This window comes from Mesorhizobium sp. M0208, assembly GCF_040322015.1.
GTDB lineage: Bacteria > Pseudomonadota > Alphaproteobacteria > Rhizobiales > Rhizobiaceae > Mesorhizobium.
The window spans coordinates 1-55,339 of the sequence record NZ_JAMYSP010000029.1; the positions used below are offsets into that span (position 1 = coordinate 1).

55 protein-coding genes and 1 pseudogene (1 of these 56 cut by a window edge) are annotated in these 55,339 nt (G+C 62.8%); 29 read left to right on the forward strand and 27 right to left on the reverse strand.

Translation table 11 applies throughout. The annotated features are described in order from the left end of the window. Positions 1-241: 241 nt before the first annotated feature. Complete coding sequence (locus tag NKJ17_RS24275; protein ID WP_352507832.1) at positions 242-1,171, reverse strand: LysR family transcriptional regulator; 930 nt, start codon at positions 1,169-1,171, stop codon at positions 242-244. A 105-nt stretch (positions 1,172-1,276) separates the two neighbouring features. Here NKJ17_RS24275 and NKJ17_RS24280 point away from each other — a divergent pair, with 105 nt between their 5' ends. Then, a complete protein-coding gene (locus NKJ17_RS24280; protein ID WP_352507833.1) occupies positions 1,277-2,287 on the forward strand; it encodes a zinc-dependent alcohol dehydrogenase family protein in 1,011 nt (336 codons plus the stop codon). Between the two features lie 247 nt (positions 2,288-2,534). Here the strand turns inward: NKJ17_RS24280 and NKJ17_RS24285 are convergent, their stop codons facing one another. From NKJ17_RS24285 to NKJ17_RS24295, 3 genes are read right to left on the reverse strand one after another with little or no spacing between them, the layout of a single operon-like run. Next, complete coding sequence (locus tag NKJ17_RS24285) at positions 2,535-4,856, reverse strand: xanthine dehydrogenase family protein molybdopterin-binding subunit (RefSeq protein WP_352507173.1); 2,322 nt, start codon at positions 4,854-4,856, stop codon at positions 2,535-2,537. Then, positions 4,853-5,836 (reverse strand): FAD binding domain-containing protein, encoded by a 984-nt coding sequence (locus tag NKJ17_RS24290; protein ID WP_352507172.1) that lies wholly within the window; start codon positions 5,834-5,836, stop codon positions 4,853-4,855. Before NKJ17_RS24290 ends, NKJ17_RS24285 begins: the two co-directional genes overlap by 4 nt. Further along, complete coding sequence (locus NKJ17_RS24295) at positions 5,833-6,318, reverse strand: (2Fe-2S)-binding protein (protein ID WP_352507171.1); 486 nt, start codon at positions 6,316-6,318, stop codon at positions 5,833-5,835. Before NKJ17_RS24295 ends, NKJ17_RS24290 begins: the two co-directional genes overlap by 4 nt. 720 nt (positions 6,319-7,038) lie before the next feature. Between NKJ17_RS24295 and NKJ17_RS24300 the strand changes: the two genes are divergently transcribed. Then, the gene (locus tag NKJ17_RS24300; protein ID WP_352507170.1) at positions 7,039-7,671 is read left to right on the forward strand and encodes a TetR/AcrR family transcriptional regulator; all 633 of its coding nucleotides are present in this window, start codon (positions 7,039-7,041) and stop codon (positions 7,669-7,671) included. Between the two features lie 18 nt (positions 7,672-7,689). On the opposite strand, the gene NKJ17_RS24305 is transcribed toward NKJ17_RS24300, so the two are convergent. Continuing rightward, complete coding sequence (locus NKJ17_RS24305) at positions 7,690-8,130, reverse strand: lipid-binding SYLF domain-containing protein (protein WP_352507169.1); 441 nt, start codon at positions 8,128-8,130, stop codon at positions 7,690-7,692. A 264-nt stretch (positions 8,131-8,394) separates the two neighbouring features. Between NKJ17_RS24305 and NKJ17_RS24310 the strand changes: the two genes are divergently transcribed. Further along, positions 8,395-9,330 carry a hypothetical protein gene (locus tag NKJ17_RS24310; protein WP_352507168.1) on the forward strand — a complete coding sequence of 312 codons (936 nt, stop codon included), beginning with the start codon at positions 8,395-8,397 and terminating at the stop codon, positions 9,328-9,330. A gap of 29 nt (positions 9,331-9,359) precedes the next feature. On the opposite strand, the gene NKJ17_RS24315 is transcribed toward NKJ17_RS24310, so the two are convergent. Then, the gene (locus NKJ17_RS24315) at positions 9,360-10,883 is read right to left on the reverse strand and encodes a serine hydrolase (protein ID WP_502904021.1); all 1,524 of its coding nucleotides are present in this window, start codon (positions 10,881-10,883) and stop codon (positions 9,360-9,362) included. Positions 10,884-11,054: 171 nt separating this feature from the next. Further along, a complete protein-coding gene (locus NKJ17_RS24320) occupies positions 11,055-12,491 on the reverse strand; it encodes a coiled-coil domain-containing protein (RefSeq protein WP_502906567.1) in 1,437 nt (478 codons plus the stop codon). Positions 12,492-12,944: 453 nt separating this feature from the next. On the opposite strand from NKJ17_RS24320, the gene NKJ17_RS24325 reads away from it, so the two are divergent. From NKJ17_RS24325 to NKJ17_RS24350, 6 genes are all read left to right on the forward strand, one after another. After that, positions 12,945-13,685 (forward strand): ATP-binding cassette domain-containing protein, encoded by a 741-nt coding sequence (locus NKJ17_RS24325; RefSeq protein WP_254819718.1) that lies wholly within the window; start codon positions 12,945-12,947, stop codon positions 13,683-13,685. After that, complete coding sequence (locus NKJ17_RS24330; RefSeq protein WP_502896215.1) at positions 13,675-14,802, forward strand: ABC transporter permease; 1,128 nt, start codon at positions 13,675-13,677, stop codon at positions 14,800-14,802. The genes NKJ17_RS24325 and NKJ17_RS24330 overlap by 11 nt, the downstream gene beginning before the upstream one ends. 53 nt (positions 14,803-14,855) lie before the next feature. After that, positions 14,856-15,860, forward strand: coding sequence for a sugar-binding protein (locus NKJ17_RS24335; protein ID WP_254819720.1), 1,005 nt, complete (start codon positions 14,856-14,858; stop codon positions 15,858-15,860). Between the two features lie 48 nt (positions 15,861-15,908). Continuing rightward, positions 15,909-16,658 carry a glucose 1-dehydrogenase gene (locus tag NKJ17_RS24340; RefSeq protein ID WP_254819721.1) on the forward strand — a complete coding sequence of 250 codons (750 nt, stop codon included), beginning with the start codon at positions 15,909-15,911 and terminating at the stop codon, positions 16,656-16,658. A gap of 182 nt (positions 16,659-16,840) precedes the next feature. Then, positions 16,841-17,752, forward strand: coding sequence for a DUF930 domain-containing protein (locus NKJ17_RS24345; protein ID WP_352690315.1), 912 nt, complete (start codon positions 16,841-16,843; stop codon positions 17,750-17,752). Positions 17,753-17,919: 167 nt separating this feature from the next. Further along, positions 17,920-18,720, forward strand: coding sequence for a class I SAM-dependent methyltransferase (locus tag NKJ17_RS24350; RefSeq protein ID WP_352690317.1), 801 nt, complete (start codon positions 17,920-17,922; stop codon positions 18,718-18,720). Between the two features lie 122 nt (positions 18,721-18,842). Here the strand turns inward: NKJ17_RS24350 and NKJ17_RS24355 are convergent, their stop codons facing one another. The 4 genes from NKJ17_RS24355 to NKJ17_RS24370 all read right to left on the reverse strand — a co-directional run bounded on the left by NKJ17_RS24355 (position 18,843) and on the right by NKJ17_RS24370 (position 21,211). Continuing rightward, the gene (locus NKJ17_RS24355) at positions 18,843-19,418 is read right to left on the reverse strand and encodes a dihydrofolate reductase family protein (RefSeq protein ID WP_352507160.1); all 576 of its coding nucleotides are present in this window, start codon (positions 19,416-19,418) and stop codon (positions 18,843-18,845) included. A 93-nt stretch (positions 19,419-19,511) separates the two neighbouring features. Further along, a complete protein-coding gene (locus NKJ17_RS24360; RefSeq protein ID WP_352690319.1) occupies positions 19,512-20,045 on the reverse strand; it encodes an SRPBCC family protein in 534 nt (177 codons plus the stop codon). Continuing rightward, positions 20,042-20,431, reverse strand: coding sequence for an ArsR/SmtB family transcription factor (locus NKJ17_RS24365; protein WP_254819404.1), 390 nt, complete (start codon positions 20,429-20,431; stop codon positions 20,042-20,044). The genes NKJ17_RS24360 and NKJ17_RS24365 overlap by 4 nt, the downstream gene beginning before the upstream one ends. A 144-nt stretch (positions 20,432-20,575) precedes the next feature. Beyond that, entirely contained in the window at positions 20,576-21,211 is a 636-nt protein-coding gene (locus NKJ17_RS24370) for an ankyrin repeat domain-containing protein (protein WP_352690320.1), read from the reverse strand. Positions 21,212-21,440: 229 nt separating this feature from the next. Here NKJ17_RS24370 and NKJ17_RS24375 point away from each other — a divergent pair, with 229 nt between their 5' ends. Next, complete coding sequence (locus NKJ17_RS24375) at positions 21,441-22,295, forward strand: aldo/keto reductase (RefSeq protein ID WP_352690322.1); 855 nt, start codon at positions 21,441-21,443, stop codon at positions 22,293-22,295. A 536-nt stretch (positions 22,296-22,831) separates the two neighbouring features. Here the strand turns inward: NKJ17_RS24375 and NKJ17_RS24380 are convergent. Next, positions 22,832-23,137: a hypothetical protein gene (locus NKJ17_RS24380; protein WP_352690323.1), complete on the reverse strand. Its 306-nt coding sequence runs from the start codon at positions 23,135-23,137 to the stop codon at positions 22,832-22,834. A 233-nt stretch (positions 23,138-23,370) separates the two neighbouring features. Here NKJ17_RS24380 and NKJ17_RS24385 point away from each other — a divergent pair, with 233 nt between their 5' ends. Next, positions 23,371-24,663, forward strand: a complete 1,293-nt coding sequence (locus tag NKJ17_RS24385; RefSeq protein ID WP_352690326.1) for an Nramp family divalent metal transporter — start codon at positions 23,371-23,373, stop codon at positions 24,661-24,663. A gap of 32 nt (positions 24,664-24,695) precedes the next feature. On the opposite strand, the gene NKJ17_RS24390 is transcribed toward NKJ17_RS24385, so the two are convergent. Continuing rightward, positions 24,696-24,905, reverse strand: coding sequence for a hypothetical protein (locus NKJ17_RS24390; RefSeq protein WP_352690328.1), 210 nt, complete (start codon positions 24,903-24,905; stop codon positions 24,696-24,698). A 307-nt stretch (positions 24,906-25,212) separates the two neighbouring features. Here NKJ17_RS24390 and msuE point away from each other — a divergent pair, with 307 nt between their 5' ends. From msuE to NKJ17_RS24440, 10 genes and pseudogenes are all read left to right on the forward strand, one after another. Then, complete coding sequence (gene msuE, locus NKJ17_RS24395; protein ID WP_352507154.1) at positions 25,213-25,770, forward strand: FMN reductase; 558 nt, start codon at positions 25,213-25,215, stop codon at positions 25,768-25,770. A gap of 52 nt (positions 25,771-25,822) precedes the next feature. After that, the gene (locus NKJ17_RS24400; RefSeq protein ID WP_352690330.1) at positions 25,823-27,187 is read left to right on the forward strand and encodes an LLM class flavin-dependent oxidoreductase; all 1,365 of its coding nucleotides are present in this window, start codon (positions 25,823-25,825) and stop codon (positions 27,185-27,187) included. 40 nt (positions 27,188-27,227) lie between these two features. Continuing rightward, the gene (locus NKJ17_RS24405) at positions 27,228-28,076 is read left to right on the forward strand and encodes an ABC transporter permease (RefSeq protein WP_352690332.1); all 849 of its coding nucleotides are present in this window, start codon (positions 27,228-27,230) and stop codon (positions 28,074-28,076) included. 57 nt (positions 28,077-28,133) lie between these two features. Continuing rightward, positions 28,134-29,132, forward strand: a complete 999-nt coding sequence (locus NKJ17_RS24410) for an ABC transporter substrate-binding protein (RefSeq protein ID WP_352507151.1) — start codon at positions 28,134-28,136, stop codon at positions 29,130-29,132. 32 nt (positions 29,133-29,164) lie between these two features. Then, entirely contained in the window at positions 29,165-29,935 is a 771-nt protein-coding gene (locus NKJ17_RS24415) for an ABC transporter ATP-binding protein (RefSeq protein WP_502896216.1), read from the forward strand. Between the two features lie 168 nt (positions 29,936-30,103). Further along, complete coding sequence (locus NKJ17_RS24420) at positions 30,104-30,733, forward strand: BA14K family protein (protein ID WP_352507149.1); 630 nt, start codon at positions 30,104-30,106, stop codon at positions 30,731-30,733. A gap of 123 nt (positions 30,734-30,856) precedes the next feature. Further along, positions 30,857-31,186: a DUF2934 domain-containing protein gene (locus NKJ17_RS24425; protein ID WP_352507148.1), complete on the forward strand. Its 330-nt coding sequence runs from the start codon at positions 30,857-30,859 to the stop codon at positions 31,184-31,186. A 3-nt stretch (positions 31,187-31,189) separates the two neighbouring features. Continuing rightward, positions 31,190-31,339, forward strand: coding sequence for a hypothetical protein (locus NKJ17_RS24430; RefSeq protein ID WP_023677295.1), 150 nt, complete (start codon positions 31,190-31,192; stop codon positions 31,337-31,339). A 266-nt stretch (positions 31,340-31,605) separates the two neighbouring features. After that, a pseudogene (locus NKJ17_RS24435) lies at positions 31,606-31,704 on the forward strand (BA14K family protein); the annotation flags it as partial. A 332-nt stretch (positions 31,705-32,036) separates the two neighbouring features. Beyond that, positions 32,037-33,824 carry an ATP-dependent nuclease gene (locus NKJ17_RS24440; protein WP_352690336.1) on the forward strand — a complete coding sequence of 596 codons (1,788 nt, stop codon included), beginning with the start codon at positions 32,037-32,039 and terminating at the stop codon, positions 33,822-33,824. Between the two features lie 48 nt (positions 33,825-33,872). Here NKJ17_RS24440 and NKJ17_RS24445 read toward each other — a convergent pair whose 3' ends face one another. Then, positions 33,873-34,052 (reverse strand): hypothetical protein, encoded by a 180-nt coding sequence (locus NKJ17_RS24445; RefSeq protein ID WP_352507146.1) that lies wholly within the window; start codon positions 34,050-34,052, stop codon positions 33,873-33,875. 136 nt (positions 34,053-34,188) lie between these two features. Between NKJ17_RS24445 and NKJ17_RS24450 the strand changes: the two genes are divergently transcribed. Beyond that, complete coding sequence (locus NKJ17_RS24450) at positions 34,189-34,449, forward strand: hypothetical protein (RefSeq protein ID WP_254819421.1); 261 nt, start codon at positions 34,189-34,191, stop codon at positions 34,447-34,449. A gap of 3 nt (positions 34,450-34,452) precedes the next feature. Then, positions 34,453-34,713 (forward strand): hypothetical protein, encoded by a 261-nt coding sequence (locus NKJ17_RS24455; RefSeq protein ID WP_023677293.1) that lies wholly within the window; start codon positions 34,453-34,455, stop codon positions 34,711-34,713. On the opposite strand, the gene NKJ17_RS24460 is transcribed toward NKJ17_RS24455, so the two are convergent. Continuing rightward, positions 34,710-35,417: an SOS response-associated peptidase gene (locus NKJ17_RS24460; RefSeq protein WP_352690338.1), complete on the reverse strand. Its 708-nt coding sequence runs from the start codon at positions 35,415-35,417 to the stop codon at positions 34,710-34,712. The genes NKJ17_RS24455 and NKJ17_RS24460 overlap by 4 nt on opposite strands. Before the next feature lie 112 nt (positions 35,418-35,529). Next, on the reverse strand, positions 35,530-35,751 hold the full coding sequence (locus NKJ17_RS24465) for a hypothetical protein (protein WP_254819423.1): 222 nt from the start codon (positions 35,749-35,751) through the stop codon (positions 35,530-35,532). Positions 35,752-36,051: 300 nt separating this feature from the next. Here NKJ17_RS24465 and NKJ17_RS24470 point away from each other — a divergent pair, with 300 nt between their 5' ends. Continuing rightward, entirely contained in the window at positions 36,052-38,250 is a 2,199-nt protein-coding gene (locus tag NKJ17_RS24470) for a sensor domain-containing diguanylate cyclase (RefSeq protein ID WP_352690340.1), read from the forward strand. 853 nt (positions 38,251-39,103) lie between these two features. Here the strand turns inward: NKJ17_RS24470 and NKJ17_RS24475 are convergent. The 6 genes from NKJ17_RS24475 to NKJ17_RS24500 form a co-directional block, all read right to left on the reverse strand. After that, the gene (locus NKJ17_RS24475; protein WP_502905729.1) at positions 39,104-40,891 is read right to left on the reverse strand and encodes an ABC transporter ATP-binding protein; all 1,788 of its coding nucleotides are present in this window, start codon (positions 40,889-40,891) and stop codon (positions 39,104-39,106) included. A 9-nt stretch (positions 40,892-40,900) separates the two neighbouring features. Further along, positions 40,901-41,887, reverse strand: a complete 987-nt coding sequence (locus NKJ17_RS24480; protein WP_352475738.1) for a glycosyltransferase family 2 protein — start codon at positions 41,885-41,887, stop codon at positions 40,901-40,903. 48 nt (positions 41,888-41,935) lie between these two features. After that, positions 41,936-43,039 carry a glycosyltransferase family 2 protein gene (locus tag NKJ17_RS24485; protein ID WP_352690342.1) on the reverse strand — a complete coding sequence of 368 codons (1,104 nt, stop codon included), beginning with the start codon at positions 43,037-43,039 and terminating at the stop codon, positions 41,936-41,938. Between the two features lie 2 nt (positions 43,040-43,041). Continuing rightward, a complete protein-coding gene (locus NKJ17_RS24490; RefSeq protein ID WP_352690345.1) occupies positions 43,042-44,235 on the reverse strand; it encodes an acyltransferase family protein in 1,194 nt (397 codons plus the stop codon). Next, the gene (locus NKJ17_RS24495; RefSeq protein ID WP_352690348.1) at positions 44,235-44,570 is read right to left on the reverse strand and encodes a hypothetical protein; all 336 of its coding nucleotides are present in this window, start codon (positions 44,568-44,570) and stop codon (positions 44,235-44,237) included. Before NKJ17_RS24495 ends, NKJ17_RS24490 begins: the two co-directional genes overlap by 1 nt. 226 nt (positions 44,571-44,796) lie before the next feature. After that, a complete protein-coding gene (locus tag NKJ17_RS24500; RefSeq protein ID WP_352690351.1) occupies positions 44,797-46,203 on the reverse strand; it encodes a DHA2 family efflux MFS transporter permease subunit in 1,407 nt (468 codons plus the stop codon). A gap of 204 nt (positions 46,204-46,407) precedes the next feature. On the opposite strand from NKJ17_RS24500, the gene NKJ17_RS24505 reads away from it, so the two are divergent. Then, positions 46,408-47,310, forward strand: coding sequence for a sigma-70 family RNA polymerase sigma factor (locus NKJ17_RS24505; protein ID WP_352507136.1), 903 nt, complete (start codon positions 46,408-46,410; stop codon positions 47,308-47,310). A gap of 121 nt (positions 47,311-47,431) precedes the next feature. Here NKJ17_RS24505 and NKJ17_RS24510 read toward each other — a convergent pair whose 3' ends face one another. Next, positions 47,432-48,634 (reverse strand): MFS transporter, encoded by a 1,203-nt coding sequence (locus NKJ17_RS24510; RefSeq protein WP_352507135.1) that lies wholly within the window; start codon positions 48,632-48,634, stop codon positions 47,432-47,434. A gap of 217 nt (positions 48,635-48,851) precedes the next feature. Here NKJ17_RS24510 and NKJ17_RS24515 point away from each other — a divergent pair, with 217 nt between their 5' ends. Next, on the forward strand, positions 48,852-49,271 hold the full coding sequence (locus tag NKJ17_RS24515; protein WP_254819430.1) for a VOC family protein: 420 nt from the start codon (positions 48,852-48,854) through the stop codon (positions 49,269-49,271). 80 nt (positions 49,272-49,351) lie between these two features. Here the strand turns inward: NKJ17_RS24515 and NKJ17_RS24520 are convergent, their stop codons facing one another. After that, positions 49,352-50,245 (reverse strand): LysR family transcriptional regulator, encoded by an 894-nt coding sequence (locus NKJ17_RS24520; RefSeq protein WP_352690355.1) that lies wholly within the window; start codon positions 50,243-50,245, stop codon positions 49,352-49,354. Positions 50,246-50,341: 96 nt separating this feature from the next. On the opposite strand from NKJ17_RS24520, the gene NKJ17_RS24525 reads away from it, so the two are divergent. Further along, positions 50,342-51,091 (forward strand): SDR family NAD(P)-dependent oxidoreductase, encoded by a 750-nt coding sequence (locus NKJ17_RS24525; RefSeq protein WP_352507134.1) that lies wholly within the window; start codon positions 50,342-50,344, stop codon positions 51,089-51,091. Positions 51,092-51,252: 161 nt separating this feature from the next. Continuing rightward, on the forward strand, positions 51,253-51,636 hold the full coding sequence (locus tag NKJ17_RS24530; protein ID WP_352507133.1) for a YybH family protein: 384 nt from the start codon (positions 51,253-51,255) through the stop codon (positions 51,634-51,636). A gap of 119 nt (positions 51,637-51,755) precedes the next feature. Here the strand turns inward: NKJ17_RS24530 and NKJ17_RS24535 are convergent, their stop codons facing one another. After that, positions 51,756-52,217, reverse strand: a complete 462-nt coding sequence (locus NKJ17_RS24535) for an Lrp/AsnC family transcriptional regulator (protein WP_352690359.1) — start codon at positions 52,215-52,217, stop codon at positions 51,756-51,758. Positions 52,218-52,377: 160 nt separating this feature from the next. Between NKJ17_RS24535 and NKJ17_RS24540 the strand changes: the two genes are divergently transcribed. Beyond that, positions 52,378-53,385 carry an ornithine cyclodeaminase family protein gene (locus tag NKJ17_RS24540; RefSeq protein WP_352690362.1) on the forward strand — a complete coding sequence of 336 codons (1,008 nt, stop codon included), beginning with the start codon at positions 52,378-52,380 and terminating at the stop codon, positions 53,383-53,385. A gap of 12 nt (positions 53,386-53,397) precedes the next feature. On the opposite strand, the gene NKJ17_RS24545 is transcribed toward NKJ17_RS24540, so the two are convergent. Together NKJ17_RS24545 and NKJ17_RS24550 are read right to left on the reverse strand one after the other, a co-directional pair. Next, positions 53,398-54,330: a dimethylarginine dimethylaminohydrolase family protein gene (locus NKJ17_RS24545; RefSeq protein WP_352507131.1), complete on the reverse strand. Its 933-nt coding sequence runs from the start codon at positions 54,328-54,330 to the stop codon at positions 53,398-53,400. A 33-nt stretch (positions 54,331-54,363) separates the two neighbouring features. Further along, positions 54,364-55,339 carry the 3' portion of a zinc-binding metallopeptidase family protein gene (locus NKJ17_RS24550; protein WP_352507178.1) on the reverse strand. 617 nt of this gene lie beyond the right edge of the window, so 976 of the gene's 1,593 nt are visible here — the last part of the coding sequence; its start codon lies off the right edge, out of view; it ends in the stop codon at positions 54,364-54,366.

Sequence of the window (55,339 nt, forward strand, 5' to 3'; positions counted from 1 at the left end):
TCCCCATCAGCCATCGCATCAAGAAATGCGCCTGGAACGACGACTATCTCATCAATGCCATCACTCATATGCGATAGCCCTGCCCCTCGAGGGGAGATGGCCGCGAAGCGGCCACAGGGGGTCGTCGCTCACATAGATCGCCGACGCCTTCCTCCACGAGAGACGGCGCTGACGCTCCACGCGCCGCGACCCTCTGTCGCCCTCGGCGACATCTCCTCCTTAAGGGGGTAGATCAGCACCCTCACCTCCGCCACGGCGGGACCGGCGCAAAGCGTTTGCTGATCCAGTCGGCGAAGGCACGTGTCTTGGCGGCTTGCCCCTTGGCCGAAGGCATGACGACATAGACGGCGCCCTCATCGGCAAGCGTCCAGTCCTCCAGCACTGGCACCAGCCGGCCGTCAGCGAGCTCGCGTCCGACCAGCCAATCCGTGCTCATCATCAGCCCGACGCCTTGCACGGCGGCTTCGACCAGCACCTCGGCATCATCGGTGACCAGCGGGCCGGAAACCTCGATACTGACGCGCCGGCCCGAACTGTCGGTCATCTCCCAGGCCGGAAAAGTCTGGAAGCCTGAGAAGCCGAGACAGCTGTGCTCCAACAGCGCTTCAGGTTCGGTCGGCGTGCCCCGGCGGGCGAGGTAGGATGGTGCGGCGCACAGCAGCCGTCGCCGTGTCGCGACCTTGCGCGCCACCAGCCGCGAATCCTCCAGTGCGCCGAGACGCACGGCGACATCGAAATTCTCGGCGACGAGATCGGCGAAGCGGTTGGAGAACTCGGCCTCGATACGAACGTCGGGAAATTCGGCGAGAAACTGCGGCAGCAGCGGGGCGATCCACATGCGCCCGAACGAGCCGGGCAGCGCCAGCCGCAGCACGCCGCGCGGCCCCCCGCCGGCATGCGCCGACGCGGCAGCCTCGGCTTCGTCGACCGCGGCCAGGATGGCGCGGACGCGGACGAGAAATTCCGAACCCGCCTCGGTCAGCGACACGCTTCGCGTCGTCCGGTGCAGCAGGCGCACGCCCAACCGCTCTTCCAGCGAGGCAAGGCGCCGCGACAGGATCGTCGCGTCGCGGCCGATGCGAGCCGCCGCCTTGGTAAACGAGCGTGCTTCGGCGATTGCCGCGAAGGCGGCCATTTCGGCCAATACCGCCGGTTCGTACGATTGCTGCATCAGGCGCAGAGCTCAAATGTAAAAGCCAAGGATTATATACCAATAGCGCAGCAGCTAGTTTCACTCAATCCCGGCCCGTCAATCGGCCATCAACCGGAGTGAGACATGAAAGTGATCGAACTGACTGCCCCGAGACTGGACGCGTTTCGCGCGGCCACCGTTCCCACGCCTGAACCGCAGCGCGGCGAAGTGCTGATCCGCCTGCGCGCCGCAAGCCTCAATTTTGTCGATGTCGCGGTAGCGAGCGGCAACTATCCAGGTCCGAGCTTTCCGCTCATTCCCGTCGTCGACGGCGCCGGCGAGATCGTCGGCATCGGCGAGGGCGTGTCGAGGGTCGCCATCGACGACCGCGTCATCGCCCACGCAAAACCGCGCTGGATCGGCGGCCGTCCTCGGCCTTACGAGACCAGAGAGATGCGCGGCCTGACGCTGCCCGGCTCGCTCGCCGAGTATGTCGCGCTGCCGGCCAATGCCGTCGTACCGATGCCGGCGCATCTTTCCTTCGAAGCGGCAGCGACGCTGCCGATCGCCGGCACCACCGCGTGGAATGCGCTTCGCGCCGCCGATGCCGGGCCGGGGTCGGTCGTCGTCCTGCTCGGTACTGGCGGTGTCTCGATCCTGACTCTGCAGCTGGCCAAGGCAGCCGGCGCGACGGTCATCATCACCTCGTCGTCGGACGAAAAGCTGGCCCGCGCCAAGGCTTTGGGTGCTGATCACCTCATCAATTATCGTCAGACGCCGGACTGGGACGCCAAGGTGCTCGAGTTGACCGACGGCCTCGGTGCCGATCTGATCGTCGAAACCGGCGGCTCGGCCACCTTCGCCCGCTCCATCAATGCCGCGGCGCCTGGCGGCACGGTGTTCGCCATCGGCTTCGTCACCGGCGCCGAGGCCACCACGAACCTGCTGCCTATCATCATCAAGGCACTCAAGGTGGTGGGCAACAACACCGGTTCGGTATCCGACCTGCGCGACGCGGCGCGCGCCATCGGCGCCGCCCATATCGATCCGGTCATCGACACGGTCTACAGCCAGCACCAGGCGACCGAGGCCTACGCCCATATGGCAGCTGGCGGCCGCCATTTCGGCAAGCTTGCGTTCAGCCTGTCGTGGTGAGCCTGGAGAAGGCGCCGTCGCTGAAGCTGCCGATCTCCTCCCTCGTGGGGGAGATGTCCGGCAGGACAGAGGGGGGCGCGAAGGATCGCCGGCATTCCGGTCGACCTATGATGAGCTGAGAAATTTGGGCAGTTGTGTGAACTGCGATGGCAGAGGACGCCGCGACAGCGCCCCCCTCTGCCCTGCCGGCCATCTCCCCCTTAAGGGACCCTTAAGGGGGGAAGATCGGCACCTTCGCCGTCTGCCCCTAAATCAGCTTCTCCAGCGTGATCGGCAGGTCCCGCACCCTTTTCCCGGTGGCGTGGAACACCGCGTTGGCGGTCGCCGGCGCCACGCCGACAATGCCCAGTTCGCCGACCCCCTTGCCGCCAAGCACCGAGGAGTGCGGATCGGGAATGCCGACCGAGATCACCTCGATATCGGGAATGTCGGCATTCGTGGCGATGAGATAGTCGGCGAGATTGTTGTTGACGATGCGCCCATGCCGGCGGTCGACGATGCCTTCCTCGAGCAGCGCCTGGCCGATGCCCATGATGATACCGCCCTTCCACTGGCTTTCGGCGAGCTTGGGGTTGTAGAGCCGGCCCGAATCCAGCGCCGACACCACACGCGACACACGAACCGTGCCAAAGTCCTCGTCGACGCGCACTTCGATGAAATGCGCGCACCAGCTGTAGCGGGAATAGTCGCCCTCGGTGTGTGGCAGCGCCATGGCTATGGTGGTGTAGTTCTTGTAGCGGTCCTCGACCGTCGAATTGGCCGGCATGGTGTCGCCCTTCGCCTCGATATGCTCGCGCCCGACGCTCCTGAGCAGTTCGGCGATGGAAACTTCAGGGCCGTTGCCGCGCGGTGAAGCGATGCGGCCATTGGCGACGACGAGCGTGTTGGCCTGCAGCGCATGGAACGGCGAAGCCGGATCGCTGATGGCGAGCCCGATCAGTTGGTCGAGCGCGGCACTCGTCGCCTTGTGGACGGCGCCGGTCATCACCCCGGCCAGCCGCGAACCGCCGGTGACGCCGGCTCGCGCATAGCGGGAATCGCCAAGCTTGACGACGACGTTTTCCGCCGGCACGCCCACCACCTCGGCGGCGGTCTGCGCCAGGATCGTGTAGGTGCCTTGCCCCATGTCGATCGATGAGCTTTCGACCTCGACCGAGCCGTCGGCCAGGATGCGCACCATGGCCTCGCCATAGGCGCGCCGCACCGGATAGGTGCCGGCGGCGACACCCCAGCCGATCAGCTGGTTGCCGTCGCGCATCGAACGCGGCCGGGGGTTCCGCTTCGACCAGCCAAAGGCTTCGGCGCCGGCGGCGAAGGCCTCACGCAGCTGCCGTGTCGACCACGGCTTCTTGGCATGCGGGTCCTGCTCGGCATAGTTCCTGAGCCGGATTTCCAGCGGATCGATGCCGGCCTCGTAAGCGAGCTCGTCAATGGCGCTTTCGATGCCGAAGGCGCTCGGGTTCTCGCCCGGCGCGCGCAATGCCCCCGGCACCACCGTGTTGACCCGCACGACGTTCTGCCGCGACGAGAAATTCGGCGTCGCGTACATGACCGAGGTGACCGAGCCGAGCGGCTCGACCCACATGCCGTCGACAGAGGTCTCGTTGACGCCGCGATGCACGATCGACTGGATTTTGCCGTCGCGATCGGCGCCGAGCGCTACCGTCTGGCGCGTCGCCGCCCGTCCGCCATAGGCGGTGAAGGTCTGCGGCCTGGTGACCGCCAGCTTCACCGGCCGTCCCAGCATTTTCGCGGCCGCTGCCGCCACCGCGCCGTAGCCATAGGCGAACGCCTTGGACCCGAAGCCGCCGCCAATATAGGGCGAGACAAGGCGCACATTCTCGAACGGCACGCCAAACCATTCGGCATAGGTCCGCGCCATGCCGTCGACCCATTGACTCGGCTCCCAGACCGTCAGCTGGTCGCCCTGCCACTTTGCGATCAGGCCATGCGGCTCCATCGGCGCCTGGTATTCGCGCGGCGTGTTGTAAGCGTTGCAGATCCTGACCGGAGCCGAGGCGAACGCTGTCTCCGCCTCGCCCCATTCCTTGGTCATGGCGTCGACCGGGATGCCGTCGCCGGCCTTCGGATCGCTGAGGTCGACGATCGCCGGCGTCTCGTCATAGGCGATCTTGACCAGCGCCGCGGCCGCGACCGCCTGTTCGAAGCTCTCAGCGATGACTGCCCCGACATGCTGGCCGCTGAAGGTGATGTCGCGCGCCAGCGGGCAATAGGCGACATCCGGCGGCGGCGTGCCCAGCCAATCCGTTGCGGTTCTCAGCGGCAGGATATTGTCAGGCGTCAGCACCAGCAGCACGCCGGGCGACGCTTCGGCAGCGGCCGTGTCGATCGAATGCACCCGGCCGGCGGCAATGGTGCTCTCGACCAGCACCGCATGGGTAAGCCCGTCGAGCCGCTGCTCGACGGCATATTTGGCGGCACCGGTGATCTTGGCCGGGCCGTCGACGCGAGACAGCCGGCCGCCGACCTGATCGGCGAGGACGGCACCGTCCGAAGCGTCGCCGTGTTTGGCATCGCCGGGTCTTGCTCTCAACTCGTGAACGGTCATGCCGTTTCTCCCATTTTTAGGATGGCGCGGGCGACGACGCGCGGCGCCAGTTGGATCTTGTAGTGGTTGGCGCCATGGTCGACGGCGCCCTCGACGGCGAGCAGGCTGGCTTGCCTGACGACCTCCGGCTCGAGCACTTTGCCTTTCAGCGCCTCTTCCACGGCACGCGCCCGCCACGGTTTTGTGGCGACGCCGCCAAGCGCCACGCGCAGGTCGCGGATCGTGCGGCCGTCCGCCTCGAATTCGACACCGACGGCGGCACTTGCGGCGGCAAATTCATAGGATTGCCGGTCGCGGACTTTCAGATAGGTCGAGCGGCGGGCGGCGGCCGAAGCGGGAATGCCGATCGCGGTGATCACCTCGCCCGGCTCGATCGCATGTTCGTTGTCGGGCGTGCTGCCCGGCAGCAGAAAAAAATTATCGACGGCGATTTGGCGGTCACCGAGATGGACGATTGCGTCGAAAGCGACGAGTGCAACCGCCAGGTCGCCGGGATAGGTGGCGATGCAGGCCTCGCTGGTGCCGAGCACGGCATGGCCGCGGGTGACGCCGCCGATCGCCGAGCAGCCGCTGCCGGGCGAGCGCTTGTTGCAGGCGGGGAAATTCGACGGATCGCGGAAATAGGGGCAGCGTGTACGCTGCATCAAATTGCCGCCGATCGTCGCCATGTTGCGCAGCTGCGCCGATGCCGCCTGCCACAGCGCCTCCGAAACGGCAGGAAACCGGCTCTTGATACCGGCATGGTCGGCCACGGTGCTCATCCCGGCCAGCGCCCCGACCGTGGCGCCCCGGTCATCGATCACGATCGTGTCCAGTCCGGTGAGATGGGTGATGTCGACCACGATCTCGGGTTCGGCAACGCCGCATTTGGCGAGATCGACAAGCGTCGTGCCGCCGGCGAGCAGCATGGCGCCGGGCAGTGCTGCTGCCTCACGCGCTGCGTCGACCGAGCCGGCACGGAGATACGAAAAGTCCCTCATGATGTGGCCTCCACGGCTGCCTGGCGCACGGCGGCGACGATATGCGGATATGCGCCGCAGCGGCAGAGATTGCCGGCCATGTATTCGCGGATCTCCTCATCGGAGCCGGCATGGCCTTCGCGAATGCAGGCGACCGCCGACATGATCTGGCCCGGCGTGCAATAGCCGCACTGGAAGGCATCCTGTTCGAGGAAGGCGGCCTGCACCGCATGTAGCGCGCCATCCTCCCCGGCAAGCCCTTCGATGGTGGTGATGGCACGTCCTTCGGCCTGCGCGGCAAGAGTCAGGCAGGCCAGCACGCGCTGGCCGTCGATATGGACGGTGCAGGCGCCGCACTGGCCTTGGTCGCAGCCCTTCTTGGTGCCGGTCAGGCCGAGATGATCGCGCAAGGCGTCGAGCAGGGTAACACGCGGCTCTGCCTCGAGCTCATGTCGATGTCCGTTGATTTGAAGTTGGATCGGAGTTCGGGTTTTGCTTGTCATGGGGCGTCTGGCTCCAGTTGCTTGACGCGAGAGGGGATGATCTGGCGCCCGGCCAGCGAGCGGCAAGATCAGGTTATGGCTAGGTGAGCTAATCTCCCCCCTTGCGGGGGAGATGCCCGGCAGGGCAGCGGGGGTCCGCTTGGCTTGATGCGACCTCCGGGAGGGCCGCGGTTTGCGAGGTTGAAAGACGTGACATACCCGATCCCGTGATTACATGATCCCGTGATTACATGATAAAGGCGCTCCACAAATCGGAGGCGCCTCCGTTTATTAACTAGGGGCCTGCTCCGCCCTGTTCAAGCCCCGGATCGAAATTGATCGAAATTGGAGAAAATTGGGGGCGGGCAGCCAGCCGTCATGCCGGGAGACAAAAAAGCACCACCGGCCCAAGCCGGTGGTGCTCTCTGGACTGTCTGTAGGGGCAGGACAGTCCAATGATCCTGAGGGGATCGCGCTCAACGTGGGCTCATTTTTGCCCCACGGCATCGGCCGAACAGATGAGGAGTGCCGGCCGCGAGGAAATATCCTCCGTCGTCACCCGCCGTGCACCGGAGGCGGGCAAGATGCCTCGCCTGCCGGAACGCCGGCCCAAACTCGATCCTGTGATTATAGTTACTTGCGATTATATTTGTCGGAGACGTAACGAAGGTGGAAGAGTCTGCGTTCTTGAAACGGGGCCTGCCTATCCGGGTATGCTTCGGATCAGCACTGGAGAAGAAATTGGCCGCGGAGCCGCCCGTCATACCTGGAGACAAAACCGAAACCGCCGTTGCAAAACCGCTGCGCGCCGACGCGCAGCGCAACCGCGACGCGCTGGTCGAGGTCGCGGCAAAGGCCTTTGCCGCGCATGGCGTCGACGCCTCGCTGGAGGAGATTGCGCGCCAGGCCGGCGTCGGCATCGGCACGCTCTACCGGCATTTCCCAACCCGCGAGCATCTGGTCGAGGTGGTTTATCGGCGCGAAGTGGAAGGGCTGTGCCAGGCGGCCGACGAACTCGCCCACGATCATTCGCCCGATATGGCGCTCGAACAATGGATGCAGCGCTTCGTCGACTACATCGCCACCAAGCGCGGGCTGTCGACAAGCCTGCGCATCCTGCTCACGACCAACTCCACCCTGTTCTCCGACGTTTCGGGCAGGGTGACGCTCGCCTTGCGGCGGCTGATCGATGCCGCGGTCGCCGACGGCTCGATCCGCAGCGACGTCGATGCCTCCGACGTGCTGCATGCGCTGGGCGGCATCTATTCGGCCCCGGACACCAAGGACTGGCGCGACCGCTCGCGCCGATTGGTGTCGCTGCTGATGGATGGGCTGCGGTTTGGAGCGGCCAAATCCCGCCCATCCAAGGAATAACGAATGCAGTGACTGTCCTTATTTCAGCGAGATGCTCATACCGCTGAGATCGGCATTGACTTGCAGGCCTACCTGCCTGCCCGTGAGTTCGAGTTGGGCACCCTTGTCATTGGTCATGACGATCACCTGGGCTCCTTTGCCGAGCGCGCCGCCACCGCCCGCTGCGCCGTAAACCCCCGTCACATCCCGGGCGCGCCGTATGTGGCGCACGGTACCTTTGAAATAGGTCTTGGAGGCACCGAAGGCGAGGCCGCCCGAGATGCCGCCGACCGAGATGGGATACCGGCGACCATGGAAGGTCAGTGTGCCCTCGCCTCCGGCGCCGCCGATGAAGAAGGCCGCCTTGTAGATGGCGAAGCGGATCGTACCGCTGTCGGCATGTGCGACGCTGGCAAAGCTAACTGCCGCCGCAGTTATGACGGCAACCGCGACTGAACGAAATCTGGACGAAATCTTCATGATGAGAACTCCTCAAGATCGCCGCATGCCCAGCCGGCCGGGCACGTCGGCGCCGTATCAAAGTCATAGCTGAACAGTCTCGCCCGTCATTGGTTCCAAGCACGCGGCCTGAATCCGGCTGCGAGAAGACCGCTACGAAACGAGGCGGATGGCGAGCGTAGTCCTGGCTGTAAGAACATGACTGATGGTGGGGATGATCGTAGGTGTTGAGGCGGAATGGTATTAGTCTGCGCTGTCCTGGGGTTTCGGGAGCGCGGCAAAGGAATGGATTTCAACTCACGGCATGGCTACCTCCTGATCGGCGGCCTTATCCTGGTCGGTGCCGGGCTGCTGGTCCTTTCGCTGATCGTCAATCTTCGCGTGGCGCACAGCGTGCGCGACGACGTACGCCATCGTGAAAAGCTGCTGGAATATTATCGCAACATCTTTTCGCAGCTGGGCGTGATCATGATCGGGATTGGCGTGTCCCTGTTCATCTTCTTTTTCCAGCAGAATTATCAGGACCAGCGCAAACGCGAAGCGGAGCTCCAGCAGGTTCTCGCCAAACTGGCGGCACGTGTTGCCCGCGGCAGCGCTGTCGTGGAGGCCCTCGGCGAATTCGACGCGCTGCTGGATGATGGTGGTGCTTATGTCAGTCCGGAACACGGCGGTGACAACGCCGCTGTCAGCGCCCACGGAACGGCGCTCGCCAAGCAGGTTTCCCAGATCCTTCTGGTCGAGCGCGACGTCGATGTTCAGGGGTTCGATATCCTGAATCTGTCGCGCGATTTCGAAGCATCGTTCGTCGTCAACGAGCTCAACCCAACGCTATGGTTCAACGTCGTCCGGGACGAGAGCGACATCAAATATGCCACCACCCAGATGGCCCTTGATTACAAGGACCTGCAGGATGCGATCGGCGGCGAGCCTATCGAGGTTGCGATCGCCAATCCCGAAAAGGAGCGGAAGATCAAGCAGGAGGTGCTCGACGTGTTTTATGATGCCGACCTCCTGCGCCAGCGCAGCAGGCGGTTTCTCGGCCGCGCGTGCTGGCTTTTCAGCAAGGGGCGCGACTTCGTCAAGCTTGCACCGGCCAATGAGATCGAAGCCGATGCCAGGTCGCACCAGGAATGGATCGATCGGTCAAAAGGCTTCCTGACGCAGTTGAAGTCGGGAAGCGGCGATTGCTTCAAATTGCTCCAGTTCGGCCCGGCATCCTGAACCGGCAAGCATCGCCCGCCCGGCGGCGGCTAATCCCCCACGCGTTGCAGCGTGCCGAGACGATTGTCGTCGAGAAATTCGACGGTCATGGCCGACGCCTTGCCGTCGGGGCCGAGGGCAAAGCTGACGGCCGAAGGCCTGTCCGGCATCTCGGCATCGGGGAAGGTCACGAAGAGGTCGCGGTTGAAATGCTTCAGTGGATAGGACCGCGCACCGGCAGGCCCGACCTTGAGGACAAGAGCGTCTCCTTCGCCTGACACAATAGCATCGCCGATGAAGTCGTTGAAGTAACGGCCCGCATAGGCGCTGGCCGGCGCCGCCGGACTTGCTGGAGAGGGCGGCGCGGCATAGGTAGCCTTGGCCGCCGCAATCACCGGGCCGAACATGCCTGCATAGATATCATTCCAAGCCTTTACCTTGTCCTTTCCCAGCGTTCCGTCGAAGACGAGATCGGCGAAGCTGTCGGACAGTCCCTCCGGCACGCCTGTCGGAAAGGCGTTGGCGATGACGACGATGCCAAGCTTCTCCTCGGGAAAGAGCATCACCAGACTGCGGGCGCCGGCGCTGAAGGCGCCCGCATGACCCCAGATCGGTCCGTGCCGGCCGAATTCGACATTCCAACCGAGGCCGTAGAAGGCCTCGCCTCCGGACACGGGGTTCTTGCCACGAACCATCAAGGGAATATGTGTCTGGTCCAGCGCATCGGCGGCAATGAGTCTCTTGCCGGCGTAGGCCCCGTTGCCGAGCACAAGGCGCATCCATTGCGAGAGGTCGCGTGCGGTGGAACTGACGCCGCCTGCTGGCGCCTGCGCATCCGGATAGCGCTGGACCTTGGCGGTCCACGCGCCATCGATTTTGGCGTGGAGCTCGGCGCGGTTGGCTTGCTTGATGAAGTCCGAATGACGGGAGCTGGTCGAGACCATTCCAAGCGGACGGTAGAGCTTCTCTTCGGCGACCTCTTCCCATGATTTGCCTGTCGGCTTCGCGGCCGCGACGGCCCCCTCGGTCAGTCCGAAATTGCTGTAGGAATAGCCCGCACGAAAGCTCGATGACGGCGACACGAACCGCAGGCGGCGCAGGATCTCCGCGCGGTCATAGCCGATGTCCTCGAGGTCGTCGCCGGCGGTGCCGGGAAGCCCGCTGCGGTGCGCAAACAGGTCGCGGACCGTGAGTTCGCTGGTCGGATAGGGCTGAGCGAGCCGGAAAGCCGGATCGAGGTCGGCGATCTTGGAATCCCACGAAGCGATCCCGTCGCTGACCAGCGCCGCCACGACGGTGGCGGAGACCGGCTTGGAGAGCGAGGCAATCTGGAAGACCGTGTCGGCATCGACGATCTCCGGTTTTCCGGCTTCGCGATGCCCGAACCCCTTGAGGAAGATCACCTCGTCGCCGTGCACGACGCCGATGGCCAGACCGGGCACGCTACCATCCGCGACGACGCCTTCGGCAAGCAATTCGAGCTTCGACAGAGCTGCGGCGATCCTGTCGGGTGGGATGGTATCGGCCGACGCCGCGTTCGGCAAAAGCACCATGATTGCGATGAAGGCCAACATCCTCCACCGGAGGTGATTCCGGTTTGTGAACCGCCGCATGCTCAGCCCCTCCGCTTCACCGGCGTGCACTATTGCAGGCCGACGCAGGGAAGGCCAGCCTCACGCTCGACCCGCCATCCATTGACGGATGTCCGCTTCACACCAGTCGAAATTCAGACAGCCGCGCCTGAGCTAGGATGCAGCGCGAAGGCGGAGGCGCCGCCTGCCGGCGCGGGCCTTCTCCGCCGCCGCGGCGGTGATCTCGACCACGCCGTCTTCACGCGGTCTGGCGTTGGTGACCTTGTGGAGCCGCTCATAGGGCAACAGTTCCTTGACTCGGGCTTGAAGCGACGCGACTTCGGCTCGCAGATCCTCGCATTCCTGCCTCTGGACGTCGAACTGTATCTGTTCGGATGCCTGTTGCAGAGAAAGCTGCGAAAAATTTGCGCTGATTGCGGAAAGGTTCATCTTGTCGTTTTCGCTCTCTTTCATGAGAGCAGACAATTTTTGCTCGACAATTTGCCTTTCGGCCACCGCGTCGCTCGCCTGGGCCTTGAGCATGGCGATCTCGCTGGCGGCTTCGCTGTTCTGGTTGGAGGCGGCCTCCAGCCGCGATCGAAGGTCCTCGATTTCAGAACGCAGGCCGGTCATCTCCGCGACACTGCGTGCAAGCTCGGCTTCCCTGTCACCGTCCCTGAGGCGGGCTGCTTCCGTTATTTCCGATAGCTTCGCCTGCGCCATATCGAGCGATTTCTGCAGCCGCATCTCCTCTTTCTCGCTCTTGCCAAGCGCGGCCAGCAGTTCCGAAAGCTGCGCGGCATCATTGGCATGGACAGTCGAGAGTTCGTCCAGCCTGTGCCGGGCCTCGGCCTCCCGTTTCAGCGCCTTGTCGAGGTCGATCGACAGGCTGACATGTTTCTCCCGCAGCATTTCGTTCTCGCGCGAGCGTCTGTTGGCCTCGACGGCTCTGGCCGAGAGTGTTTTGACAAGCTCGCCGAACTCGGCCTCGCGTTTTGCGCTCGCATTGCCTGCCACGACGAGTTCCAGCCTTGCCGCAGCCAGCGCGCCGCGAAGTGCTTCCTTGTCCTCGACCAGGCTCGCCTCGTGCTGCTGCAGGGCCTCGATAGCGCTGTCGCGCTCGCGCTGCTTTCTGGTTGCATCGTGGAGCTGTTCGGACAGCACCCTTTGCTGCGCGGTCAGGCCGGTATTTGCCAGCTCCAATTCGTTGGCGCGAAGAATGTCGCCGTGGAGCAGTTTTAGAAATTCGCCCGTCAGATGATGCGAGGTCGCCATCTCCGACAGTTTCGCATTGATCTCCCCCAGATACTCCTGCGCGTCGTGAAAGAGCCCATCGACCGCGCTTAAGGCAGCCAGCCGGGTTTGCGTATGGGGGGACAGCCGTCGTGCGGTCTCGAAGGCGTCCGCATTGGCCTCGATCTGCGAGCTGTCATCCGTTGCCCCGAGATTCTCATCCGATACCGTCTCATCATCCGGCACAGTGACGTCGTTCAGCGGCGGCTGATCGTCCACGTTGAGACATTCGCTAAACGCATCCGCCAAATCGGTTTCGAGCTCCTTGAACGCTCTCTCCACAGTCTCGGCACGCTTGATCAAACCTTTGAAATTCATGACCGAATATCCCTCTCGTGCAGCGCCGTTAAGGAGCGGACTTTCAACACTTGACCTCGCCTCCCCGAATACGGGGGTCATCTCCTGACGTGCGCTCTGGCCGACGCAGGCTAGGGACAGGCTTGGCCACTGTCCTCGTGTGTTTGAATGACGTAAAGCCGTGTTCTGCGGCGCTCCATACCCGAGGCGTTGGCACCGCTCGCAAAATGCCACTCATTTCACCCGAAACGAATATCAAGCGGCGCAAACCTGAGAATCGCCTGGTAATTGTCTTAAGGACCGGCCGAGCGCCTCGGTGTTCTGCAGCAGCTACAAGGTCACGGCCTAAGACGACGCGTGTCACTGCCGAGAGGCCTGACCTAATAAATGATTGTGTTGAATACGTTTCGCTGATTAGCTGCTGTGAATAGACCAGGGACAAGACCGACAAAATGTTGTCCCGGGAGGACCGCGATGCCGGTGCTTGAGGTTCGCCACGTCTCCAAGAATTTCGGGGCTATCCAGGCCCTGACGGACGTCAGCTTCCAGGTGGAGCGAGGCGAAGTCGTTGGTCTCATGGGGGATAACGGCGCCGGCAAATCGACGATAGTCAAGACGGTGGCCGGGAATTTTCCTCCGAGCGACGGCGAAATTGTAGTCGAGGGCGAGGTGTGCCACTTCCACCAGCCTGTGCAGGCCCGCGCCAAAGGGATCGAAGTTGTTTATCAGGACCTGGCGCTCGCCGATAACTTGACGGCCGCGCAGAACGTCTTTCTGGGGCGCGAGATCAAGAAAGGCTTCTGGCCGATCAGGATTCTTGACAAGCAGGCGATGATCGATCGCTCGGCAGCGCTGTTCAAGGAACTCAAATCGGAAACCCGGCCGCGCGACCTCGTCAGAAAGATGTCGGGTGGGCAGCGCCAGGCGGTCGCCATCGCGCGGACCCGGCTTTCAAATGCCAAGCTGGTGCTGATGGACGAACCAACGGCCGCCATCTCAGTGCGCCAGGTGGCGGAAGTACTCGAACTGATCCGACGCCTCAAAGCACAAGGAGTCGGCGTCATGCTGATCAGTCACCGAATGCCTGACGTGTTCGCCGTGGCAGATCGTATTATCGTCCTCAGGCGGGGCTCGAAAGTTGCCGACAAGCCAGCCGACAAAACGTCGCCCGAGGAAATCACTGGACTGATAACGGGGGCCATCCGTGGCGAATAGTGTTCAGGAGTCAGTTGGCGTTCAGGGCTCAGTCGAAGAACATGGCCGGCCGGTCATGTCGGATTTCGTTCCGACCAAGGAAAAAACAGTTCTCCAACGTGTGATTTCAAGTCAGCCCTTCTGGGTGACGATCGCGCTCATCGCGCTCGTCATGTTGATGACTGCGATGGAGCCGAGCTTCGGCACCTCTGAAAACGTCGCCAATGTGACGCGCAATTTCGCACCTTTCGGCATCATGGCACTTGGCATGACGATCGTCATCATCACCGGCGGTATAGATCTGTCGGTCGGCTCCGTCATGGGTCTCGTGGTCATCGTCGCCGGCCTGTTCCTCACCTGGCACTATCCCTGGTACGTCGCCTTCGCCATGGGCCTTTTCTCCGGTCTGGCCTGTGGCGCGGTCAATGGATTCTTTGTCGCCTATGTCGGGATGCCGTCCTTTGTGGTCACCCTCGGCATGCTGTCCGTCGCGCGCTCGCTGGCGGTCGTATTCTCGGCCAACCAGATGCTCTACCAGTTCGGGCCCGATGCCCCGATCGTGAAGGCAATCGGTCAGTGGAAATGGCCGCGGCATGGTCTGGAGGACTGGGCACCGCATTGGATACCAGAACTGTCGTCACAATTCTGGACCATGGTGATCCTGGCCCTGATTGTCGGCTTCGTGTTTAACTTCACTGCCTGGGCCCGGCATCTCTTCGCCATCGGCGGCAATGAGGAGGCGGCACGGCTCACCGGCGTTCCGGTCAACTGGATCAAATTCCAGGCCTATGTCTTCTCGGCTTTCACCGCCGCGCTCGCCTCGCTCCTGCTCCTCGGCTATAACGGCTCGGCCATCAATGCCATGGGCCAAGGCTATGAGCTGCGCGTTATCGCCGCGACAGTCATTGGCGGCGCCAGCCTCATGGGCGGCGCCGGCACGGCCTTCGGTGCGATCATCGGTTCCGCCTTCCTCGAGGTGATCAGGAACGCGCTGCTGATGGCCGGCATCGATTCAAACTGGCAGGGTGCCTTCGTCGGCGCCTTCATCGTTCTTGCGGTTCTCTTGGGCATGCAAACCGGCGGCAAATCGATTCTCGCCGCGTCGCTGGCAGTCTTGATGCCCAAAAAACGCCGCTAGAAACCCGCCGGCGGGAGGCTTGCGGGACATCACACCAAGGAGGAGAACGTCACATGAAAAAACATCTGCTCACGGCCGCCGTCGCGCTTGGCGCAATGGTGCTCGCCGTTTCCGGCGCCCAGGCGAAATACACCTTCGCCCTGGTGCCGAAGAACATGAACAATCCTTTCTTCGACCAGGCACGCGACGGCTGCAAGAAGGCCGAGGCCGAATCCAATGGCGCTGTGGAGTGCATGTATATCGGTCCCGGCGAACATGGCGGCGGCGACGAGCAGGTGCAGATCGTGCAGGACCTCGTGGCCAAGAAGGTGGACGGCATCGCCGTGTCGCCTTCGAACGCCGCGGCGATGGCGGTTGCGCTGCAGGCCGCCAAGGAGGCCGGTATCCCGGTTCTCACCTGGGACTCCGATCTCCTGCCCGAAAACAAGGATCTGCGCGTTGCCTACATAGGCACCCACAATTACGAGATCGGCGTGAACCTCGCCAAGCTTGTCATGCAGATCAAGCCCAAAGGCGGCACGATCTGCATCCAGTCCGGCGGCGCCGCGGCGGCCAACCACAACGAGCGCATGCAGGGCATTCGCGATACGCTTTCGGGCACCAAATCGGCGGCCTCGCCCGGAGATCGGCTGACAGGCCAGAACGGCTGGACCGAAATTGAAGGCTGTCCGCTCTACACCAACGATGATTTCCCGCTTTCGGTGCAACAGTTCGAGGATATCATGGCGAAAAACCCGAACCTCGACGCGTTTGTCCCAACCGGTGGCTTCCCGCAGTTCATCCCTGATGCCAACCGCGCCGCCGTCGCACCGTACAAGGACAAGATCGCCTCGAAGGCCCTGGCCCTTGTCGTCGCCGACACGCTTCCGGTACAGATCGACCAGATGAAGGAAGGTTTCTCGCTTGGCCAGGTCGGCCAGCGGCCGTTCGAGATGGGCTACAAGACGATGATGGCGCTGAAGGACATGAAGGACGGCAAGGCTCCGCCGGCCGACCCGACCTACACGGGCCTCGATGTCTGCACTCCGGAGACAGCCGACACCTGCGTCGCCAAATAGTGCTTTTGGGCGGGAGGAAACTCCCGCCCTTTTCCATAGGGGATCTCAATGCCGGAATTGTTCTCGCTCAAGGGCCGTGTCGCATTGGTCACGGGTGCCTCGCGTGGTCTTGGTTTTGCCATGGCCAAGGCACTTGCGGAGAACGGCGCGACGGTGGTCGTCAACGCCCGCGACGTGGCCGCCCTTTCCGCCGCGGCGGACAGGATCGGTGCAGAAGCCCTGCCGTTCGATGTCACCGACGCGGCGATCTCAAGGGCGTCGCTCGAAGGAATCGTCGAACGCCACGGGCGCCTCGACATTCTGGTCAACAACGCCGGCATCCAGCATCGTAAACCGCTGGTCGAATGGCAGGACGAGGATTTCAACCACGTGGTTGCCGTCAATCTGTCGGCTTGCTTCCGCATGATGCGCGACGCGGTGCGCCTGATGCTGCCAAACAAGTTCGGGCGCATAATAAACACCGGATCGGTCGCAGCGATCCTTGGCCGTCCCACCATTCACGCCTATGTGGCGGCAAAGGCGGGGCTGCACGGGCTGACACGCTCCACTGCCGCTGAGCTGGGCCGCCACGGCATCACCGTCAACGCGATCGCCCCAGGCTATTTCGCCACCGAGCTCAACACCGCACTTATGCACGACGAGGCCTTCACCAAATGGGTCGAGGCACGAACCCCCGCGGGCCGCTGGGCCCAGCCTGAGGAACTCGGCGGAGCGGTGGTGTTTCTCGCCTCCGACGCTGCCGCTTACGTCAACGGGCACGTGCTGGCCGTTGACGGCGGGCTATCGGTTTCCCTGTGATTTCAACCGGCGACACCGTGCCGACAGGGCGTGCCTGCTAGCCGCCTGAAATGACGACTTGCTGCATGCGCTGCTGGCCCGGTCCCCTGCGCGGACGCAGACGCCACACGATTGGATGGCGCGCCGTATTGCAGCCGCCGACTTTCGATTCGCAACGGGTTATTCGACGTCTGGCGGCATCGATGCTTGATGCCGCCAATATTTCATTCCACACACCGGCCACGATGAGAAACGACATACGGGATCAGCGCCGGGTATTCGGGTGGGCCTTGCCCACTTCGATTGCCCTGCATCTGCTCATCGTCGCGTTTTTGTTGTTCGGACTGCCGGCAACGCTGTCGCAGCCAGGGAAGGAGCAGGCCATTGCGGTGGATATCGTGCCGCCGCCTAAACCGCCGGAAAAAACCAAACCCCCGTCTCCCGCTGAACCGCCCAAGCCGGAAAAGCCGCCGGAAGCAAAGGTCGAGCCGACGGCGAGCCGTGAGGTCGCCGCGCAGAGACCTGTCTTCCAATTCGGTGAGAAGGACGCCGGTCCGCGCAAGTCTCTGGACGGCAACAGTGCGGAGGATGATTCGGAACAACCGCCAGCGCCACAAGACCCCAATAACCAGGATATTGCACAGCCACCTGCCGTGGCAGCGGTCGAGGGGAAAGACCAGGCTCCGCCGCCTGGCGCATCACAGCCGCCGAAGCCCAAGTCTGCGGATGTCGCCAAAGTGCAAAAGCCGTTGAAGCTTGAAGTAGCGAAAAGATTGTTCTCGCAAACGGCAACCGATGATCCAATCGCGACAACCGCCATGAGAAACGTGCCGCGCGCCGAGCGGATCGGTCAGCTCTGCTTCTGGGAACTGCGCGAACAGTTGCGCCACGCGTCGCCCCCCTATTTTCCCGACGTCTTGCGTACCTACAGGTTGAGGGACGGCAATGTCATGCAAGTCTCCAGGACCGAGTTCCGTGCCAGCGGGCAGTGGTACGCCCTGAGCTTTCGTTGTGAGGTCGATCCGGACGCAACGAAAGTCGTGTCCTTCGCCTTCCGTGTTGGAGATCCAGTGCCAGCGCCGCGGACTGCCCGCCAAATAGGTGGCCCAGACTGATCGAGGTCGGCTCGCCGGCCGCATCAAATCCACGACGCCGGCGAAGTCTTCGCGCCCCGGCACGCGTCGAGGTGGCTTTCGCCAGCAGCCGCCTCAACGTGGGACGAATGCTCGCCCGCCTTGGCAATCGCTGTTTCGAGGTTTAGCTTATGCTAAGGGAGGGTTCGATGACTTCAAGTTTCAATGTTCACCATGCTGCCGGCTATGAGCAGCTCATGGGCCGCTGGAGCCAAAGGCTCGCGCCGCTGTTCATCGACTTTGCGGGCCTTAAAGACGGCGAAAAGATCCTCGACGTCGGTTGCGGCACCGGCAGCCTGACCTTCGCGCTCGTCAAGGCCGCTGACCTCCATGAGGTCGCCGCGATCGACTTTTCAGCCGTTTTTGTCGAGGAGGCAATCCGGCGCAACTCCGATCCGCGGACAAAAATCCGTCAGGCGGATGCCTGCGCCCTGCCCTTTGAGGACGGCGCGTTCGACCGTGCCCTGGCCCTGCTCGTGCTCCATTTCGTGCCCGAAGCCGGCAAGGCAGTCGCCGAGATGCGCCGCGTCGTGCGGCCGGGCGGCGTGGTCGCGGCGACGGTATGGGACCATCTCGGCGGCATGCCGGGGATGCGCATGATGATCGACACGGTGGCGGTGCTCAGCGAAGGCGGACGCCAGCTACGCGCCCGCTATTGCACGCAGCCGATGATGCAGCCGGGTGAAATGAAACGGACCTTTGTCGAGCAGGGTCTCCGCGACGTTACGGAGACCGAGCTGATGATCCGCATGGACTATCAAAACTTCGGCGATTACTGGGCGCCGATAGCCGCCGGCGAAGGGCCGCTCGGCAAGTATGTGGCCACGCTCGATCCAGAAGAGCGGGCGCGCGTCGACGCCGCCATGCGCGACGCCTACGAGGCCGGCCGGCCCGACGGCCCGAGATCCTTTGCGAATGTCGCGTGGGCCTGCCGCGGTATCGTTGCCTGACCGGCCGGCAGCCGGGATGCATTCTTCGCATAGGAAGCATCGCTCTCCTCGCGCCGGCTTGTCCCGCTGTTGACGGGACGGCCTCCGCTTCGGCCCCGCTAGATCCGCCAAGGGTGGCTGCGTTAGCCGATCCCGTAGACCAGCCTGACGCGGCCGTCCGAAAGCTGCTCCACTTTGCGCAGTTCGAGCCCACGACGATTTTTCGCCGTCCCAAACAGCGCCTTTCCTTCACCGGCGAGCAGCGGATAGACGATCAGCCTGAGCTCATCGACCAGCCCGGCATCGATAAGGCTCGCGGTAATTCGGGCGCCGCCCATAAGGTAGATGTCTTTGCCGGGCTTCTGTTTCAGCGCAGCGATATCCTCGAAATTCCGCACGAAGCGCGTCTTTGGCCAGGCGGCCGAAGTCATTGTGTTCGACAGCACATAATGCGGGGTCTGCGCGGCGAATCGGGCCCATTCGAGCTCGGCCGGCTTCGGCAATTTGCCGGTCATCGGCAGGGGCTTGTCGGGCTCGTTCTGGATGGCGCTCCAGTAACGCTCGTAGCCGGCATACATGACGCTGCCAAGCAGGCAGGCGTCGATTTGCGGCGTCAGGCCATATTCGTCCGACCACGCGTCGACCCAATCGGCGTAACCCTCGGGCCCCTCCATCTTGCCGTCGACGGAGATTTTCATTCCAGCGATCAATTTGCGCATGACTTCCTCCATCAGGCTTGCGGGATGCAAGCACGTTTCATCGTTGCTTCGTGTTGCTGGCGGCGACCTCAGGGATGGACGCCGCGAATTACATCAGGCCGGCAGGCGGCGGTCGTATTCTTCCCGCAGGCGGCTCCAGCCGTCCCAGAACGAGGTCGGCGTCTTGCCAGCCAGGCGGGCGGCCAGCAGGTCGAGATGCATGTGCCAGCCGGCCGTGATGTTGAGCTGGATTGCACGTTCCGGCAGGCGGCGATGGACAACGGTGAGCAGCACATCGCTACCCTTCGCCTCCAGCAAGAAGGAGACGCCGCCGGTATTTCCCCAGGTGATGGAAAGCTTGCGCGGCGGATCGAGTTCGGTGATCCGGCCGCCCATCCGATGCTCTTCGGGAAAGCTCGCGGGGCGTTCGCCAGGCGGGTCGGTCAGCTCGTCGTTACGCCAGACCAATTCGAACGAGCTGCCCGCCTTCATTTCCATCTGCCCCGCTGCCATCCACTGCCGGCGCAGGTCACTCTCGGTGAGATAGGCCCAGACACGCTCGATGGGTCCGGGCAAAAGGCGCTGGATGGTGAACGTGGCGGGCTCGCTTAGCGCGCCATAGGCGTCGATGCTTCTCATCTGGTTCATTGCTCGTCTCCTTCTTTCGGATTGGGCGATTTCCTGGGCTCATCCTGGGCTTTGCGTGCGTCCTCTTCGCGAAGAAGACGTTCGAGGACGTCGAGACGACCTGTCCAGAAGCGCTCGTAAAAGCTGAGCCACTGATGGGCGCTGGCCAGCGGTCCGGGGGCTAGTCGGCACAGATGCGTGCGGCCCCTCACCTCTCGACGAATAAGCCCTGCGTTCTCCAGCGTCTTGATGTGCTTGGAGGCGGCCGCGAGCGACATCGCGAAGGGCTCCGCCAGCTGGCTTACGGTTTTCTCGCCATCGGCGAGATCGCGAAGCATGTGCCGGCGCGTGGCGTCGCCAAGGGCGTGAAAGACCGCATCCATCTGAGGTGTTTGTAATTCAACCATGTAGTTGAATATAGACGCACGCTTTGAGATAGTCAACCGTTTGGTTGAATAAATTATGTGAAGCGCCGCAGGGCCGTTTGCGCCATCGAGCGCATCGACGTGACGGGAGATACGGACGGCCCGCGACAGTAAGGGCGAGGCCCCTTATTTGCCGTTGAAGAAACTGTGGATCGCGGCTTCCAGCTTTTCGATAAGCTGAGGGTTGTGGCAGCTGCCAGCCCAGATCAGGGCGTTTAGCCTTATTTCTTTGTTGATAAAGCTCACTTTCCCAGAATCCAGCAGGTATTCCGCGATCTCGTAGTGCCGCCCTTTGATAGCCTCGATGAGCGCGTTGTTTCTCCCCGTCTTGTCGGTCAGATTTACTTCCGCGCCATTCTCCACGAGCAACTTGACGACTTCGAGATGCCCGTTCTTCGCCGCCTCGATAAGAGCCGTTCTACCGTAGTAGTCAGCTCGCGCGTTGATCTCTATTTGGGGGTGTCTCACGAGGCCTGAGATACACGCGTAATGTCCCTTGGCCGACGCAAGGCTCAAGGGCGTGCTCTTCCACTTGTTTCTGGCATTCACATCGATTTCCGGGTCTTCGATCAGCACCTCGACCACCGCTGTGCGGTCATTGAGGGCTGAAAGGTGAAGTGCAGACCAGCCGCCGTCGTCCGACTGATTGATGTCGGCGCCAGCCGCCAATTCCGATCGAACCGCATCCGCATCGCCTTGTTCTGCCGCGACCAGCAGGGGCGACCAGTCTCTTGCTCCTTCGCCTTCCAAGCTGTTGGTCAACGCAGTCGCCTCCTCGGATAATCCACAGAATACCACAGAATCCGCGACAGCGGGATCGTCCTGAATGGAGTTCCCTGGACTCCGTGGGTCACAGAGAGCTGTCGGCCCGAAGCGGAAGATCAGCGCTTCACGTCCGTCTCCTCACATTCTCATGATATCGACTGGCTTTGGCGGCCATCCAGACTAGATAGAGCGTGCGCCGGGCGGAATGATGCAGAAGGACCTGAACATGGCTGAACAGATTACCCTGGATAGACCTGAACAAATCAGATTGAACGACGGCTCCGCCATTCCGCAAATCGGCCTCGGCGTGTGGCAGGTCGATCCAGCCATCACCGCCAAGGTGGTGCGCTGGGGAATCGAGGCCGGCTACAGGCTGATCGACACCGCCGAAGGCTATCAGAACGAGGAAGGTGTCGGGCAGGCAATCCGCTCGGCCGGCGTGCCGAGAAGCGAGTTGTTCATCACCTCGAAACTGCGCAACGGCGCGCATCAGCGCGACGCCGCCTTGCGCGCCTTCGACGGGACGATGAGCAAGCTCGGCATCGAACAGATCGACCTGTTCCTGATCCATTGGCCGGTACCCAGCCAGGACAGATATGTCGAGGCCTGGAAGACGCTGATCGAACTCAGGCAATCAGGCCGCATCAAGTCGATCGGCGTTTCGAACTTCAACCAGGACCATCTCGAACGGATCATCGGCGAGACCGGCGTCACGCCGACCGTCAACCAGATCGAGCTCCACCCCCGCTTCCAGCAGCGTGACAAACGTGAATTCCACGACAGGCACAACATCCGCATCGAGAGCTGGAGCCCGCTGGGCAGCGGCCGGCTGTTGAGCGATCCGACGCTCGAAAGCATCGCCAGGAAACACGGCAAGTCGGTGGCGCAGGTGATTATCAGGTGGCACCTTCAGGAAGGGCTGATCGTCATCCCGAAATCGATCCACCAGGACCGGATCGCCGCCAATTTCGATGTCTTCGATTTCGAGCTGGAAGCGAAGGACCTCGAGCTCATCCGGGGCATGGATTCGCCCGACGGCCGCACCGGCCCGAACCCCGCCACCGCCGCGTTCCTGTTCTGACGAAGGCGGGCATCACCGCGGCGTTGGCATTCCTTTGCGACCCCTGTGTCCTGCCCTCTTTGGCACCACTTGGCATCTCCCCCCGGGGGAGATTGGCAGCTTCAACGGGAGCGCCGTTCTTGCAACGTTGGAGACTAGCGAAAAGCCGAGATGAGAGCCAATCTCCCCCCTCGTGGGGGAGATGTCCGGCAGGACAGAGAAGTGGTCGTTTCCAAGTTACAAGGGGGGCGCTGTCCCGCCGGTCTTGCCAGGGTTCTGCTGCCCATCCGTCGCTCACGGAACTCGCGCTTTGGCCACCCATTCAGGATGCAGCGGCGAGCCCAGTCACAATGCCAATGTGCTGGCCTTGGGCATCGATTTGGCATTTGCGCGGTGTCGTGGAGGCAATGGCGTGTGAGGCATTGTCAACGCTCTTTGGCGATCGAGGTCGGCGTTCTACGGCGCCCCCCTCTGTCCTGCCGGACATCTCCCCCACGAGGGGGGAGATCGGCAGCTTCGGCCCCAACGCGGTCCTGTAGCGACCGCGACAGCTCACCTCAGATCCCCGAGCCATCCAGCAGCGGGACATCATCCTCCTCCCAGGGGCTCGGCATCGAACCCTTGCTCAGATTGGCCGACGGCAGCGGCATCCAGCACTTCAGCTCCGGTTCGGCATATTCGACGATGCGTCCCGGAGAAGAGTCGGAAGCCCTCCAGCCTTCGCTGCCGAACTGATCGGCGCGGGCCCAGTAAGCCATGTCGACCTCGGCCGGACCTTGTTCGGACGGCCGAACCGTGACAAGGATTCTGCTGCCGTCCCTTGGCGCGCTCGACATGTGGCGCCACTGACCGGGCTCATCCATTGCATTCCTCCTGCGATCTTCGCCTCGAACGGATAGTCGCTTCGCGCTCGGAAGCGGTCAACCCGAACTTTTTTTGCCTGAGGCAAAACCCTGCTCCGTCGTCGGAACAAGTCATGGCACGCCGGGTTTGGGCAAGTTGTTGAAGGAAGCAAAATGAGACCAGCGCCCCGACCGATCCTTACCATTGTTGCATGGCAGGCCGAGTCTTTCGTTCGCAACCCGGTCCGGTCGCAATGAGGCAGGCCGGTTCTGACCATTCCCACCCACCGAAGGAGGGGAAAGGCGGCATAGGCCGAGCGCTCGGCCTCGGCCTGATAACCGGCGCAGCCGACGACGATTGTTCTGCGATAGGCACCTATGCCAGCGCCGGCGCCCGCTTCGGACCCGACCTGCTTTGGACGGCTCCGGTGACGTTGCCGATGATGTATGCGGTCGTCTACCTGTCGTCGAAGCTTGGTCAGGTATCCGGGCGCGGATTGTTCCACGTCATCAAGGACTTCTATCCGCGGTGGCTGCTCTGGTCGGTGCTGTTGGGTGTGCTCGTCGGCAACACCATCGAGGCAGCGGCGGATCTTGGTGGAATGGCGGCCGCGATCAACATGTTCGTGCCACTTCCCATCCCGCTGATCGTGCTGTTCGTCGCCGCCACCATCTTCGCCCTCCAGGTCTTCGGCTCCTATACTTTGATCCGCAACATCTTTCGGTGGCTGGCGTTGGCGCTGCTCGCCTATGTCGGTGCCGCCCTTCTGGCCAAGCCGGACGCCGCGGCCGTATTGCGCGGAACGCTGCTTCCGCGGATCGAATTCAACCGTGAGTTCCTGTCGATCCTGGTCGCCATCATCGGCACGACGCTGTCCGCCTATCTCTACACGTGGCAGTCCAATGAGGAGGTCGAGGAGGAGATTGCCCAGGGGCGAACGACGCTCAGGCAAAGGAAGGGCGCTACCGACAGCGAACTCCGTCGCTCTCGCCGGGACATCCTCATCGGCATGATGTTTTCAAATCTCATCATGTATTTCATCATCCTGTCGACGGGTGCTACGCTCTACAAGGCGGGCCACCACGATATCGACACGGCAGCGCAAGCGGCGGAGGCGCTGCGCCCGCTAGCCGGTCAGGCCGCAAGCGTCCTGTTCGCCGCAGGCGTGATCGGCGTCGGTTTCCTAGCGGTTCCTGTCATGACTACCGGCGCTGCCTATGACGTGGCGCAAGCTATCGGCTGGAAAAACAGCCTGCACGCCCGGGCTCGAGAGGCGCCCAAATTTTATCTCGCCATCGGATTTTTTACGGCGATCGCCGCCGGCCTCAACTTCCTCGGCTTCAATCCGATGAAGGCGCTGGTCTGGTCCGGCATAGTTCAGGGCTTCTCGACGCCGCCCTTGCTGCTGCTCATCATGCTGATGACGAACAGCCGCAGGATCATGGGCGACCAGGTGAACAGCCGCAGCACCAACATACTCGGTTGGGCAACGACCGCCGCCATCTTCTCGGCGACGATCGGCCTGGTGGCAACCTGGTTCATGTGATCAGGCAGGACAAAGGGACGCCGCCAGTTGAGCTAACCCGTCCCGCTTACGGATTGTCCCAGCTTTGCCGGTCCTGGAAATTCCACTACGTCGCCCATCGGCCGTTTGTATTGCACCGCGACAATTGAATCGATCAGAAGATCCACAGCCGCACGAGCCGTGCGGCTCGTCTCGTCCTCGCCGCTCAAATAATGGCTGGCTCGTTCAAGATGGAGGTGTGCGGCGGCAAAGTCGCTTGTCATCGGCTTCTCCCTGTTGCCCGCCGGCCGGCAAGATGACCGCCTCGATTTACCCAAAAGCAAATATCCACAGCCGGATTTGAATCAAATTGGCCTGATTCACCGCAGCCCGAGGGACAAGGTGCTGGCAGGCCTTTGCGCCGCTGGTCGATGCGCTTGCGCCGGCGCAGTACGCCGCATTGAATGAACCAACTACGGCCGGTGTTCCGCAAACTCCGTTCGCTCAATGCGCTACCTTTGAAATTTTCTCGCTCTTTTAATTCTACAAACTCTCTAGACTAACATAGATCATTTGGACAGGGAGCCAGGAATGTCGAAAAAGCTCGTGGTGGGGCTGTCGGGCAATTTGACCCGGCCATCGAAGACCAAGGCGTTCATCAGCCACATTGTCGGGCAGGCCGCCGAAAGCATCGGCGCGGCCGCAGCCGTCTTCGACATCGAGGATCTCGGCGCGTCCCTGCCGCAGGCAAGGCGCCTCGGCGACCTCGACCCGGCGGCGCGCAACATCGTCGAACGGCTGCTGGGCGCCGACATCCTGGTGGCCGGCTCGCCGACCTTCAAAGGCAGCTATACCGGGCTTTTCAAGCACTTCTTCGACCTGCTCGACCCGTCATCGCTGAGGGGCAAGCCGGTCATCCTTGCCGCGACCGGCGGCGGCGAACGCCATTCGCTGATCGTCGAGCACCAGCTGCGGCCATTGTTCGGCTTCTTCGAGGCGCTGACCGTGCCGACCGCGATCTACGCCTCCGAGAAGGATTTTGCCAATGGCGTGCTGGTGTCGGAAGCCATCCACGCCCGCACCCGGCAAGCGGTCGCCGAGGCATGCCGGGTGACCGGGGTGCCCTACGGCGTCGGCCTTGCCGCCTGAACGCACCACTGACCCGAGATCCACTCCCCGATCCACCCAGGAGCACGCCGCGATGACCAGATCCACCAAATCCAGGCAAATCAAACTTGGCGCTTTCCTTCCCGGCGGCGGACAGCATATCGCCGCCTGGCGCCATCCCGACGCACCGGCCGACGGCGCCACCAATTTCGAGTTCCACAAGCAGCTTGCCCTGACCGCCGAGCGCGGCCTGTTCGATGCCTATTTCCTCGCCGACAATCTGACGGTCGGCCTCGGCGCCCGCGAAGGCGGCAACGCCAAGATCGCCGGCTTCGAGCCGGTCACGCTGTTTGCAGCGCTGGCGCCGCTCACCACGCATCTCGGCTTCATCGCCACCGCCTCGACCACCTACGAGGAGCCCTACACGCTCGCCCGCAAATTTGCCTCGCTCGATCATCTGTCGAATGGCCGCGCCGGCTGGAATGTCGTGACCTCGGCCGGCGACGAAACCGCGCGCAATTTCAATCGCGATACGCAGCCTGCCCATGCCGAGCGCTATGCCCGCGCGCATGAGCACGTCGAGACGGTCAAGGCGCTGTGGGACAGCTGGGAGGACGACGCCTTCATCCGCGACAAGAAATCGGGGCGCTTCTACGACAAGGACAAGCTCCACGACATCGACCACAAGGGCGCGCATTTCAGCGTCAAGGGTCCGCTCAATGTGCCGCGCCCGGTGCAGGGGCACCCGGTGGTGGTGCAGGCGGGACAATCCGAAGACGGTCGCAAGCTCGCCGCCCAATCGGCGGAAGTCATCTTCACCGCCCATCAGAACCTGGCGTCGGCGCAGGAATTCTATCGCGACATCAAAACACGTGTGACGGCCGCCGGCCGCGATCCCGAGCAGGTGCTGATCATGCCGGGTGTAGCGCCCTTCGTCGGCCGCACCGAAGAAGAAGCGCGCGCCAAATACCAGCAGCTGAACGATCTCATCCTGCCCGAAGACGGCGTCGCCCTGCTCAACGGGCTGGCCGGCCAGACGCTCGACATCAGGGGCTATCCGCTCGACGGCCCGCTGCCGCCAAGCAAGGAAACCGAAGGCATGAAGAGCCGCCAGGCGCTGATCCGCCAGATTGCCGACGAGCACAACTTCACCATCCGCCAGCTCTATCAATGGGTGGCGACGGCCCGCGGCCATTACACCGTCATCGGCAGCGCCACGCAGGTCGCCGACCAGCTGGAGGAATGGTTCGGCAACGAAGCCGCCGACGGCTTCAACATCCTGCCGCCCTGGCTGCCCGGCGGGCTCGACGACTTCGTCGAGCTGGTGATCCCCGAACTGCAGCGCCGCGGCCTGTTCCGCACCGCCTATGAAGGCAGGACCCTGCGCGAGAACCTCGGCCTCAGGCGGCCGGAAAACCCGTGGACCGGCGCGCGCTCGGCCGTGCTGGCCGCCGAATAATTCCACGAAGCCCACTACCCTCGAAGCGAGAGGCACGACGATGACCTTGCAGCACATCGGACAGGCCGCCAGCCTCGGCACGCGTGACAGCACGACAAGCCTCGGCACGGATTTCCTGCGCCTCGGCGGCCGGGCGGGAATTCGCTTCCTGTCGCGCTACGGCGTCCTCATCGCTTTCCTCGCACTGTGGCAAGTGTCGAGCAGCGCCGGCTGGGTCAACACGGCCGTGCTGCCGCCGATCGACATGATTGTCGCGGCACTTTGGAAGGGGCTGGCCGGCGGCACTCTACTCGGCGACATCGCCATCAGCCTGCAGCGCGCCGGTCTCGCCTTCGCGGCCGCCGTGCTGGTCGCGATCCCGCTTGGCCTGTTCATGGGTCAGGTGCGCACGGTCGAAACCGCGCTCGATCCCATCCTGCAGGTTTTCCGCCAGACCTCGGCGCTGGCGCTCTATCCGGTGTTCATCCTGCTGCTTGGGCTCGGCGAAGCCTCCAAGGTGTTCGTCATCTTCTGGGCGACGCTGTTTCCGCTGCTGCTCAACACCATCGGCGGCGTCAAGCAAGTCGATCCGAAACTGCTGGAGATGGCGCGCGTCTATGGCGCCAGGCAGCTCACCGTCTTCCGTCGCGTCGTGCTGCCCGGCGCCGTGCCCTCGATCTTCGTTGGGCTGAGGCTCAGCGCCACCACGGCGCTGCTGTTGTTGATCGCGTCCGAAATGATCGGCGCCAACAAGGGCATCGGCTTCCAGGTGATGAACGCGCAGTACAACTTCCAGATACCGCTGATGTTTGCGGCAATCGTCATCCTCGCCGGCCTCGGCCTGATCGCCAACCAGGCACTGGTGAGCCTGCAGCGGCGGCTCTGCCGCTGGAGCAATGCCGTCGACTGACCACCGCCTTTATCAATCTCAACCAGGCCAGAACTCAAATCAGGAAAGACCCGGACCATGAAAATCTCCCGCCGTTCCCTGCTTGCTGGCGCGCCCTTCGCCGCCGGCCTTCTCGCCGCCGGCCTGCCGCGCCTCGCCCTTGCCGAAGCCGCACCAGTGAAGTTCCGCTCCCTCGCCAGCCGCGGCAGCATCTCTCCGCATGAGCTGGCCGGCGAGCTCGGCTATTTCAAAGGCCTCGGTATCGAGATCGAGAATGTCGGCTATTCCGGCGGCGGCCCGGAATCGTTGTTTGCGCTCGCCTCTGGCAGCGTCGATATTGGCTCGGCCGCAACCGCCGCCGTGATCAATTCGATCTCCGGCGGCAACGACTTCGTCGCCGTCTATCCGAGCAACGGCATCAACAGCAAGGTGCGCAGCGTCTTCTACGTGCTGGACGACAGCCCGATCAAATCGATCGCCGACATTGCCGGCAAGACCATCGCCGTCAACACGCTCGGCGCCCATCTCGACTACACCGTGCGCGAGGCGCTGCACAGCGTCGGCCTGTCTCCGGACGCCGCCAATCTCGTTGTCGTACCCGGACCGCAGCTCGAGCAGACCTTGCGCTCCCGCCAGGTCGACATCGCGGCGCTCGGCTACTGGCAGGCGACGTTTGCCGGGGCGCTGGTCGACAATGGCGGCGTGCGCGGCGTGTTCAACGACACCGACGTGCTGGGCGAGCTGGCCGGCGGCTTCGTCGTGCTCAGGCGCGACTTCATCGCCGCGCATCCCGACGCCGCCCGCAATTTCGTCGAGCAATCGGCGCGCGCCTCCGACTGGTCGCTGCAGAACCCCGACGAGGCGCGCAAGGTGCTGGCAAACATCCTCGATAAGCGCGGCGAGAACGGCGAGCTGGCGCGCTACTGGACCGGCTTCGGGCTGCGCCAGGGGGCCAAGGCGACGGACCGCGACATCGACTTCTGGGTCAGCGTGCTCGAGCGCGACGGCCGCCTGCCAAAGGGTAAGCTGAAGGCAGCAGATATCCTCTACCGGCCCGGCGAAACCAAGACCAACTGAGAAGGCCAACCGGCAAGACAATCAGCTGGGAGATGAGCGCGATGAGCGGCACAAGCGGCGGTGAGGTCAGCATACGCGACCTGTCCAAATCGTTCAGCATCGGCAGGCGTTCGCTTGCCGTGCTGAGGACCCTCAATCTCGACATCCGCTCGGGTGAATGCCTGGTCATCGTCGGCGCCAGCGGATCGGGCAAGACCACGCTGCTCCGCATCCTGGCCGGACTGGAGGCGGCCGACAGCGGCGGCGTCGCCATCGATGGCAAGCCGGTGCACGGCGTCGGCGCCGAGCGCGCGGTGATTTTCCAGGAGCCGCGCCTGCTGCCCTGGCTGACGGTGCTCGGCAACGTCGCCTTCGGCCTCGAAGTGCGCGGCGTGCCGAAGGCTGAGGCCGAGGAACGGGCGCGCTTCTACATCGCGCTCGTCGGCCTCGCCGAATTCGGCGATGCGTTTCCAAGGCAGCTGTCGGGCGGCATGGCGCAGCGCGTCGGTATCGCCCGCGCGCTGACCGTGCAGCCCGAAATCCTGCTGCTTGACGAGCCGCTGGGCGCGCTCGACGCGATGACCAAGATCGGCATGCAGGAGGAACTGGCGCGCATCTGGAGCGAGGAGAACGTCACCATGGTAATGGTGACGCACGACCTCGAGGAAGCGATCTACCTCGCCGACAGGGTGCTGATCCTGCCCAAGGAGAAAGGCGGCGCGGCGCGGCTGATCGACATCGACCTGCCCCGCCCGCGCGAGCGCAGCGAAAGCCGCTTCGTACGCTACCGCGAAGAACTACTGCGCGAATTCGGGCTGCACTGAAAGCCGCCTAAGAGGGCTTGGATCCCGCGTCCCGCGAAGCGGGGAGAGGTGTCTCGGCGAAGCCGAGACGGAGATGGGCCTTCCTTCGAGTGCCCTGCACTACGCTCTTTCCTGGAACCGGATTCCCCGCCTCGGCATTTCCTTAACCGGGAGGCAAAGGAGCGCGGCATGAAAGCTTTGTTCGCAATCTTTGGCGGCTTCGTCCTGACGCTCGCCGTATTCGCCAGCGGTCTCGCCTTCGCCACCTGGCTATTGATAGCCAAGCCGGTGCGGCCGCCCGCCCCGGTCTCCAGCGTCGCCGAACTGTGGGCCAAGGATCCGCGCCCGGTAAACCCGGCCTCGCAGCGCCTCGAGCGCCTCCCGGCCAGCCCGGTTCCCGTTCGCACCTCGGAAGTTGATCGCACCGCGAGACCCGCCGATACCGCCGCAGCTTCGACACCCGACACCACCGGCTCCATCAAGCCGGCGGTGGAAGAGCAGCAGACGCTACCCGCCGCCCATGTCGAATGGTGCACCAGCCGCTACCGCTCCTACCGGCCAGGCGACAACCGCTACACATCCTACAGCGGACAACGGCGCCCCTGCATCTCGCCCTATCTCGACATCACCGATGACGGCAGCTACGTCGAGGCGAGCGATACGTCGTCGGTGGAGGGCTACGCCCCATCGGATGAACCCGGCGCCGCCGAGCTCTCATCCGATCACGTGCAATACTGCTTCGGCCGCTACCGCTCGTACCGACCGGAAGACAATAGCTATCAGCCGTATTCTGGGGGGCCGCGGAGGCAGTGCGAGTAGCGCGGGCCGGGAGGTGGCCGGCGGCCGCAGTGCATGGCGCCTTGTGCGACCAACGATCACGCAGATTTCTTGGATCGTTCGGGTTGGCTCGGCGTTCATCCGATACCCAAAGGAGAAATCAACATGGGCGACGACCGGGACGACAAGATTCGTGAGCGCGCATACCAGATCTGGGAACGCGAAGGCGGGATCCATGGCGATCCCGAGCGGCACTGGCACCGGGCCGAGGCCGAGATCGACAGGGAGGCAGCCCTGCCGCTGACGGCAGGCGATGCCCTGCCGGAAACCCGCGAGGTCGCAAGCTCCGACGTCTTGACGGTGGAGGCCCTGGCGGTGCGCACCGGCATATCGGGCGAACAGGCGCAGGAACTGATCGACAGGCTGGGCAACGACAGGGCGGCGATCGAACAAGCCGCGCGCAACCTCAAGGGGAAGCAGCGGCTCAGGGAGTGACAGATGATCAGAAAACTCAAAGACGGAAAATACCGCCTCTATTCGCGCAAGAAGGACGAAAAGACCGGCAAGCGCCGCAATCTCGGCACCTTCGATACCCGCGAGGCCGCCGAGAAGCACGAACGGGAGGTGCAGTATTTCAAGAGGCATTGAGGGGCGTTGGTGGCCGGTGCCCGCCAGCCAGTCGCGCGGCATGCCCGGCGGAACCTGAATTCCAGCCCTCACGAGCCGTCGCGAACCCATTACCGCTGCTACAGGCCAAGGGACGACACTACACGTCCTACAGCGGAGAGCAGCGCCCCTGCATCTCGCCCTAACTCGACATCACCGATGACGGCAGCTAGGTCGAGGCGAGCGATACGTCGTCGGTGGAGAGTTACCCGCCATCAGATGAACCCGGCGCCGCCGAGTTCTGATCCGACCATGTGCAATACTGCTTCAGCCGCTACCGCTCCTATCGGCCGGAAGACAACAGCTATCAGCCCTATTCAGGGGGGCCGCGCCGGCAGTGCGAGTAGCACGCGCTGGGCAGCATCCAGTGCGCGCCTGTCGGGGATTTGAGGTCCTGTCTATGTGCCGGACCTTCCGCAAAGCGGAGGAAAGTGCCGCTCAGTTCGTTTTGTAGGACGCGGGAGGCCAGACCTGCGCCTCACGGTCATGATGGGGAGGTGAGGGCGGACACGGAGGCCGTTCGAGTAGAGAGCCCTGTCTTACCACCGCGTTCGTAAGAGGATACTAGGAGAGACGCAAATTGACAGAATCGTCGATTCTGCCATGCCGCAGTGGCAGAAAAGGATTCTGGCTTATTAAGCTCGTCATATAAGCTACCGGCGCAAATCAGGGGGCATTCTTGCAGAAACGCGCGCGTATAAGGCGGATTGAGTTCTCCAATTTCAAGGCCCTGTCCCGGTTCACGCTGACGATAAACGAGATCAATATTCTTGTTGGGCCTAACAACTCGGGCAAGTCCACCTTGATCGGAGCTCTTCGGACACTCGATGCAGCAATACGTTTCGCCTGGTCTCGACCGCCCAGTCGCGTGTATGTCGGCGACAATTCCTATATCGGCTACCGCCTCCCCGAAGAGAGCGTTCCGATTTCTCTGGAGAACGTACAGACTGACTACAACGGGGCTGAAGCGCGCGTAACCTTTTCACTGAGCAATGGGAACTCGCTTGCATTGGTCTTTCCTGAAGATGGCGGCTGTGTCTTTCTCCCTTTTGTCGATGGTGGCGTGGTCAAAAGCGCATCAGAGTTCAAGCGAGAGTTCCCAATTTCTTTGATAATTGTGCCCGTCCTTGGGCCGGTTGAACATAGAGAAAAGAAACGGGAGCGCAGCACTGTCGTCTCCGGCTTGTCTACCCACCGGGCATCGAGACATTTTCGAAGCTACTGGCATTTTTTTCCAGACGGATTTGATGCGTTCTCGGAGCTTGTCGCAAGAACGTGGCCAGGAATGCAAATCAGTGCCCCGGAGTATGACTATGCTTCCGGAGAACTGAGCATGTTCTGCTTGGAGGACCGGATAACCAGAGAGATATATTGGGTCGGTTTTGGCTTCCAGATATGGTGCCAACTCCTAACACACCTATCTCGCGCGACCGAAAATTCTCTCATCGTGGTGGATGAGCCCGAAGTGTACCTACATCCCGATGTCCAACGCCAACTGCTAGGCATTATGCGGGACGCCGGGGCAGACGTAATGATCGCCACTCACTCGAGTGAAATAATTGCCGAGGCCGATCCGAGTGAGATCGTAATGATCGACAAGCACCGCCAATCTGGAGAGCGCATACGAAACATATCCGGTATTCAGCGTGCGCTTGATGCTGTTGGCTCCTCTCACAACATAACTCTCACCGCGCTTGCGAAGAGCCGTAGAATCCTCTTTGTCGAGGGCCTCAATGATTTCCGGCTACTTCGGCGTCTCGCACGTAAGATCGGGATGCAGGAGTTGAGTTCAGGCACTGGAATTATCCCTTTGGCGTCGGGAGGCTTTGGCTCTTGGCAAAAGATCACAATCCTTGCATCGGGCATCGCCGAAGCACTTGGTGCTCCGCTTATGATAGGGGCGATCTACGATCGTGATTACTTCTGCGAGGAACAAATCGCTGATGTGGTAGAAACTCTCGATGCCGGCCTTCTACTGGCGAGAGTGCTTGAACGAAAGGAGATAGAAAATTATCTTCTTGTCCCATCGGCTCTTGATCGAGCTGTGTACCGGACTCTCGGCGTGCGTCGAGATACGTCGGAATTACGCAGTTCGGAAGAGGTGACCTCAGAAGCCATTTTAGACGCGATAACTCGGCCGATGAGGGACGACGTGTTTTCTCAGTTGATGGCGCGGCGTCTTGAGTTCTTTCGCAAAAGAGGCGACGACGCGTCGAGCATCTATAAGCCCGTAATCTCTTCGTTCGAGGCTCGCTGGGCTAGTATTGGTTCAAGGATGACTCTGGTTTCGGGCAAGGAGGTCCTTCGTCAATATCGACAGCGGGTGAAAGATCAATATGGTATTACCCTGACAGACTCTCGTATCATTGATGAGATGAATAAGGATGATATCCCAACCGACATGGTTACGTTATTAAATGAGCTTGATTTGTTCAGAATCAGCACAAAGTCTGTAGCAGCGGCCTGAGAATGCAGATGGATCGGTGCTCTGCTGAGATGCGCATTTCGGCAACTCTTAGCCTCTCGCCCGACGCCGGCTCTCCACCGCATCCAGCCGTTCCTGCAAATGCCCATTCAGCACAATCATCTCCTTCAGCGCCTTCACCGCATCGCCCTGGTGCTGGGCAATGAACCTGTCGGCGATGGCCTGCAGCGCAGCCTCCTGGCGGCTGTCCAGCGTCACGATGTGATCCATGGCGATGCCTCCGATAGTTTCTGTTCAAATTGAACAAAACGGGAACAAAAATGTCAAGAGCGAATTGACTTGGCGAGGAATGCCTTCCTATTTGTCAGTAGGCGGGGCGGTTGCTCACAAATCGAGGAGAGCCGCGATGGGCAGACGAAAAAGCCGGTTCGACAGGCTGTCGGCGAGGGATGCGGAGGCGATCATCAGGGACGCTTTGAGCCTGCGCCGGACGGTGCTGTCGTCGCAGCTGCATCTGAAGGCGCATGGCGAGCTGTTCTGGCAGCTTTGCGGGCTTGTCGAGAAATTGCACGAGGTGCTGGCCAGCGTCGCGGAGAAGGAGCCCGATTACCGGATGGCGGAGCTTGGCCTGCTTCCCCTCCCCGAGGATTACTCGACCCGGAAATGAGCCATGGCCGGGCCGATGGACAGCGTTGGGCGTGCCGCCAAGGCCAACATGCTGCTTATCGTGGAGTGCGGCCACTGCTACCACGTCGGGCGCTTCAGGGCGAATGACGTGGCACAGGTGGTGGGCTGGAACAAACCGCTGGAAGCGATCAGGTTCAGGTGCAAGCGATGCAGCCGCAAGGACACGACGGTGAAGACGCAGTTCATCGACCAGGATCATCCGCCCAAGGGCTACATCTGGGTGCTGCAGAAGTTCAAGCGCTAAAACAATGAGCCTTGCGCCGGCGGTGCCGGCGGCGGAAACTTGATCTGCGTCGCCGGCTTCTCGACGATCACCAGCGCATCATCGGGCGCCGTGCGCTGCAGGTGTCTTGCCCCCGACCATGGCGCCGTCAGCCAGGTCTCGGTTTCTTCCGGCGTGGTCAGGATCACCGGCATTGCCTTGTCGTGGATCGGCGCGATCAGCGCGTTGGGCCTGGTCGTCATGAAGCCATAGACCTGGTGCTCGGCGGGGCCGTCCTTGACCTTGCGAATGCCCTGCCAGCGCGTCCACAGACCGGCAAAGAAGAACAGCGGGCGGTCCTCGCCGAGTGCAAACCAGAAGTTGCGCTGAATGCCGGTCTCGGGGTCCTTGTCGCCGGGCGTCGGGCTGGGCTCGGCGAAGCTGGTGACGGGCACCACGCAGCGGTTCGCGATGCCGAGATATTGCTGCCAGTGGCCGTATTGCGGATTGCGGATATTGGTGGTGCCGTAGTCGGCCTTGCCCTTGACCCGCTCCAGTGGCGTCGGCATGCCCCACAGCAGATTGGCTAATTCGCGTTCGCCGTCCGGCGCATTGCGCACCACCGGGCCTGGCTGGTTGGGATAGATGTCGATGGAGGGTTCGAGATTGCCGAGTATATCGCGCAAGGCGCGGGTCCACTGGCGAATGGCCTCCTGGCTGGTCGTGATATTGTAAAGATTGCACATTTCAGGCCGTTCCCGGATGCTCAGGCATCTTGTTGGAAACGGCCCGGAATTTCCAGCGCTGTCCGTCGGGTTGCTGACACGGCAGGCCGTGTCAGCAATGGTTTTGTGAGACCTACCGCGCCGATTGTCTCATAGCTTGTGCGGCGACTGCCGCGAGAAAAGCCCTGGCCGCGGCATCGCAGGCCGCTCGGGACGGACCCTTGGCGAAAAGGAGAAGCTCGGCGGCTCGCATGTTGAGCCCGTGCTTTCTCGCGAATGTGACCAGATCGTAGGGTTTGTTGTCGTAAGGCTCGTCGTCGTCGTAGTCGATCGTCAGATCGTAGTTTTCTTTCATTTTCTTCCTCCCTTTAGCGATCTCCCCCCTCCTGTCGCTAACGCAAAATTAACGTCGATGGCGTCGGGCGAGTCCACCAATCAGAGATTGTGTAAGAAACGTACCGGGCTGTGCGAGGTCAGATGTGCAGCCTCGCACCGGGTCCGGTGGGCAAGCGCCGCGTACCGACCCGATCGAAACCCGGCCTTCGGGCAGGCTAATTGTTAGGACGTTGATAAGCATTTGGTAATAAAAGGCGGGAAATGAAATGCTGGCTTGATCGGGCATCTATGATGCTGTCGTTCTCAGTGGGCCTGTGACGTGCGCATCAAAAGCCAGATCCTTCTCAGTATGATGGCCGCCGCGGCTTTGATCGGGGTGGTCGGCGGCGTTGCGATTTTTACGCAGATGGCGGCGATCAGGGCGTTGGGATTGACCGAAGCGACCAATGTCGCGCGCGAACTGGCCAACACGATCGTGTTCAGGTCATCCGATGGGGCGCCGTCGCTGTTCGACCGACCCGACGCGCTCCGGGAGTTTTTGGAGCATCAGCACCATGGTTCGCGCAGGGATTTCCTGATCGTCGATCGCAACAAGGTCCTTCTGGCCCACGCTTCCGACGAGGACCACAAGGTCGGCGACAAGTTCGATCACGACGCCGGCGATGAAGTCGGCCAGACTCTGAAAGATGGCATCTCCCGCAGGTTTGAGGATGCTCATGAGGCCAACGACATGCTGGTCGTTCCGATCGAACATCCCGAGGACACGATCATCGGTGCCGTGCTCCTGGAATACGACCCGTTGCTAGGCGATGCCGAACGGCGCACCAGCAACATGCTTTGGTTGGTTGGCCTCAGCGCGACAGCCGCCATGCTGGTTGCGGCGGGATTCGCCGCTGTACTGCTGCGTCGTTTCGGTACCGGCCTTTCTGGCATGATGGGAGGCATGGAATCGCTGGCCAAAGGCAATGCCATGACGCGTGTAAGCTACACCGGCAAAGATGAGTTCGGGCAGCTGGCGCACGGCTTCAACATGATGGCCGCCGAGCTGGAATCGGCGCGGGCCCACATCGAGGATATCGTCGAGACGGCGGCTGAAGGCATTGCCGTCCTCGACGGTGATGGCCGGATTGCCAGCGTCAATCCCGCGGCGGTCTCGATGATCGGGCGGCGCGCCAACAAGATCGTCGGCCAGGAGTGGCGCTCGGTCATGACGATACGTGATCCGAAAGGCGACGAATTCGCCGCCGGGACGTCTCCCATCGAGCTGGCCTTGACCTCGGGCCGCCAACACCAGGGCGAAGTGCGCTTGACCAAATTGGACGGCTCGCATTTGCCGGTGATCGCGAGCTGCAGTCCGCTCAGCAAGTCGGACGGAAGCCTCGTCCTCACGCTCAACGACATCAGCGAACTGCGCCGCGCGGAGAGCGTTGTGAACGAGCGTGCCGATCAGCTGGCGGGGCTGAACCGCGAATTGCACGAGAAGTCGGAAACAACGTCCCGTCTGGTGAAGCTGGGGGAGCTGCTGCAGGCCTGCGTTACGTTTCCTGAAGCGTTTTCAGTGGTCGGCACCGCCATGGCCGAGTTCCTCGGCGGCTTAAGCGGAACCGTCCACCTGACCAGCGCCTCGCGTAACCTGGTGGAAGAGGTAGCGCATTGGGGCGCCGTCCGGTCGAGCGCTGGCCAATTTGCGCCGGAAGACTGCTGGGCGTTGCGGCGCGGCCAGGAGCATGTCGCCGGCCCGGGCATGTTGTCGCCGCGTTGCGCCCATATCACCGAGAATGGCGGCAAGGGTTACGTCTGCATGCCGCTGGCGGCGCAAGGCGAAACACTGGGCATCTTGCATTTGTGTGAACCGAATGCGGCGGACAAACCGCAATGGCTGGCTGAAAGGCAGCAGATCCTGCGCGGCGTCGTCGACACGCTGGCATTGGCGCTGGCCAATCTGCGCCTGCGCGAGACGCTGCGGCAGCAATCGATCCGCGATCCGAATACCGGTCTGTTCAACAGACGGTATCTCGAGGAGACCAGCAGCCGTGAACTGCGCCGAATGGAGCGCTCGGGTCAGCCATTGGTCGTCATGATGCTTGACGTCGATCATTTCAAACAGTTCAACGATACGTTCGGCCACGAGGCCGGTGACCTGGTGTTGAAGCAAGTTGCCGCCACCTTGATCGAGCATGCCAGGGATAGCGATGTCGTATCGCGCTATGGCGGCGAGGAATTCGCCCTTGTGATGCCGGGGTGCTCGCTTGAAGAGGGTGCTGAGCGGGCGGAGGCGCTGCGCCAGGCAATCAGACAGCTTCACCTGGCGCATCGAGGCAGGACGCTGGGCACTGTTACCGTTTCGTTCGGGGTGGCCGCTTACCCTGACCACGGAGCGGGCTGGGCCGAACTCACAAATGCCGCGGATCATGCGCTCTACGAGGCCAAGGGTGAGGGTCGCGATCGGGTCGTGGTTGCGCGCAACAGCGCCCCCGGCGAGCGACAAATCCAGTTGGTAACGGCTCCCAAAAAATAGCCGTACGCCATCTTGCCGCTGATTGCCAAGCGACGTTCGCAGGAAGGCCAAGCCCGCCTCGTTGGGTTCGGCTAAAGAATAAATCCGGCTAATAGCACCGTAAGGAGCAGTGACAGCGGAACGGCTGCAAGACACCAGATCTCCAACGTGTTGTTTTGCCGCGGGTCCATCGTCAGCCTCACTTTTTTATTTTGTCATTGTGACACCAACGGTTGGCCGGAGGTAGCGGTTCCAAGCGACGCTGTTCATAGAGCGCTGCCTGTGCTGCATATTAGCAACAGCTTGATGACCGCTGGGCCCTGTACCGCCTGGACAACTTCACTTGGCGCCGGATTGGATGCGCATTCCGCAGGGAATGCAAGCGCCCTCCGCATCAGCCGTGCGGGGATCGATCGACGCCCATGATCAGCGCCGAGCCGCATGCCCCGGAACCCGATGGCTGCATCCATCTCCGGACGAAGTTTCGCTACCACCGAGCCGATCCGATGTTCACTCACAGCCAGCGATGCCCGTTCGCAGGGACCTAAGTCTGACCTGCCTGCGCAATGGTCCCGTGCACAGGCAGTTTCGGGAACAACTGCGCCCGTCTTCAGTTGATGGCGTCACCTCCTCGAGGAGACATCGGCGCAGAATCAGTCCCTTCATGCGCTGATTAGGGTCCGCCTGCCATTGCTGGATTTGGCAGGCGGACCCTTGGTTCTGTATGCTTCAGATCGAAAGCGGGTAAGCTCGGGATCACTCATCACCCCAGAAATCCTCCCGAGAAGCATGGCGGAGGTCTTCCTCACCCCTGAGATGCTTGACCTAGCTTGACATTCGAGACGACCTCACAGCGCGCGCAGCGGGGTCGCCCTCAGCCCTCCAGCGCCTCGTGCTGGTAAAGCTCGTCCATACTGAGCGTCGCCAGCGCGGCGAAGGGTGCCTGCTTTTTCACGCGGCCGTGGCTCAGGATCACAACGTCGTCGCAGAACGAGATGGTGCTGCGATGATGGCTGATGACGATGGTGGTGCGGCGGCCGGCGCGCGACTTCAGCGTCTCGACGATCGCCGCTTCCGACAGTCCGTCCACCGCATTGGTGGCTTCGTCGAGGATGAGAATATCGGGATCGCGCACCAGGGCCCTGGCCAGTGCGATCCGCTGCCGCTGTCCCGCCGAGAGATTGACGCCGCGGTAGCCGACGACGGTCCTGTAGCCTTGCGGCAGGTGCTCGATGAAGCCATGCGCTTCGGCCAGTTTTGCCGCGCGCTCGGCATCGTCGGCCGAGACCGCGTCCTGGCCGTAGACAATGTTTTCGAAAATCGTGCCGTCGACCAGTTCCAGCTCCTGGCTGGCAAGTGCAATGTGCTTTCGCCACTGGCTGGGGTCGATGCGGTCCAGCGGCGATCCATCGACGAGGATCCTGCCGCTATCCGGTTCGACGAAGCGGCACAAAAGGTTGACGATCGTCGTCTTGCCGGCGCCCGACCGGCCGATCAGCGCGGTCGAGCGACCGCTGCGGATATCGAAACTCGCCGCATGCAGCACCACCGCGCGCTGCTCCGAGCCGGAATAGGTAAAGGTGACGTCCTCGAACTTGATGCCTTGGCTGAGCCCGGGGAACGCCGCGTCACCTTGCGGCGGCTGGGGCTTGCCGGATGGGTCCAGCATCCACGTCACCTCTTCAAGCGATCCGCTCAGGCCCTGCAGCTGGCTCCAGGCCATTTGCAAAGACCGCATATAGGGCTGCAGCCTGTAGAGCAGGATGACGAAGGCGACGATCAGCGGGAAGGAAACATTGGCGAACCAGGCGCCGATCACCACCGCCAGGAACAGCATGGCGTGCAGAACCTCGGTCAGCGGCGGCAACGCTCCCTGACGGGTCAAAAGCACGAACGCCGCCCGGCGCACCGCATCCGACGCCTGGTCGAATGCCGCCTTCTCGCGTTGCTCCTGGCCAAAAATGCGGATCAGCCGCCCGGCATGCACCAGATGCAGCATCTGCGAGGCGAGCTGGCTGTTACGGGAGGCGACGCTGCGGCTCGGCGCCTTCAGATTGGCGGACAGCATGGCGTGCGCGACCTGCACCAGCGCCAGGCCCAGCGTGACCAGCAACGTCATCTGCCACGACAGGAGCAGCAGGAAGGTGAGGAGGATGATCGCGGCCGATGCGTTGACGATTGCACCCAGCGTGATCTGGATGGCATCCGAGGCCCGCCAGGATTCGTTGGAGATGATGTTGAGCAGCCGTCCAGGGCTTTGCTGCAGGAAAAATGGATAGCCTACCCGCAACAGCTGCTCCGACAGCGCGCTGCGGATCGAATGGCTGGCCTTGCCGTAGATGAAGGTGGTCAGCAGCGTGTTGGCGTAGGCGAACAGATTTTTCAGCACGATCGAGCCGAGGATGGCGACCGATATGACGATCAGCCGGTCGCGCTCGCTCAGGCTCGCTCCGACATGCTGGAAGACGGCGGAAAAGCCGGCCATGCCGGTCTGCCCCTGTTGCCCCATGATTATGTTCAGCAACGGGATGATCAGGCCGATACCGAAGCCTTCAAGTGCCGCGCTGAGCAGCCCGAGCACCACCACGGCCGGAAGCAGGCGCAACTGCTTTTGCCCGAGCGCGCGACGCAGCATCGGCAGGCTGGGCGGCATCAGTCGCATGATAGCGGATCACCTCGCCTCGGCATTTGCCTGTTGCTCCTGTCGCATCTCCGTTGTCTTTGGCGATTTCGCCAGCAAAAGCACCGCGAACTTGGCCGCGCCGAGCAGATTCATGCCGATGATCGGCCAGTGCGACAGCTTGAGTTCACGGTCGAACAGCGGGCCTTTCCTCAGTTCGCGCAAGGCTGCCCTCATCGACCAGTAGAAATGCCGAAGCAGCCACGGCGCGTGGCGGATATGCTTCAGGCAAAGCCCGCCATTGCCCATGCTGTAATCGCGATGCAGCTTTTCGATGGCCTTGCGGTCGCGCCGGCCGTGATGGTGATAGATGGTCATGTCGGGCACGTATTCGACCGGAATGCCGAGCAGCACCGCCCGGACGAGATAGTCCGTATCTTCCGCCGAGCGCAGCGGGCCGCCGGCGCCGAAGCGTTCGTCGAAACGCCCGATGCGGGCGGCAACATCGCGGTGCATCGTCATATTGCAGCCGAGCACGAAGCCACCAGGATGGACATCCGGCGTGAGCCGCGCGCGCACCGGTGACCGCTTGATGGTGAACGGCAGGTCGCGGGGATCGCCAAGCTCGACGCGGCCACCGCGGATGACCCGTTCGCCGGCCGCATAGTGCCGCTGCAGATCGCGCAGATAATCCTTGTGGACCGCGCAATCATCATCGACGAAGACCAGCACGCGGCCCCGCGCCCGCTCCAGCCCGGCGTTGCGCGCGGCCGCCAATCCGGGTCGCGGCTCGCAAATGGCAGTGAACGGGATGTCCGACAGTTCGGCGATGCTGGCCAGCCGTTTGGCCGTGCTGTCGGTCGAGCCGTTGTCGACAACCACCAGCTCGGCGGCAAAGTCGGCATGGGCACGACACGCGGCCTGGATCGAGCTGATGCAGGGCTCGAGTACGGCGACACGGTCGCGGGTGCAGACAATGAAGCTGACCGCCGGCACCGGTCCTTGCTGCGGCCGCGGCGACATGGCCGCCGGCATCATCGAGCGGCCGCGTTGCTGGAGCTGGTGCGATTTGACGAACATGGGTTGCTAGCTCAACTGGTTCGAAGGCAAAACCGCCGCGGCCGGCACGGACTGCAGATACCGCGACAGGGCATCCACCTGCCTGGTGACCGACATCGAGACGAGACTGAAGCCCGGCGCGAAAGCACCGGTGCGAAACACGTACTGCTCGCGGCGCCGGATGAGTTTCCATTTCGCCGTCCGTGTCAGGAATTCGTGCATCAGCAGCGGCTGTCTTTCTCCCGATATCAGCTGATAGAGGAAATAGAACAGGTTCAGCGTGCCGGCCTGGTAGCTCGGCCTCGTCTCGGACGGCAGCGCGGCAATCCTTTCTTCCAGCGCGAGGATCCATTCGGCGGCACGGCGAATCGTCTCCATCGACAGGACCTCACCGATGGCGCGGAGGTCCTGCGTCTCTTGTGCGAGCCCTTCGCGCTCTAGGTTCTCGGCGACGATCTTCAAATGCGTCCTGCGCATTTCGCGCTTGTGCCTGTTGGTCACGCTGTCGTCATGGATACGATAGGCGATGAGGCTTTCGGGGATCATTGCTGCCGGGTAGCGATCGGTCAGCCGCCTGAACAGGTCGAAATCCTCGGCGTGCTTGTAGCTCTCGTCATAAAATAGAACGCCGTCTTCGATGACCTTCCGGTTATAAACGACCGTTGAATGCATGAAGATCGTGAAGAACATCGACAATATGCGCAGGCTATTGTCCTGGAATATCGGATCGGGCGCCCCCCTGACGATGCGGTTGCCGAGCAAGGTGTCGAAGCTTGCGCCGCATAGAGCGAGGTCAGGCTGCTGGTCGAACAGTGCTACCTGCCGCGACAGGCGTTGGGGATAGGCGATGTCGTCGGCATCCATCCTGGCGACCAGATCGCCGCGGGCCATGGCCAGGCCTTCATTCAGCGTTGCGATCAGGCCACGGTTTTCGCGGGAGACGATCGAGATGCGGCTGTCGGCCTGGCGGTATTTCCGCAGGATCTGCAGCGAGTTGTCGGTCGAGCCGTCATCGATGGCGATGACCTCAAGATGCTTGTAATCCTGGCGCAGGGTGCTGCCCAGCGCAGCTGCCAGATAAGGTCCCGCGTTGTAGATCGGCAGCAGAACGGAGACTAAGGGAGCAGCCATGATCAGCCCCGATCGGTTCGTTGCAGCTTGCGTGGCAAGCGTGAGGGGCGATCAGGCGGTCCACCCAGATATGCTCCGGCCGCAAGCCATCCGGCATTGCCCACGTCGATGCCTGCTGGGGCGGCGCCTGGGCCTCTTCGAGCAACATAGGGGAAGTGGCGCTTGAAGCTGTTGAGTGGCTTCTCGAAAAGCAGCCACGAGACCGAAGCCAGCATGAGCGTTGCCGTTCCCGCCAACAGGAACCGCCCCGGCCCTTGCTCGGAGACGTTGAGCGGGATCCACGGCTGTGATTTGACGACCAGCGCCAGCACTATGGGATGGTAGAGATAGACGCCGTAGCTGATGCGGCCAAAACCGAGCAGCGGCGGCAGTTCGAGAAGTTTTCCGGCGCGCCCGCCAATGCCCCTCGAACAGCTTGCAACGATGACCACCAGCGGCGCGACAGGCAGGATCTGCAACAGCAGCCAGAGGCCCCATTCCTGCACCGGATTTGCAGGCGTCGGCGCAAACCACTGCAGAACGAAAAACGCCGCAGCGAGCCCCGGCCAGCCAACTCGAAGCCATTGCGGCAAGCCAGCAGCTCTTGACCGGTAGGCGGCGAGCAGCGCGCCTGACGCCAGTGCATCCATAGACGCCGGCGGCAGCAGGTCGCGCGCCAGGCTGGGCGTTCCCGCGATCGGCCAATAAAAGCGATAGGCCAGCGACAGCGCGATAACGCCGATGCAGATCGATTCCAGGCGCCGGCGCGGCGCCAGCAGGATGATCAGCGGCCAGGCGATGTAGAACTGCTCCTCGATGCTCAGGCTCCAGAAATGGCAGAGCAGCCAGGGCGTCCATTCATTCTGCGATGCGTACCAGAAGTTCGACAGATAGAGCGCATGCCAGGCCAGCGACCCTCTGGACTGCTCCAGGTCCACCAGCCAGACGAAACCCAGCACGGCGAAATAAGGCGGGAATATCCGCAGCGCCCGCCTGATATAGAAGGATTTCAGCGCCGGTCCGGTTTCGAATTCGGCGGCCGCTCTGGCTTCCAGCAGCAGTCGCGTGATCAGAAAGCCGCTCAGCACGAAAAACAGGCGCACGCCAATATGGCCCCAGAACGAGGATCCTCCGGCCGCGAAGAAGTGGGCGTACAGCACCATCGTCACGGCGATGGCCCTCAGCGCGTCCAATTGGGTGTCGCGCGCATTTCCCATTAGCGGCGTACGCCGGCGGGACGGCGAAACTGCCAATCGGTCAACATGGCGGCGTCGTTCACGGCGCATTTCCAATCGGTAGCGCCCCCCTCACCCAGAATAGGGCCACCATTGTGCAACGCAACACAAAAAGTTGACACATTTGAAACAGGAACGTGAGACGCTACTAATAAAGCACAAGAAACAGCAGGAACCAGCCCGAATTGTCCATTTTTGACGATTTTCACACCCTGCCTTGGCCGACCAATTTCGGCGGCAGGGGTGCTGCGATGCAACATGCTCGCCGCCGCCGCGAAGCTCGTCCGCTCGATCGCCGCCGGCAGCACCGGCGTCATCCTCGTCGCGCATGATCTCTCCACGGTGCGGGCGCTGGCCGACAGGATCGTGGTCCTCAGCCTCGGACGCGTGGCCTATGATGGATCCCCCAGGCACCTGAGCGCCGACCAGCTGTGGGACCTCATAGCGAGCGGCACCCTCGCATCCGCCGGGCCAATAGGAAGGCGTGTTGAAGGAGGGGCTGCTTCGCGGGACCCACTCACGCGCAAGCTTCCCGCCTCCGGGTTACGCCTCCTTGCTCGCGTTCGCGAGCGCCACTGTGCGACGCTCCGGCAGCCCCATTCCGACGAGCGCACCGGCGAGCGAGAGCAGAGCGGAGACGTCGATTGCCGAGGTGAAGCCATCACTGAACGCATCGGTGGACGCGAAGCTTCCGGTCCCGGCGAACACCGCACCGGCGATCGCGATCCCAGATACGCCGCCAAGAAAGCGGAACGTGTTGAACGTGCCGGCAGCCTTGCCGACCTCCGGCCGCGCAACCGCATTGAGCACCGCGTTCTGCGCGGCAGGCATGGCCATCGATACGCCTGCGCCGGTAATGATCAGCGGCGCGACGAGCTGGATGTAGGGCAAATCAGGTGCTGCGATCTGCGCCAGCCAGGCCATTCCGGCCGCTTGCAGGATCAATCCGGCCACCACAAGCCAGCGCTCACCGACGCGGTTGATCAGGCTGCCGGCGATCGGTGCGACCACAAAAAGCGTGGCGGTCCAGGGCAGCAATCCCATGCCGGCGCCGAGCGGCCCACGGCTCTGGGAAAACTGCAGAAACTGCGGCAACAGGAATACGAGGCCGTACATGGCGGCGCAGAGCAGGAAGTTCGCACCTACGCCCGAGGAGAATGCGCGCGCCCGGAAAAACCGCAAAGGCAGCATGGGCTCACGGGTACGCAACTGCCAAAGGACGAATGCGATGGCGAGAAGCAGCCCGGCCGTCAGCGCCGACAGCACTTCAGAGCTGCTCCAGCCCACGATGTTGCCGCGCATCAGACCCCAGACCACTCCAAATGCCGCCGCAGTTACCAGGACGACGCCGAGGACATCGATTGCCGTGCCCGGCCCGTGACTCTCCGGAATCCGACGCAGCACCAGCGGGATGAGAACGATGCCGACCGGAACATTGAGCCAGAAGATCCAGTGCCAGGAGAGGCCTTCGGAGATCGCACCGCCGGCCATCGGACCGATGATCAGGGCCAGGCCGGTGATGCTGCTGAAGATACCCAGCGCCTTGCCTCGTTCCTCCGGAGGAAAAGCGACGCTCAGCAGCGCCATGGCCAGCGGCATGACCATTGCGGCACCCGCGCCCTGAACCGCGCGGGCCGCAATCAGCAATCCGGCATTTCCAGCGAGCGCGCAGGCAACCGACGCTGCGACGAACAGCGCCAATCCGGCGATGAAGATGCGGCGGCGGCCGAACCTGTCACCGAGCGCCGCCCCGGTCATAAGCAGGACGGCAAAACTCAAATTGTAGGCGTTCATCGTCCATTGCAGCGTCTCCAGCGAGGCATCGAGTTCGACCCGCATCGTGCTCAATGCGGTCGCCACGACCATCGCATCGAGAACGACCATCAAGGAGCCTATCGACGTGAGGGCGAGAACCCAGACCTTCGTTGACCCCGCACTTTGCTTGCTCATGATTATGACGCCTCAGGCTTGAACAGATGGCCCGCCAGTCTCGCGGGCCCGTGATCCAGTGACGCGGAGGCACCACCAAAGGATTCCAGCTAAAGAAAGTTTTTTTCGACCGAATCCTTTTGCCATCGTCGAGCGTCTATAGGACGCTGCCCGCGATGGCGGGCGCCCTGCCTGGGAGATACGCATGAAATCGACGCTTGTGCGATGACCGGATCCGCAATCGGCACGCCAGAAGGACGGGAGCCATTTGACCGGCTGCTCGGCGAATTGCGGCCGAAACTGCACCGTTACTGCGCCCGCATGACCGGTTCGGTGATCGATGCCGAGGATGTCGTTCAGGAAGCTACGGTCAAGGCGCTCGAGGCGTTCCCCGGGAGCGGGCCGATAGCCAATGTCGAGGGCTGGCTGTTCCGCATCGCGCACAATGCCGCGCTCGACCACCTGCGCCGTCGCGCCAGGGCGGATGCCGCGCATGCCGTCGAGGATATCGATATGATACCTGACCCCGGCATGTCGGCCGAGGGCCGACACACTGCAGCCGCAAGCCTGCAGACCTTCATGCGGCTGCCCGCGGCGCAGCGTAGCAGCGTCATCCTGATGGATGTGCTCGGCTATACGATCGAAGAGATCGGCAACATTATCGACAGCAGCGTTCCAGCGGTAAAAGCCGCACTGCATCGCGGCCGTCTGCGCCTGCGCGAGGTCGCCGGCGAGCCTGACGACCGGCCTGTGCCGGTGTTGGCCGAGCCCGAACGAGTGCGTCTGGCAGCCTATGTAGAGCGGTTCAACGCCCGCGACTTCGATACGATCCGCGACATGCTGGCCGAGGACGTGCGGCTTGACCTCGTCAACCGGCTCCGGGCGAGCGGCCGCGCGAAAGTGGGCCGATACTTCCACAATTACGCGGGTATCCACGATTGGCAACTGCTTCCAGGCCTGGTCGATCGGCACCCAGCCATTCTTGTGATCGATCCGGATGACCCGGCCGGAGGGGCAAAATACTTTATCCTGCTGGAATGGGCGGGCGACAGATTGGCGAGAATTCGCGATTTCCGCTATGCGCGCTACACGCTTGATGGCGCCGAGGTGGTGGCCCTGCAAGCATAGCAATTCTCTTTCAGAATATCGAACCGAGCACGAGCCAGCCCGCTTCCTTGGAAACGCACCAGCTATTTTGGATCGCGGCCGCTTGCCATCCAAGCGGCCGCCCTTTTCCGCCGATCCTGCTTTAAGCCGGTTGCAACTCCCTGCGCGGCAGCGGCGGGAAGGCGATCGCAATCGCCATCGCGCCAAGCCCGACAAGGGCCGAGCCGATGAACAGCCAGGAATAGCTGGCATAGGCATCGAACACCATGCCGCCGGCGAGCGGGCCGAAAGCCATGCCGAGGCTGGACAGCATGGTTACGGCACCGAACACCGTGCCGAGGATGCGCTGGCCAAAATATTCGCGCGCCAGCACCGCATAGAGCGGCATGACGCCGCCATAGGTGGCGCCGAAGATGATGGCCAGCGTGTAGAATTGACCAAGCTCGCTGACCGCCAGATAGGCGGCGATAACCACGGCCTGTATGGCCAGCCCGGTGATCAGCACCGGCTTAACGCCAAGCCGGTCGGCGAGCACGCCGTAAAGCAGCCGGCCACCCAGCCCTGCCAGGCCCTCGATGCTGTAGATGCTGACCGCTGCCATCGGCGCGATGCCGCACAGCATCGCATAGCTCACCATATGGAAGATCGGCCCGGAATGGGCCGCGCAGCAGGCAAAGAAGGTCAGTCCCAACACGATGAATTGCGGCGAGCGCAGCGCCTGCGGAACGGCCATGCCGGCACCCTCGGCGGCAACGCTTGGGGCAGCGTCGTCGGCCGCGGGTTTGGGCGGCTGGCGCACCAGAAGCGCGGCCGGCAGTAGCAGCACCCACGCGGTTATGCCGATGTCGAACATCGCGGTGCGCCAGTCGTAGGCCGAAATCAGCCAGCGCGCGAAGGGCGAGATGGTCATTGGCGCCACGCCCATGCCGGCCGAGACCAGCGAGACGGCGAGGCTGCGGTTCGTTTCGAACCAGGCGGAGGTCAGCGCGATCATCGGCGCGAAGAAGGCGCTTGCCGCGAGGCCGACGAGCACGCCGTAGGCCAACTGGAAAACGAGCAGCGAACCGGTGCGGCTGGCCAGCACCAGCGCCAGGCCGAGCAGCACGGCGCCGGTCATGACGACGATGCGGGCGCCGAAGCGGTCGTAAATGGCGCCCCAGGCGAAGCCGCCGAGGCCCATTACCAGGAAGTTCAGCGTCATCGCGCTCGATATGCCGGCGCGCGACCATTGTGTGTCGAGCGCCATCGGTTCGAGGAAGATCGCCAGTGAGAACATCGCCCCGAGAGCGACACAGGTCATCAGCGCGCCAGCCGCGACGATAACCCAACGATAGGGAAGGCTCATTTCAATTTTCTCCCATGCCGGAAGCGTTGATACGGCACGACTTTTTCGAGCTTCGCCGAGCCGCTTGCGTCCGAAGGACGTTGGAGATGTTTTGAATCCGACAATCCGGTTGCATTTTTTATCCAGTCAGAAAATTGCGCCGCTCAACTGCTCCAATGCATTGACCGTGCATCGTCCCGAGCTAGATTTCCAGCCTGGCCATCAGGAGCTATCGGGTATGGAACTTCATCGCGGCCGTCTCATCGACCACCTCCACCTGGTGGTCAGGGATCTCAAGGCCAGCCGCCGCTTCTACGAGGCTGTTCTCAACGTGCTCGACATACCGATCGGTGGCGCCGGCGATGATTATTTTTGGGCCGACGAACTGTTCATTTCCAGCCCCGACAGCCCGGCGGCCCTGGGAAAGCTGACCGGGCGCCATCACCTTGCCTTCCAGGCAAAGGACCGTGCGATGGTCGAAGCCTTCTACAAGGCCGGGCTTGAGGCCGGCGGCACCGACAATGGTGCGCCGGGCGAGCGATCCTACCATCCCGGCTATTACGCCGCCTTCCTGCTCGATCCCGACGGCAACAATATCGAGGCCGTCCACCACGGCCCGGCCAAACGCAGCGCCGATTCAGTGAAGATCACCTTCTAGCTTCCGGTAAAGGTGGTTCGCACCGGCCGGCACGGTTGGTCTCTGCCAAACCTGGGTGCTTGCGTCAGACCGCGTCTGCCCTATCGCGTCAGCGCCGCCATCTGGCTCGCCAGGAAGTCGACGAAGAGCCGTGCCCGGACCGGTAGCTGCCGCCCGTAGGCATGGACGATATGCACCGGCATGGTCGGCATTGCCACCTCGGGCAGGATACGGACCAAGCGGCCCGCGTCGAGATCGCCCTGCACCGCAAACCGCATCAGATGCGCTATTCCAGCACCGGCAAGTGCTGCATTGCGGATGGCGCCGCCATCATCGGTATCGAGCCGCCCATCCGGCACGATCATCGTACCGTCGGCAAAGGTGACCGGATAAGGCCGGCCGGCCATCTGGTAGCGGATGAAGTCATGGTTCGCCAGATCCTCGACTGATGCCGGACGGCCGCGCCGCTCGACATACGCCGGCGAGGCCACCAGCACGATCGGCAGATTGGCGATCTTGCGGGCAACCAGCCCCGTGTCCGACAGCGCCCCCATGCGCACGGCAACGTCATAGCCTTCGCGGATCAGATCGGCGTGCCGAACGGTGACGCTGAGCTCGACTTTCACTTCGCCATGCTGCGCAAGGAACGCCTGCGCCCATGTCGCGATCAGGCCGCGCCCGAGCTCGACCGGCGCTGTGACGCGCAGCAGGCCGCGCGCCGTATCGGCCACCTGGACGATGTCTTCGGCATCGTCCAGCGCCCTGAGCAGCGGCGCCACCCGCTCGTAGTAGGCGAGGCCTTCGCTGGTGAGCCCGAGCCGACGCGTCGAGCGCTGGATCAGCCTGACCCCGAGCCGCCGCTCGAGCCGTGCCACGCTTTTCGACACCGCCGATGGGCTCGAGCCAACCAACCGGCTGGCGGCATGGAATGAGCCGGCATCGACGGTTCGGACGAAGGCGACGAGACCGGCGGTCTTTTCGAGAATGGTGGTCATTCCAGAATTCTAGGCACGAAAGAATGGATCATTATGATCCTAATACGCTTTTTGATCATCATTAAATACCGCTCATCGTCGACAAAGGAGAGATTGATGAGCAAGCTGAACGGCAAGGTCGCCATCGTCACCGGCGCGTCCAAGGGTATCGGCGCCGCCATTGCCAAGGGTCTTGCCACGGCCGGTGCCGCGGTGGTCGTCAACTACGCCTCGTCACGGGAAGGCGCCGACCGTGTCGTCGCGGAGGTCGAGGACCGTGGCGGCCGCGCCGTCGCCGTCCAGGGCGACGTATCGCAATCGGCCGACGTGCGCCGCCTGTTTGAGGCGGCGAAGTCGGAGTTCGGCGGGCTCGACATATTGGTCAACAATGCCGGCGTCTTCGCATTCGAGCCGCTGGAAGCGGTGACGGAGGCCGAGTTCCACCGTGAGTTCGACACCAATGTGCTGGGCATCATTCTGACCACGCAAGCAGCAGTGAGCCATTTTGGCCCGAGCGGCGGCAGCATCATCAACATAAGCTCGGTCGCCAGCCGCAATCCGCAGCCGAACTCGCTCGTCTATGCCGCCACCAAGGGCGCGGTGGACACGATCACGCTGTCGATGTCGCGGGAACTCGGCGCCCGCAATATCCGCGTCAACGCCATTGCGCCCGGCGGCGTCGACACCGAAGGCCTCGAGCGTATCGGCATCGTCGGCAGCGACTTCGAAAAACAGATCGTCACCATGACCCCGCTCGGCCGTTTCGGTCGGCCCGACGACGTCGCTCGCGTCGCGGTGTTCCTCGCCTCCGACGAAGCGTCATGGCTGACCGGCGAGCGCATCACCGCCTCGGGCGGCTGGCGATAGATATGGAGGGCGCGGACCTGCCGTTTTACGGACCATGCCCCCGCAGCGTGACATCGAGGAACACCGCAATCGATGACGACGGGGATCCAAGCCCTATGTTTCTCAGCAAGGGAGGAGCGCCGTGCGCTATCGATGACCGCTAGATGCCAAGGAGGTAACGGATGACGGGCGACGAAAAAGCAATCCGAAGGCTGGTCGAGACGTGGATGGATGCGAGCAAGCGTGGTGACATTGCGACCGTGCTCAGCTTGATGACGGACGACGCGATCTTCATGGTTCCCGGCCGGGAACCCTTCGACAAGGAGATCTTCGCGGCAGCCGCGCGGGAGACGGCCGGCGTTCGTATCGACGGCACCAGCGATATCGTGGAATTACAGCTTCTCGGCAATTGGGCCTTCATCCGCAGCCGCATCGACATGACGGCGACTCCGCCGAATGGCGAGCCGGTCCATCGATCGGGATATGCACTGACGCTGCTGCGCAAGGAGGCAGACGGTGAGTGGCGGCTCGCGCGCGACGCGAACCTGCTGACTGCGCAAGGCTAGCGCCGGTCTCCGACATCCTGCACCGGAAGGCGGGCAAAGGGAGAGCGGCCAAGGGGGACCGATAAGATGGCGAGGATGCGATGCAAGCCGCCCTGAACAAGTGTTCCTCCTCTACCTGATCACACGGGCAAGAGGGCGTTCTGCTTGACATCGGCGATGGAGGCGAAAGTGTGCGTTTCGCGCACACCCGGCAGCGGCAGGATGACCCGCTGCAGGAAGTCCTGGAACACCGCCATATCGGCGATCCGCGCCTTGACCAGATAGTCGAAGCCGCCAACCACCATATGGCACTCCAGAACCTCCGGGGCTTTCGCCACGGCTTCGGCAAAACGGTCAAAGACATGCGGCGCCGTGTGGTCAAGCCGGACCTCTATGAACACCAGCGTTCCCCGGCCGACCTTGCGCGGATCGAGCACGGCTCTGACCGCGGTGATGAACCCGTCGCGGAACAGGCGCTTCACCCGCTGGCTGGTTCCGGTCGGCGACAGCCCGATACGCCCGGCCAGATCAAGCGTCGTTCGGCGCCCGTCCTCCTGCAGCAGCCGGAGCAAGCTGCGGTCTATCTGGTCGAGGTCGTCCATTTCACAATCCACTCTATCTCAGGGATTTATGTGTTGATTTCACGCAGAGATGCCAAAATCAACGTATTTCATCACATGAAACCTCGCAATAGCTTGCACTTCCCTCACCCACGCGAAGCAAACGGGGTGAGCCGATTTCGACGAACAAAGGGAGTGCAGGATGACCAAGGAAGCGTTCAGTCCAGCCGGCAAGAGTGCGGCGGAAATCAGCAAGGGAGCGACCGAGATCCTGGTGCTGAGCGAAGCCGACGTGATGGCGTGCATCGACCTCAGCCAGCTTCTCGATGTTCTGGAAGACGGCTTCAAGGCGCTGTCACAAGGTAAGGTTGTCAATCCACCCCGGCCACAGCTCGACATCCCCGGAGCCGGCTACAGCCTCGCCATGCCGGCCTGGATGGAAGGCATGAACCTGACCGTCAAGACCGTCAATGTCTTCGAAGGCAACTTGGCCAAGAACCTGCCCAGCCACCTCGCCACCATCAGCCTGTTCGATCCGCTGTCCGGCCTGCCGGTCTGCATCATGGACGGCACTTTCATAACGGCGGTGCGAACCTCCGGCTCCGCTGTGCTGTCGGTGCGCGCGCTTGCCCGCCGGGATGCCAGGATAGCGACAGTGGTCGGCGCCGGCGTGCAGGCCAACCAGCATCTCCATTTGTTGCCGCTGGTGCGGGACTTTACCGAAATCCGCGTCGCTTCGAAGAGCTTCGACGATGCGGCAGCGCTTGCCCGGCTGCACCCGTCGGTGGTGGCGGTCGCCGACCTCGAGGCGGCAGTGCGCAGTTCCGACGTGGTGTGCCTGGCGACCCACTCCTATCAGCCGGTGATCGACGCAGGCTGGGTCCAGCCGGGCACGCATGTCTCGTCGGTCGGGGTGGCGCCGCCCCGCGGTGAAATGCCGATCGAGCTCATCGCCAAATCCAGTCTTTTTGTCGAAACCAAGGATGCATTCAAACCGACCCCGGTCGGTTCCTGCGAGCTTGCCGGCTTCGACCCGGATTTCGGCACCGAGCTTGGCGCCATGCTACTCGACCGCGCGCCGGGCCGCGTTTCGGATCAGCAGATCACCACCTACAAGGCGATGGGCATTGCGATGGAAGACATGGTCGCCGCCGACCTGGCCTATTGCTGCGCCCGGCGTCTGCGCAAGGGAAAGCTCGTCGTGCTGTAGGCGCGTGCCGCCTCACGCAGGCTCGCGCTTCAATGCCTGTGCCATGCAGTGGATGCCGCCGCCGGTCTTCGAGATTTCGCTCATGTCGATGGCGGCCACCTCGAAGCCGCGCGCTTTGAGCTGGCCGATCAGCGTCTGGCTCGAAGTCGGCGCGATCACCCTGTCCTTGCCCAGCGACATGAAGTTGCAGCCGAGCGCCATCGTGTCCTGGAACGGCACGTCGATAATCTCGTGGCCCTTGCCCTTCAGCCAGTCGACGATGCCGGGCTCCGTACAGGCAAGGCAGACGGCCGTCAGCTTTTCCGCAATCGGCACCACCATCAGGTCGATATGGACGTAATATTCGTCGATGAAGGCGATGCGGGTCTCCCAGCCCTCCTTGTCGAACCAGGCCTGCACCTGGCGCGCGCCCTCCTCCTGCGTGCGGGCGCCGCCGCAGCCGATCAGCACCACGCCATCCTCGATGACATTGAAGTCGCCGCCTTCGAAGGTGCCGGCGGTGACCATGTCGTAGATCGGGATGCCGAGCTTCTCATAGGTGCGGATCGCCGCGTAGTTCTCGCCGCGCCGCCACCACTGGGCCATCGCGGTGATGATGGCGCCGTAGGGCGTCATGACGCTGGAATCGCGCGAATAGACCTGCATCGGCAGCTCCGGCGTCGGCTCGTGCCAGTGGATGTTGACGCCGAAATGCTCATAGGCGGCGGCCAGGTCCTTGTGCTGTGCCTGCGCGATCTGGAGGTTGCAAGGCGCCTCGCGCAGATGTTTTCGCGACAGCGAGCTGGTCGAGAGATGACGCAGGAAATTCGGCGAGCCGAGCAGCACGTCGGTCAGCACGTCGGTCTCGTTGGCGAAGCCCCAGGCGGTCAACGGCTTGGTGCCGCCCACCGGGTTGCGGCGCTGCAGCGAAAACGGCTCGGCGACGATGCGGTCATGGACGGTCATGAGTTTCTCCTCGTGATGGGGGCGGCTGGTTGATCATGCGGCTTGGTTGCTTGGTATCCACCAATCCCGTCCGCGCGGGGTGGTGATGTATTCCGGCCAGCGAAATCCGATCGGCGGATCGTAGTCGCAGAGCGGGGCGATCCAGTTCGAGCCGCCGATGCCACCGCCGGTTCGGGCGACGAATTCGTCCATCGCCGCGTCGCGCGCAGCCTCGTCTTCCAACAAGCGAAGTGCCGCGAGCGCAATGGTCTTTGCTGCGCAGATGACCATCGGGTCGATGGTGGCAGAAATGCCGCCCAGCGCATTCATCGCCCAGCCCGGATAGGCGTGACCATTCTCCGAGCGCAGTGCCGGGCGGGCGACATAGAACCGCGCCGTTGGCGTATGCCACGACATGTCCGTGTAGTCGTCGGAGGTCGAATTGAGCTGCGATGGCGGCAGGTCGCGACGCAGCAGCGCCTCTGCATCCTGCGGCGCAATCAGCCGCTCCAGCTCGGCGATGAACGGTTCGTCGCTCGCCTCGCCGCCGGCATTGACCTGGATTTCGCGGGCGATCGCCTTGGCCGTCTCGTCCCAGCGCGGCGGCCCGACCGCCGCCAGCGCGTCGAAGGCAATGCCGGCCATGACGTGATTGGCCAGCCCCGGCCGCGACTTCGACACCCAGTGCCGCTCATGGCGGCAGCCGCTTATCCTGGCTGCGGCTTCCGCATTGCGGTCGAGCATGGCGGTGACCTGCTCGGCCATAGCAAGCGTCGGCACGCGGATCATGTACTGGATCTCGGCCAGCCCGGCCGGCAGATTGTCGGCGGTCGCCTGGCCCGCCGTCAGGATCGCCTCGCTGATCGACCAGCCGCCCTGATGCGGCAGCATGGAATCGCGCAGCGCCTTGGACGCCATGTACATCATCATGAGCGCGTCGTTGGCGCCGGGCGCCCTGACCGCCGAATGCGCCTGCGGGATGGGTGCTGCGGTGCCCGCCGCCCTCGCCCAATGTTCCGGCTCGTCACAG

What these genes read in the sequence shown, in the direction of transcription:
- NKJ17_RS24505 (WP_352507136.1), top strand. Translation starts at nt 46,408, where the DNA reads ATGACCGGATCCGCAATCGGCACGCCAGAAGGACGGGAGCCATTTGAC.
- NKJ17_RS24380 (WP_352690323.1), bottom strand. Translation starts at nt 23,137, where the DNA reads ATGGATGAGCCCGGTCAGTGGCGCCACATGTCGAGCGCGCCAAGGGAC.
- NKJ17_RS24425 (WP_352507148.1), top strand. Translation starts at nt 30,857, where the DNA reads ATGGGCGACGACCGGGACGACAAGATTCGTGAGCGCGCATACCAGATC.
- NKJ17_RS24535 (WP_352690359.1), bottom strand. Translation starts at nt 52,217, where the DNA reads ATGGACGACCTCGACCAGATAGACCGCAGCTTGCTCCGGCTGCTGCAG.
- NKJ17_RS24285 (WP_352507173.1), bottom strand. Translation starts at nt 4,856, where the DNA reads ATGACCGTTCACGAGTTGAGAGCAAGACCCGGCGATGCCAAACACGGC.
- NKJ17_RS24545 (WP_352507131.1), bottom strand. Translation starts at nt 54,330, where the DNA reads ATGACCGTCCATGACCGCATCGTCGCCGAGCCGTTTTCGCTGCAGCGC.
- NKJ17_RS24320 (WP_502906567.1), bottom strand. Translation starts at nt 12,491, where the DNA reads ATGAATTTCAAAGGTTTGATCAAGCGTGCCGAGACTGTGGAGAGAGCG.
- NKJ17_RS24305 (WP_352507169.1), bottom strand. Translation starts at nt 8,130, where the DNA reads ATGAAGATTTCGTCCAGATTTCGTTCAGTCGCGGTTGCCGTCATAACT.
- NKJ17_RS24405 (WP_352690332.1), top strand. Translation starts at nt 27,228, where the DNA reads ATGACCTTGCAGCACATCGGACAGGCCGCCAGCCTCGGCACGCGTGAC.
- NKJ17_RS24350 (WP_352690317.1), top strand. Translation starts at nt 17,920, where the DNA reads ATGACTTCAAGTTTCAATGTTCACCATGCTGCCGGCTATGAGCAGCTC.
- NKJ17_RS24315 (WP_502904021.1), bottom strand. Translation starts at nt 10,883, where the DNA reads ATGTTGGCCTTCATCGCAATCATGGTGCTTTTGCCGAACGCGGCGTCG.
- NKJ17_RS24490 (WP_352690345.1), bottom strand. Translation starts at nt 44,235, where the DNA reads ATGGGAAATGCGCGCGACACCCAATTGGACGCGCTGAGGGCCATCGCC.
- NKJ17_RS24480 (WP_352475738.1), bottom strand. Translation starts at nt 41,887, where the DNA reads ATGATGCCGGCGGCCATGTCGCCGCGGCCGCAGCAAGGACCGGTGCCG.
- NKJ17_RS24290 (WP_352507172.1), bottom strand. Translation starts at nt 5,836, where the DNA reads ATGAGGGACTTTTCGTATCTCCGTGCCGGCTCGGTCGACGCAGCGCGT.
- NKJ17_RS24420 (WP_352507149.1), top strand. Translation starts at nt 30,104, where the DNA reads ATGAAAGCTTTGTTCGCAATCTTTGGCGGCTTCGTCCTGACGCTCGCC.
- NKJ17_RS24340 (WP_254819721.1), top strand. Translation starts at nt 15,909, where the DNA reads ATGCCGGAATTGTTCTCGCTCAAGGGCCGTGTCGCATTGGTCACGGGT.
- NKJ17_RS24530 (WP_352507133.1), top strand. Translation starts at nt 51,253, where the DNA reads ATGACGGGCGACGAAAAAGCAATCCGAAGGCTGGTCGAGACGTGGATG.
- NKJ17_RS24415 (WP_502896216.1), top strand. Translation starts at nt 29,165, where the DNA reads ATGAGCGCGATGAGCGGCACAAGCGGCGGTGAGGTCAGCATACGCGAC.
- NKJ17_RS24335 (WP_254819720.1), top strand. Translation starts at nt 14,856, where the DNA reads ATGAAAAAACATCTGCTCACGGCCGCCGTCGCGCTTGGCGCAATGGTG.
- NKJ17_RS24485 (WP_352690342.1), bottom strand. Translation starts at nt 43,039, where the DNA reads ATGGCTGCTCCCTTAGTCTCCGTTCTGCTGCCGATCTACAACGCGGGA.
- NKJ17_RS24540 (WP_352690362.1), top strand. Translation starts at nt 52,378, where the DNA reads ATGACCAAGGAAGCGTTCAGTCCAGCCGGCAAGAGTGCGGCGGAAATC.
- NKJ17_RS24495 (WP_352690348.1), bottom strand. Translation starts at nt 44,570, where the DNA reads ATGACGCCGGTGCTGCCGGCGGCGATCGAGCGGACGAGCTTCGCGGCG.
- NKJ17_RS24450 (WP_254819421.1), top strand. Translation starts at nt 34,189, where the DNA reads ATGGGCAGACGAAAAAGCCGGTTCGACAGGCTGTCGGCGAGGGATGCG.
- NKJ17_RS24520 (WP_352690355.1), bottom strand. Translation starts at nt 50,245, where the DNA reads ATGACCACCATTCTCGAAAAGACCGCCGGTCTCGTCGCCTTCGTCCGA.
- NKJ17_RS24455 (WP_023677293.1), top strand. Translation starts at nt 34,453, where the DNA reads ATGGCCGGGCCGATGGACAGCGTTGGGCGTGCCGCCAAGGCCAACATG.
- NKJ17_RS24510 (WP_352507135.1), bottom strand. Translation starts at nt 48,634, where the DNA reads ATGAGCCTTCCCTATCGTTGGGTTATCGTCGCGGCTGGCGCGCTGATG.
- NKJ17_RS24410 (WP_352507151.1), top strand. Translation starts at nt 28,134, where the DNA reads ATGAAAATCTCCCGCCGTTCCCTGCTTGCTGGCGCGCCCTTCGCCGCC.
- NKJ17_RS24325 (WP_254819718.1), top strand. Translation starts at nt 12,945, where the DNA reads ATGCCGGTGCTTGAGGTTCGCCACGTCTCCAAGAATTTCGGGGCTATC.
- NKJ17_RS24445 (WP_352507146.1), bottom strand. Translation starts at nt 34,052, where the DNA reads ATGGATCACATCGTGACGCTGGACAGCCGCCAGGAGGCTGCGCTGCAG.
- NKJ17_RS24275 (WP_352507832.1), bottom strand. Translation starts at nt 1,171, where the DNA reads ATGCAGCAATCGTACGAACCGGCGGTATTGGCCGAAATGGCCGCCTTC.
- NKJ17_RS24360 (WP_352690319.1), bottom strand. Translation starts at nt 20,045, where the DNA reads ATGAACCAGATGAGAAGCATCGACGCCTATGGCGCGCTAAGCGAGCCC.
- NKJ17_RS24355 (WP_352507160.1), bottom strand. Translation starts at nt 19,418, where the DNA reads ATGCGCAAATTGATCGCTGGAATGAAAATCTCCGTCGACGGCAAGATG.
- NKJ17_RS24310 (WP_352507168.1), top strand. Translation starts at nt 8,395, where the DNA reads ATGGATTTCAACTCACGGCATGGCTACCTCCTGATCGGCGGCCTTATC.
- NKJ17_RS24375 (WP_352690322.1), top strand. Translation starts at nt 21,441, where the DNA reads ATGGCTGAACAGATTACCCTGGATAGACCTGAACAAATCAGATTGAAC.
- NKJ17_RS24385 (WP_352690326.1), top strand. Translation starts at nt 23,371, where the DNA reads ATGAGGCAGGCCGGTTCTGACCATTCCCACCCACCGAAGGAGGGGAAA.
- NKJ17_RS24295 (WP_352507171.1), bottom strand. Translation starts at nt 6,318, where the DNA reads ATGACAAGCAAAACCCGAACTCCGATCCAACTTCAAATCAACGGACAT.
- NKJ17_RS24430 (WP_023677295.1), top strand. Translation starts at nt 31,190, where the DNA reads ATGATCAGAAAACTCAAAGACGGAAAATACCGCCTCTATTCGCGCAAG.
- NKJ17_RS24345 (WP_352690315.1), top strand. Translation starts at nt 16,841, where the DNA reads ATGCTTGATGCCGCCAATATTTCATTCCACACACCGGCCACGATGAGA.
- NKJ17_RS24475 (WP_502905729.1), bottom strand. Translation starts at nt 40,891, where the DNA reads ATGCGACTGATGCCGCCCAGCCTGCCGATGCTGCGTCGCGCGCTCGGG.
- msuE (WP_352507154.1), top strand. Translation starts at nt 25,213, where the DNA reads ATGTCGAAAAAGCTCGTGGTGGGGCTGTCGGGCAATTTGACCCGGCCA.
- NKJ17_RS24280 (WP_352507833.1), top strand. Translation starts at nt 1,277, where the DNA reads ATGAAAGTGATCGAACTGACTGCCCCGAGACTGGACGCGTTTCGCGCG.
- NKJ17_RS24400 (WP_352690330.1), top strand. Translation starts at nt 25,823, where the DNA reads ATGACCAGATCCACCAAATCCAGGCAAATCAAACTTGGCGCTTTCCTT.
- NKJ17_RS24515 (WP_254819430.1), top strand. Translation starts at nt 48,852, where the DNA reads ATGGAACTTCATCGCGGCCGTCTCATCGACCACCTCCACCTGGTGGTC.
- NKJ17_RS24460 (WP_352690338.1), bottom strand. Translation starts at nt 35,417, where the DNA reads ATGTGCAATCTTTACAATATCACGACCAGCCAGGAGGCCATTCGCCAG.
- NKJ17_RS24365 (WP_254819404.1), bottom strand. Translation starts at nt 20,431, where the DNA reads ATGGTTGAATTACAAACACCTCAGATGGATGCGGTCTTTCACGCCCTT.
- NKJ17_RS24390 (WP_352690328.1), bottom strand. Translation starts at nt 24,905, where the DNA reads ATGACAAGCGACTTTGCCGCCGCACACCTCCATCTTGAACGAGCCAGC.
- NKJ17_RS24465 (WP_254819423.1), bottom strand. Translation starts at nt 35,751, where the DNA reads ATGAAAGAAAACTACGATCTGACGATCGACTACGACGACGACGAGCCT.
- NKJ17_RS24500 (WP_352690351.1), bottom strand. Translation starts at nt 46,203, where the DNA reads ATGAGCAAGCAAAGTGCGGGGTCAACGAAGGTCTGGGTTCTCGCCCTC.
- NKJ17_RS24525 (WP_352507134.1), top strand. Translation starts at nt 50,342, where the DNA reads ATGAGCAAGCTGAACGGCAAGGTCGCCATCGTCACCGGCGCGTCCAAG.